The sequence below is a fragment of the Chitinophaga sedimenti genome (genome assembly GCF_023156195.1).
In the GTDB taxonomy this organism is placed as follows: Bacteria; Bacteroidota; Bacteroidia; order Chitinophagales; family Chitinophagaceae; genus Chitinophaga; species Chitinophaga sedimenti.
The window spans coordinates 5,767,501-5,824,078 of sequence record NZ_JAKUKA010000001.1; the positions used below are offsets into that span (position 1 = coordinate 5,767,501).

Sequence of the window (56,578 nt, forward strand, 5' to 3'; positions counted from 1 at the left end):
GCTTCGGCGGCGCTGATAGTATCCCTAATCAGACTTCCAAGAAAACCCTCTAAGGCTAGGTTATAACAGCCCGTACCGTAAACCGACACAGGTAGTCGAGGAGAATATCCTAAGGCGCTCGAGTGATCCGTGGTAAAGGAACTAGGCAAATTGACGCTGTAACTTCGGGATAAGGCGTACCGCAGTGATGCGGTCTCAGTAAAATGGTGCAACCAACTGTTTAACAAAAACACAGGGCCCTGCAAAATCGAAAGATGACGTATAGAGCCTGATACCTGCCCGGTGCTGGAAGGTTAAGGAAGGATGTTCGGCGCAAGCCAAAGCTTCTGACTGAAGCCCCAGTAAACGGCGGCCGTAACTATAACGGTCCTAAGGTAGCGAAATTCCTTGTCGGGTAAGTTCCGACCTGCACGAATGGTCTAATGAGTTGCACACTGTCTCTACCACGAGCTCGGTGAAATTGTAGTATCGGTGAAGATGCCGGTTAATCGCAACGGGACGGAAAGACCCCGTGAACCTTCACTACAACTTAACATTGATTTTGAACCACAGATGTGTAGGATAGTTGGGAGACTATGAAGCAGCTTCGCCAGGAGTTGTGGAGTCAACGTTGAAATACCAACCTTCTGTTGTTTAGAGTCTAACTCGCATAGCGAGGACATTGTTTGGTGGGTAGTTTGACTGGGGTGGTCGCCTCCTAAAAAGTAACGGAGGCTCGCAAAGGTACCCTCAGTACGGTTGGTAATCGTACGCAGAGCGCATTAGTATAAGGGTGCTTGACTGTGAGGCCAACAAGCCGAGCAGGTGCGAAAGCAGGCTAAAGTGATCCGGCGGTTCTGTATGGAAGGGCCGTCGCTCAAAGGATAAAAGGTACTCCGGGGATAACAGGCTGATCTCCCCAAGAGCTCATATCGACGGGGAGGTTTGGCACCTCGATGTCGGTTCGTCACATCCTGGGGCTGGAGAAGGTCCCAAGGGTTCGGCTGTTCGCCGATTAAAGTGGCACGTGAACTGGGTTCAGAACGTCGCAAGACAGTTCGGTCCCTATCTGTTGTGATCGTTAGTAAATTGAGAGGACATGACCTTAGTACGAGAGGACCGGGTCGTACGTACCGCTGGTGTATCGGTTGTGCCGCCAGGTGCAGTGCCGAGTAGCTATGTACGGACAGGATAAACGCTGAAAGCATCTAAGCGTGAAACCTTCCTTAAGATGAGTTTACTTTTAAGGGTCGTCGAAGACTACGACGTTGATAGGCTACAGGTGTAAAGGTGGTAACATCAAAGCCGAGTAGTACTAATTGCCCGTAAGCTTTAATTTTATTTTGATATCGTTGTACAACTATTCCCAATATGTAAAATATTAGTCTGAACAAGGTTTAAAAGACCTATAGGATTTAAAGATCTTATGGTGGTTTTGCCGAGGGTGTTCACCTCTTCCCATTCCGAACAGAGAAGTTAAGCCCCTCATGGCCGATGGTACTGCACCACAATGCGGGAGAGTAGGTAGCTGCCATATTTATTAAGAAAGGCTCTGTCGTAAGACGGAGCCTTTTTTTTTACCCCATCCTCATTACGCAAATACAATGCGTTTCTTTCATAGAACTTCGCGTTCATGAAACCACTCACAGGAAAGATAGCAGTCGTTGCCGGCGCCACCAGGGGCGCGGGAAGAGGTATAGCCTGTATGCTAGGTGAAGCTGGTGCAACCGTATATTGCACCGGACGGAGCACCGGCAACAGCTAATGAATCCGCAGCGGCCGGAAACGATAGAAGATACCGCTGATATGGTTACTGCCCGTGGCGGTGTCGGTATACCAATGCGTGTTGATCACAGCAGTGAACTAGAGGTACAGCAACTATTCAATACAATTCTCACCCGCCATGGAAAATTGGATATACTTGTCAACGATATCTGGGGTGGTGAGAAATTGACGGAATGGGGAAAGCCCTTCTGGGAGATGGAGCTGAATAAAGGTTTTACGATGTTGCAACAGGCCATTAACACACATATTATTACCAGCAAGTATGCAGTGCCGTTGTTACAAAAAAGCGATACCGGTTTAATCGTAGAAATAACGGATGGTGACGGATATTACTATCGCGGTAGCCTGTTTTATGACCTGGTAAAAACGTCCATCATCCGGTTGGCCTATACAACTGCGCTTGAGTTGAAAGAACATCGGGTTGCAGTAGTAGCTGTTACGCCGGGTTTCCTACGTTCAGAAGAAATGTTAACACACTTTGGCGTGTCGGAAGCTAACTGGAGAGATGCCACTGTTCAGGAACCGCATTTTATCGCGTCGGAGACCCCATTCTATGTAGGGCGAGGTATAGCAGCATTAGCTGGAGATCCGACATTATTTGAGAAAACAGGGAGAGTTTTTGGAGCATGGTCGTTAGCCAGAGAATATGATTTCCATGATGAGGATGGGAGTCAACCGTTGTGGGATGAGTATGTGGAACAGCATGCAAGAAACTTTCGCTCCCGGAAGTGTGATAGTGAATTTTATCGTTATTGGCGTTTCACGGAGCCCGAAGAAAACTAATAAAAATGCGCCGTTGCGGGGGCGGACAACGGCGCGGCTATATAAAGCAAGAGCTTATTTACTTAAAATCGAAGGTCGCGAGATCGGAAGCTGACAATTTCACTTGTTCTCCGGTTACCATGTTTTTCACGCTGACAACCTGTTCCTGTATTTCGCTGTCGCCAATGATCGCTACATAAGGAATTTCACGTTTGTTGGCGTACTTCATCTGCTTGTCCATTTTTGCGTTTTCGTGGTATAACTCGGCCGCTATACCTCTTGCGCGAAGAGCAGTAATATGTTGATAAGCCAGTTTGATGTTTTCATCACCCGTATAGAGAAAAATCACCTTGGTAGATTGTTGCGCTGTCGTCGGAAATAGCTGCATTTCTTCGAGTACGTCGTAGATGCGATCCACACCAAACGAAATACCTACACCGGAAAGTCCGGGTAGGCCAAATAAACCGGTAAGGTCATCATATCGGCCGCCACCACCGATGCTGCCGATCTTCACCACTTCCGGGGCACGGGCCTCAATGATGATGCCAGTGTAGTAGTTAAGGCCGCGGGCAAGGGTAAGGTCGATTAGAGGCGTGGAGGCGTAAGTCGTCAATTGATTGTTGAGCACAAACTCCAGTTCTTCGATGCCCTTCAGGCCCATTGGAGAATTCTTCAACACTTCTTTCAGGCGTGAGAGCTTTTCATCATTGCTGCCATCGATAGAAATGAAGTTTTCGACGATCTGAATTTCATCTGCATTCAGGCCACGATCTGATAGTTCTTTCCGTACCCCGTCCATGCCTATTTTATCCAGCTTATCGATAGAAATAGTGATGTCAGTCAGCAGGTCGGGACGGTTTACCAGTTCTGCAAGGCCACCTAAAATTTTGCGGTTATTCACGCGAAGGGCATATCCGTCAAGTTTCAGTTGGGTGAAGACGGTATCGTAGATTTTGAGCAGTTCAACTTCATTGATCAGGGAGGTGCTGCCGACTACATCTGCATCGCATTGGTAGAACTCACGATAGCGGCCACGTGCCGGACGATCGCCGCGCCATACGGGCTGCACCTGGTAGCGTTTAAAGGGGAAGGTCAGCTCATGCTGATTCATCACCACGTAGCGTGCAAAGGGAATAGTAAGATCGTATTTCAGTGCCTTCTCGCACAGCAGCGTCGCCAGTTCGCGGCTGTCTTTCGCCTGTTGCGCACGACCAAGAATTTCGCCGTTGTCGAGGATTTTGAAAATCAGTTTATCGCCTTCCTCTCCATACTTACCGTTGAGGGTGGTAAGGTTCTCCATCGCGGGAGTTTCCAGCGGCTGGAAGCCAAACATTTCAAAAGTATTGCGGATGGTTTGCAGAATGTAATTTCTCTTCCTTACCACCGCAGGGCCAAAATCACGGGTGCCTTTGGGTATGCTGGGTTTTACCATGTATATCTGAATTATGTAACGTTAAATTGATTGCTATTTTGATGTTGTTACGGTATCTAAAATACGTTTGCATCCGCCGAGGATCAGCTGGTATACTGGTTCAAATAGTGCATCGTCATACCAGGGATCAGGAACTGGTTGCTGGTGGTCGAGCAATAGTTGCACTTTATTCCGGTCATCTTCGTGCCGCGCTTTGCGAAGCACGTCGCGGTAGTTGTCCAGGTCCATAACATAAATACGGTCAAACGCGTCGAAGTCGGTTACCCGGAACTGCCGGCCGCGCAAACCGGAAATATCAATACCATACTTTTTCGCTACCCGGACCGAACGGGCGTCCGGTGGATCGCCTACATGCCAGTTACCGGTGCCGGCCGAATCTATCGTCCAGTCGAGCTGCTGCTCGGTGGAAAGATGCCTCATAATGCCCTCCGCTAGCGGAGACCGGCAGATATTGCCAAGGCATACCATCAAAATTCTCATCGTAAGAATAATTTTAACCCAAATGGGCATTTTTCCAGCCGCAAACCTACATGTTTTTCAGGTAAGTGCATAGGGCCGGCACCCCGGGAATTTCAGAATATGTAAGAACATGCGATGTCAACCGGTTATATTACGCGGCCGCCTTTGGCTTACTGTGCTACCGCTTTCGGGAACGTATGGAAAATAATGATCTTAGCATCTATATATAAAGCACTTTATCTCCAACGCCACATAATGAAAATAAAATCGCTACATAATAAAGAAAAACGCAAACTAAGCAGCTGGCGACTAATGCGTCTTCACCGGATGCACGCGTTCTATCGCCGTCTGATGTATCGCAGGTCAGGTATTGCGATGCTCGCGGTACTGCTCACGCTTATTATGATAGGCCCTTACGCTTGCATTAAAATTGATATGATTGAAACAAAAGAGAAAATAGAACAAAATGAGAGGGGGAAGGGTTTAATTAGTTTGGCAGCGTGGAAGTCTGCTGAAGCTGCCTCGGAAAAAGTTATGGAAAACGGCAAGATGCAAGTTCCGCTTGTAAGGCAAATGTGACGAAGAAGCGCTCCGTACTGTTTTGAAAGTACCAAGTTGACAAACGACAATGAGGTCAGGGAAGCCGGAAAAAGACCTATTTTAACCTTCCTGTAAACTTTAAACTAGCTAATTAAAACTATTTTTTTGTATACTTGTAACTCGCAGAATTATGCAAAACGAAGGATCATATAGCAACAACGAAAGAAGAAACCTGCAATACCGTCCCATTGGAGAGATGGTACGGGGAATATTTTTTATTCTCTTTGGGCTTTTTGCCTTTTTGCAGAGAAACTAGGACTTGGGGAATTTTCTATATCGCCCATGGTAATTTATGGTTTGGGCGGACTTTTAACCGCTTACGGCCTATTCCGCGTGATCAATGGCGCCAGGAAAATTTTTTCTAAATAAGGAAAGGGATACTTGTATGAAACTAAGGTCTAAATACCACAAGGGCATTTCATTGCTATTTGCGACCATGCTCTTCCTGGGTTCATGTACGGAAAATAAATCCGGTAAGGTGCAGGATACGGCTACATCCGGAGACATTCATATTTCGGTGGATGAAACATATAAGCCGCTGATAGAAGCCGAGCTGAAAGTTTTTCATTCAATTTATCCGAAAGCGCACATTACCGCCGACTATAAACCGGAAGCGGAATGCTTTAAAGATTTGTTTGCCGACAGCTCCCGTTTGATTATTGTAACACGTGAGCTCAATGCTGACGAGAAAGAATATTTCAAGAAGGTAAAGATCACGCCGAAAAGCATGCTGCTGGCCTGGGATGCTTTAGCATTGGTGACCAATAAAGAAAATCCGGATTCTATTTTTACGATGGACCAGGTGCGGGAAATTATGGCGGGAACCAGCAAACGTAAATGGCAGCTGGTGTTCGACAATGAGAAATCCAGCACTGTTAGATATATTATCGATTCTATTAACAAAGGAAAACCACTGCCGGCTCAAACGATGGCCGCTAAAGGAAATCCGGAAGTAATCGATTATGTGGCAAAGAATAAAGATGCGATGGGGATTATCGGTGTCAACTGGATTTCAGATACCGAAGATTACGAAACTATCGATTTTACAAATAAGGTAAAAGTTGTGAAACTGCGTGCTGACTTTGGTTCTGAATATGTACAGCCTTACCAACTTTATATTGCCGCTAGATCATACCCACTGGTGAGAGGAATGTTTTTCGTTCATAGAGAGCCACACCAGGGGCTTGCTTCCGGGTTTGCCACTTTTCTCGGAAGTCAGGAAGGTCAATTATTGATCCGGCGGTTCAAATTGTTCCCTGCCCGTTCTAACGTGGTGTTCAGGGACGCAACCATTAAATAAGCTAAACACATAAACACAACTTTAAAAAACCGATTGCTCATGAACAGAAAGAACTGTTTGATTGCTGCATTGCTCTGTCTTTCGGGTAGCGCAATGGCCCAATCTGTAGAAGACGGCCTGAAAAATTTGTACTACGAGAAGTACCAATCTGCGAAGCAGGATTTCGAAAAGGTGATAGCCGCTAAACCTTCTGACGACAGGGCTTACTATTACCCGGGTATCGCAGAACTGGGCCTCGAAAATAAAGCCGGTGCTGTTGCCGCTTTTCAGAAAGGTCTGACCGCTGTGCCTAATTCTCCTTTACTGACCGCTGGCATGGGCCGCATCGATCTGATCGACGAAAAAGCCGATGCTGCAAAGCAAAAATTTGAAGCAGCCAGCACTGCAACAGAAGGCCGTAACGGCGACGTTGCACGCGCCATTGCTGACGCCAACTCCGAAATTAAAGGTGGTGACAGAGGTTATGCACTGTCTGTAATGGAAAAACTCCTGAACAACGAAGGCCGTAAAAAGAAAGAACAATACACTGCCACTGCTGCCGATTACATCGAGCAGGGCGACGCATACAGGATGTTAGGTGGTGAGAACGGCGGTAAGGCCATCTCCGCCTACGACAAAGCCCCGGAGCTGGATCCGAAAAATGCGGAGGCTGTGACAAAACAAGGTATCGTTAATTACAACGCCCGTCTGAACAAAGACGCCCGGCTTCTGGACCAACGCTACCGCTATGGACCCGAACTATGCGCCTGCCTTCCAGGAACTGTTCGAGTACTACTTCACTCCTAAGCCTAATCAGTTCTCTGTTCAATACGCAAAAGAATTCCTCCAGAAATACCGGCGGTTGCTGACCCTGCCGATAAACTGAAAAATCAGTACTGGCTGGCGTACATGAGCTACCTGAGCAACGATTATGCGGATGCTATCGCTAAAGCATCTGCATCATTACCCGAGGCTAATGAAGTGTATAAAGCGAAATTTTCAAGGCTGATTGGTCTGTCTCACCTGCTGAAAGGTGATTCACTGACCGCTCAGAAAGTCGCAGAAGATTACGCGAAATCTGTTGGTGAAGCTAAACTGGAAGCACCTGATTACAAACTGATGCACCAGATCTATTCCAAACTGAGATCTGCTGATTCTGCCACCCAGGCAGGTTACACTGCAAAATCACTGGAACACCGGAGAAATTTGCTGCTGCCGATACATCTCATGATGCAGAGAAAAATTCGTAACGGTGGCTGAAGCGTACAAAGGTGCAAACCAGTACGCAAAAGCTGGTGACTGGTACACTAAAGCCCCGGAAGCCAAATTGGCTAACAAAGACCAGGTAAGTGCACTGGATTACTACAATCCTGGTAATACTTACTACTTCGGTAGCAACGGCGGCACCGACACCGTAACACTGAATAAAGCGATTGCGGCATTCGCCCTGCTGGCTGAAAAATACCCTGACCTTACCACCGGTCACTACTGGGTAGGTAAAGCAACTGCGGCGAAAGATGTTGAAGCTAAATCGGGTATTGCTAAGCCGTACTTCGAGAAATACATTTCTATGGCAGAAGGCGAACCGGCTAAAAATAAAGCTGGCCTGGTTACAGCCTACACCTACGTAATGGTGTATTACTATAATGTAGAAGATAAAGCAGCTATGAATGCGGTTATCGACAAAGTTACTGCACTGGATCCCGAAAATAGTGTTGTAAAAGACATCAAAGCGGCTGAGCAAAACCTCTGCGGCTTCTGCAAAAGCGGCAGGTGCCGGCGGTACCAAATAAAATTTACGGTAACTATTCCATACGAGAGCGGTGCTATAGCACTGCTCTCTTTTTTGCCCTTATTTGTTTGCTCAACATGAAATTTAACTAAACGCCAACCTTTCTTCGATTCCACGCGCCCATTTTGGCATGTTTTTTTAGATATAATTGAAATCTTTCCAATTTTTTGACCAGCTTTTCAAAAATCGTTAAATTAAGGTGAGATAGGGAAAGAGCTATACCTCGTGAGAAAAGGATTTACGGAAAACCATTAAACCGATTAGTTCATGAAAAGGAAAAGTTTAACCATAGCGTTGCTCGGGTTGGCAACAGGCGTTATGGCCCAATCAGTTGATGACGGCCTGAAGAATCTTTATTACGGAAAATATCAATCTGCAAAACAAGATCTAGAAAAAGTAGTGGCTGCAAAAGCCAATGACGATAGAGGGTATTACTACGGGCCTCGCGGAACTCGGTCTTCAGAATGAAGCCGGCGCTGCGGCTGCCTTCCAGAAAGGCTTACAGGCAGTACCTAATTCTCCTTTGCTCACCGTCGGCGCTGGCCGTATCGACCTGTTAAAAGGCGACGCTGCAGCGGCTAAGCAAAAGTTTGAAACCGCCATTACCGCCACAAAAATAAAAACGGCGAGGTAGCCCGCGCCGTTGCCGATGCCAATACCGAAGTTAAAGCCGGTGATCGCGCTTACGCCCTCAAAGTGATGGAAACGTTGCTGAATAATGAAGGCGCTAAGAAGAAAGATGTCTACAACGCAACTGCGGCCGATTACATTGAGTTGGGCGACGCCCTGCGTTACCTGGGCGGTGAACATGGTGGTAAAGCCATCGCCAGTTACGAAAAAGCGTTGGAGCTCGATCCAAAAAATGCCGAAGCAATTACAAAGATCGGTTTGGTCAACTACAATGCAAAACTGAAGCAGCAGGCGTTGGGAGAGTGGGTAAGAGCAACCACAACCGATCCACAGTATGGCCCTGCCTTCTTTGAGCTGTACTCTTTCTACTTCACACCGCGCCAGGACCAGCTGGATATCGGCAAGGCGAAAGAATACCTGCAAAAATACCGGCGGTAGCCGACCCGACCGATAAAGTGGGTAACGAGTACTACCTGGCTGCCATCACTTTCTATAATAAAGACTACGATGCTGCCATTGATAAGGCGAAAAGCCTGTTGCCGGTGGCTAACGAATCTTTCCAGGGTAAACTGAACCGCCTGATCGGTGACGCCTACCTGCAAAAAGGAGATTCGCTTTCCGCACAAAAAACAATGGACGAGTATGCTGCCAAAGTAGGGGAGGCAAAACTGGAACTGAACGACTATAAGCTGCTGAGCGAAATTTATGGCCGCCTGAAGCTCGCTGACTCTACCGCCCAGGCGCAGAACGACGCCAAAGCACTAACATACCCGGAGAAATATGCGACTGCCGATACCGCTAAAGACGCCGACCGCTTCGAAAGCGTAGCCAAGGCCTATGCCGCAGCACACGTGTACGATAAGGCGGGGGAATGGTATCAGCGCCTGCTCGATCTGAAACTCGAGAAAAAGAGAATCCGAGCGCGCTCGACTACTATAACGTGGGCCTTAATTACTATCGGGGCTCCGCTACCGATGCCGGAACTGATACCACGATGCTCAACAAGGCCGATACTGCCTTTGGGCGCCTGGCAGAGAAATTTCCGGATATTACCACCGGCCACTACTGGAGAGGAATGGCCAACGCCGGTAAAGACGTGGAAGCCAAAACAGGCGTAGCCCGTCCATACTTTGAGAAGTACATTTCCATGGCCGAAGGTGATCCTGAAAAGAACAAAGCCGGCCTGGTAAAAGCGTATACCTATATTATGGTATACTACTATAACGCAGACGATAAGGCGAACCTGCAAAAGTATATGGACAAAGTACTCCCGCTGGATCCGAACAACGAAGCGGCCAAAGCCATCAAGGAAAACATGAATTCCAAAGCGGGAACCGCAAATAAATCGACGAAGTAACGAACATCCGCAGCCATTTGGCTGTTATAACTTATAAATCCAAAGGAGTTTTCACAGTTTTTTGAATGCTGTGAAAACTCCTTTCTGTTTCTATAAGAAATCTATTCATATCTGATTATATTACATATGCAAAAAAATAATTAGATTTTCCGGACCGTAGATTTGTATTTTGGTATAACATCAGTATTTTTGCCTGATTGGAATTATATTTCAACTTTTAGGGGAAGCTTATGTCATTTGGAAGTGAAATCTTAACTGCAACTAACACTCCGTTTAGTTATTTTCCTATTGTGCTACAGATGATTGCGGCACTGGGATTCGTAGCACTAACCATGGTGGCCACACACTTTCTGGGCCCCAAACGCAAAACCAGCGATAAACTGATCAACTTTGAGAGCGGTATCGAGCAGAAGGGCAATGCCCGTCAGCCGGTAGCGATCAAGTATTTTCTAACCGCTATCCTGTTTGTGTTGTTCGACGTGGAAGTGATCTTTTTCTACCCCTACGCTGTTAATTTCAGAGAGTTAGGTAAAGAGGGCTTTTTCGCGGTATTGATGTTTGTGGGCTTTTTTGTGGGCGGCTTCATCTATATCTGGAAGAAAGGCGCGCTCATGTGGGAAGATTAAGGCACTGTAGTTGCAGCATTTGTATTGATAAGGAACTTTTTGAAACTTATATAAATCTCCCGTTCGGGAAGCTAGGAGGTAAATATGGCACGTCCGGTTCAATTTAATACCAAGGTGAAGACGGTAGAGGCGCCCCAGGGTTATGGCGGTGAAGGCTTTTTGCCACCTCTTTTGATAAAGTGATTGGTTTGGCCAGGAAGAATTCCATTTGGCCGCTGCCATTTGCAACTTCATGTTGCGGCATCGAGTTTATGGCAACGATGGGCGCTCACTATGATCTGGCCCGTTTTGGTGCGGAGCGTATGGGCTTCACGCCGCGTCAGTGTGACGTGTTACTGGTAATGGGCACTATCTCCAAAAAGATGGGACCTGTATTACGCCAGGTATACCTGCAGATGGCAGAACCCCGTTGGGTGATCGCTGTTGGCGCCTGCGCCTGCAGCGGTGGTATCTTTGACTCTTACTCCGTATTGCAGGGTATTGACCAGGTAATTCCGGTGGATGTTTATGTTCCCGGTTGCCCTCCGCGCCCCGAGGCGATCCTGGACGGCTTTATCCGCGTACAGGAACTGGTGCACCAGGAAAGCCTGCGTCGCCGCCACTCCCCGGAGTACAAAGAACTGATGAACTCCTACGGCATCCAATAAGCGTAGTTGATAGATAACTGTAATTGTATATTGTAATGTCCCTGACAAACGAGCATATTAGAAGCAGACTGGCAGAGAAGTTCGGTGAGGCGCTCACCCACGTGGAAGAGCCATATGGCATGCTGACGTTCACCGCGCCTAAAGAACTGAACCTGAAAGTACTGCAGTTCCTGTACGACGAAATGGGCTTCCAGTTCATGACGGACCTCACCGGCGTGCATTATCCCGACCAGGTTGGGGCGGAACTCGGTGTAGTATATCATCTGCACAACATGAGAGAGAACGTGCGTGTGCGCTTCAAGGTATTTACTGCAGTGGCCACGCCGCAGATATTTACCGCTACCCGCCTGTTCGAAACGGCTAACTGGATGGAGCGCGAAACCTTCGACTTCTACGGGATCGACTTCGTGGGGCATCCGAACCTGAAACGTATCCTGAACGTAGACGAAATGGACTACTTCCCAATGCGTAAGGAGTTTCCGCTGGAAGACCAGACACGTATTGACAAAGACGACGAAATGTTTGGTCGCGGTTAGATTGAAAAATAGTAACAGATTATATCGTAATAAGACGCAAAATGAATCATGGAAAACAGAGGAAGCAGTACCGACGGTGTGGTAAATCACACGCCAGGGCCGCTGCGTCTGTTTTCCATTTCGTTTTTACATCATAATGAAGGCTATGTCAGAGCAGCAACATGTACACCTGCCGGAAGGCTCGATTGAAAAGCAGACAACGACGTTGAACCTGGGGCCTACCCACCCGGCAACCCACGGCGTGTTCCAGAACGTAATGGAACTGGACGGTGAAAGAGTGGTATCGACCGTACCCACGGTAGGTTATATCCACCGCGCTTTTGAGAAAATAGCTGAAAGGCGTCCCTACTACCAGATAACTCCGCTGACGGACAGGCTTAACTACTGTTCATCTCCCATCAATAATATTGGCTGGCACCTGACGGTGGAAAAACTGCTGGGCATCGAAACGCCCAAGCGTGTGGACTACCTGCGTGTCATCATCATGGAACTGGCGCGTATTGCGGACCACCTGATCTGCAACTCCGTAATCGGGGTGGACAGTGGTGCATTTTCGGGCTTCCTTTACGTGATGCAGTACCGTGAGCTGATTTACGAAATATACGAGGAAGTGTGCGGCTCCCGCTTAACGACCAACATTGGCCGTATCGGTGGTTTTGAAAGAAATTTTAACGATGTCGCTTTCCGCAAAATAAATAAGTTCTGGACGAATATCCTGCGGTACTGCAGGAGTTCGAGAAACTGTTTACCCGTAACCGCATCTTTATGGAGCGCACCATCGGTGTAGGTCCTATTGCAGCGGAACGTGCACTGAATTACGGCTTTACCGGCCCTAACCTGCGTGCTACCGGGGTAGACTACGATGTGCGTGTAACAACGCCTTACAGCTCTTACCAGGACTTTGACTTCACTATTCCCGTAGGCTCCACCGGCGATACTTACGATCGTTTCCTGGTGCGCAACGGCGAAATGTGGCAGAGCCTTTCTATTATCCGCCAGGCGATGGAGAAACTGAAATCGCTGCCGGCTGATATTTTCCACGCAGACGTACCAGCTTATTACCTGCCGGAAAAAGAAGATGTGTATTCGAAAATGGAAGCATTGATCTATCACTTCAAAATTGTGATGGGTGAAACAGAAATTCTGCCCGGTGAAGTTTATCATTCGGTAGAAGGTGGTAACGGCGAACTGGGTTATTACCTGATCAGCGATGGTGGCCGTTCTCCATACAGGCTGCACTTCCGCCGTCCCTGCTTCATTTATTACCAGGCTTATCCCGAACTGGTGAAAGGTGCCATGTTGAGTGATGCGATCATTTGCATGAGTAGTCTGAACCTGATTGCCGGCGAACTGGACGCGTAGGGATTTATAAAGCAAACAAATATTACAAACTCGAAGGGGTTTTATTATGATACAATTTTCTGAAGAGAAGCTCAATAAAGTAAAGGAGATCATCGCACGCTACCCGCAAGGAAAGCAGAAAAGCGCGCTGATACCGGTGTTGCACCTGGCCCAGGAAGCATTTGGCGGCTGGTTAAGCTCCGATACAATGGATTATGTGGCCAGCCTGTTGGACATCACCAACATCGAAGTGTACGAGGTAGCTACCTTTTACAGCATGTTTAACCTGCAACCCGTAGGCAAATATCTGTTCGAAGTTTGTCAGACCGGCCCGTGCATGGTAAACGGCTCCGACCAGATTATTGATTATATTAAAAAGAAACTGGGCATTGGTGTGGGTGAAACCACGGCTGATGGCCTTTTTACTTTAAAGACGGTAGAATGCTGGGCGCCTGTGGTTATGCACCGATGATGCAGCTTGGCAAACATTACCGCGAGCATTTAACGCCCGAGAAAGTAGACGCGATCATAGACGAGTGCAGGGCAGCTGCCGGGAACTAAGCTGAGGCTGAAGTGTGCGACGCAACGGCGGTTGAGTAGTATACAGCAGCTGATCTCATAAAGAAAGAAAATATAACAACGCTAACAGCGGAGAACATGGGACGAAAATTATTGCTAGACAAAGCGCATATAGAAGGCATCCGGTACTACGATGTATACCGGAAAAATGGCGGTTATGCGGCGGCTGAAAAGGCGCTGAAATCCATGACCACCGACCAGGTGCTGGACGAAGTGAAAAAGAGCGGCCTGCGTGGTCGCGGTGGGGCGGGTTTCCCGACAGGTTTGAAATGGAGCTTCATTGCCAAGCCCGAAGGCGTTCCCCGTTACCTGGTGTGCAATGCGGATGAATCGGAGCCAGGTACGTTCAAAGATCGTTACTTGATGGAGTTCCTCCCTCACCTGCTGATCGAGGGCTTACTTATTTCCAGCTACACACTGGGCGCAAACAGCACCTACATTTACATCCGCGGCGAATATGCCTGGATACCCGATATTCTTGAAGAAGCAATTGCAGAAGCGAAAAAGAACGGTTGGCTGGGTAAAAATATCCGGGGTACCGGCTTTGACCTTGAAATATATGTACAACGCGGCGGCGGCGCCTATATATGCGGTGAAGAAACTGCGCTGATCGAATCGCTGGAAGGTAAGCGCGGTAACCCGCGACTGAAGCCGCCATTCCCGGCGGTAAAGGTCTGTGGCAGTCGCCTACCGTGGTAAACAACGTGGAAACACTGGCAGCAGTAGTGCCTATCATCAACATTGGTGGTGAGGAGTATGCTAAAATCGGAGTGGGTAAATCTACCGGTACGAAGCTGATCTCTGCCTGTGGTAACATCAACAAACCTGGTGTGTATGAAATAGACATGACCATCAGCGTGGAAGAGTTTATTTATTCTGATGAATATTGTGGCGGTATTCCTAATGGAAAACGCCTGAAAGCCTGTATTCCCGGCGGTTCTTCCGTGCCCATTCTGCCTGCTAACCTGTTGCTGACCACGGCCAAAGGAGAGAAGCGTATGATGAACTACGAGAGCCTGAATGACGGTGGTTTCGCTACCGGCACCATGATGGGATCGGGTGGCTTCATCGTGCTCGACGAAGACCAGTGTGTGGTACGTCATACCCTGAGCCTCGCGCGCTTCTATCACCACGAAAGCTGCGGGCAATGCAGCCCCTGCCGTGAAGGTACCGGCTGGATGAAACGCGTACTGTCCAACATCGAGAGCGGTAAAGGTAAAATGAGCGACATCGATCTGCTGTGGGATATCCAGCGTAAGATCGAGGGTAATACGATTTGTCCGCTGGGCGATGCGGCGGCCTGGCCGGTAGCAGCTGCTATCCGGCATTTCCGTGACGAGTTCGAGTGGCATGTGAATAACCCGGAGGAAGCGCAGCGCCGCAACTTCGGTCTGGCACACTATGCCGATCCCCTGCCCGTACCACAGCCTGTAGCTTAACATTGCAAACATGACGCGCAGCGATGCGCGAAAAAATATAAGTCATAACCATGGCGGAAGAGAAAAAATTATTCAAAGTAACGATCGACAATATCTCCGTAGAGGTAGAGCCGGGCACCACCATCCTGAATGCTGCCCGTCAGATTGGAGGAGATATAGTGCCCCCGGCAATGTGCTATTACAGCAAGTTGCAGGGGAGTGGCGGTAAATGTCGTACCTGCCTGGTAAAGGTGAGCAAAGGTTCCGAGGCGGACCCGCGACCTATGCCTAAGCTGGTGGCAAGCTGCCGTACTACTGTAATGGACGGTATGGAAGTAGCCAACATTACTTCGCCCGAAGTAATTGAAGCCCGTAAAGGTGTGGTGGAATTCCTGCTGCTGAACCACCCGCTGGACTGCCCGGTGTGTGACCAGGCGGGTGAGTGTCACCTGCAGGACCTGAGCTACGAGCATGGCGTGAGTGCTACCCGCTACGAGTTTAAACGCCGTACGTTCGATAAGATCGACCTGGGTGACCACATCCAACTGCACATGACGCGTTGCATTCTTTGCTACCGTTGCGTATTTACTGCCGACCAGCTGACCGAAAAACGTGAGCACGGTATCCTTGGTCGTGGTGAACATGCGGAAATCAGCACTTACATTAAAGAATCGCTGGACAACGACTTTATCGGCAACGTAATCGACGTTTGCCCGGTAGGTGCGCTGACCGATAAAACCTTCCGTTTCAAAAACCGCGTATGGTTCCTGAAACCGGTAGATGCACACCGCGATTGCGAGAACCCGAAATGCTGCGGCAAAACTACGGTGTGGCTGCGCGGTAACGAGGTGTTCCGTGTAACGGCGCGTAAAGATCAATATGGCGAAGTAGAGGCATTCATTTGCGATACCTGCCGGTTTGAGAAGAAAGAAGCGACAGACTGGGTGATCGAAGGTCCCCGTAAGATCAGCCGCGCGAGCGTTATATCACAGGGCCACTACGTTGGTACCGTACAACCGAAGGAAACGATCGAAAAGGTACTGGATGGCCGCAAGCCTAAATTGCTGATGGACATCCACTCGGTGAGCCAGGTAAACCGCCCTGACATTGATCTGTCGCAGATCGACGGACCGGCGCATTCCGATGACTTTAATAAGAAAGGTGTTCAATAATTGATATATGCAGTTCCCGGGAATAGACGTAATATTCATACTAGAAAAAATTTTGCTGATATCTGCCGTGCTGGCCATATCGCTGCTTGTCGCCATGTATTGTACATGGGGCGAGCGTAAGGTAGCGGGCTGGATTCAGACCGTATCGGTCCCGATCGTGCGGGCCCTTTGGGTTTGCTGCAGCCGCTGGCTGATGGTGGTAAACTTTTCTTTAAAGAGGAAATTATCCCTATCAATGCTAACCGCGCGCTGTTCGTATTAGGTCCTTCGCTGGCGATGCTTACCGCCTGTATGACCGGTGCGGTGATTCCCTGGGGCGATGTGCTGTATTTCGGCGACCTCCCGGTATCGCTACAGATCGCAGACATCAACGTAGGTATCCTGTATATTTTTGGCGTGGTGAGCTTAGGCGTGTACGGTATCATGATCGGCGGCTGGGCATCCAATAATAAATTCTCCCTGCTGGCGGCCGTGCGCGGTGCTTCGCAGATCATCAGTTATGAGCTGGCCATGGGCATGTCGCTGATCGCGCTGCTGATGGTAACCGGTTCACTGAGCCTGAAAGATATCGTGGAGCAACAGCGTCATGGATTATGGAACATCTGTTACCAGCCATTTGGTTTTTTGCTGTTCCTTATTTGTGCGTTTGCTGAATGTAACCGTGCGCCGTTCGACCTTCCCGAAGCAGAGAATGAGCTGAACGGTGGTTATCACCTGGAGTACTCGTCCATGAAACTGGGTTTTTACCTGTTCGCGGAGTATATCAACATGTTCGTGAGTTCTGCGCTGATGGCTACTTTGTATTTTGGCGGTTACGCGTTTCCTTTCATGGATTCGCTGGGATGGAGCCCGAACCTCATTACCATTGCGGGCATTGCTGCATTGTTCATTAAAACCATTGGTTTCATCTTCTTCTTCATGTGGGTAAGATGGACGCTGCCAAGGTTCCGTTACGATCAGCTGATGAAACTGGGCTGGAAGGTATTGATTCCTCTGGCGTTGCTGAACATGCTGATCACTGCTGCATTCATTTTGTGGACACAGCATTAAGAGGAAATAAATTTGACCGGAAGCCGGTCATCAACATAAACTATTTGAAATGGAAGCATTAACTAACAGGGCGCAGGCAGTAGACAGGTCCGATGAACTTCTGGGAGAGAATGTATTTGCCTGCAATTATCAAAGGTTTGGGCATTACGTTCAAACACCTGTTCAGGAAGAAGGCGACCGTAAGGTTCCCTGAAGAGAAGAGACAATTCAGCCCCGTATTCCGTGGCCTGCACATCCTGAACCGCGATGAGGAAGGACGCGAGCGTTGCACCGCCTGCGGATTGTGTGCGGTTGCCTGTCCTGCCGAAGCCATTACGATGGAAGCGGCCGAACGCAAACCCGGTGAAGAGCACCTGTACCGTGAAGAGAAGTATGCGGCCCGTTACGAGATCAATATGCTGCGTTGCATTTTCTGCGGTTTCTGTGAAGAGGCCTGTCCGAAAGAAGCAATTTATATGACTGAAACATTTGCACCGGCCAACTACCAGCGTAAAGGTTTCATTTATGGAAAAGATGATCTGCTGATCCCCGATCCTAAAGCTAAAGCGTAACTGTAAAATTATCCACCAGCAATGAGTTTAAACGAGATCATTTTTATTGTACTGTCGGTTGTGTCCATCGTTACGGCGCTGGGCGTTATCCTCAGTAAGAACCCGGTGAATAGTGTGTTATCGCTGATCGTACTGTTCTTTTCCATTACCTGCCACTATGTGATGCTGAATGCGCAGTTCTGGCCATTGTGAACTTCATCGTTTACATGGGGGCCATCATGGTACTGTTCCTGTTCGTGATCATGTTGCTGAACATGAATGCTGAACTGGAGCCGCAAAAGCGTAACTGGCTGAAATATGCCGGCGCCATCAGCGGTGGCGTACTGTTATTCCTGATCACCGTGGTGTTGCGTAAAGCCAGCATGAGCACCGTACATATCGAGAATGCCACCGATATCGGGTTAATCAAAAACCTGGGTATGATCCTGTTCCGGGATTATGTGGTACCGTTCGAGATCAGCAGTATCCTGTTCCTGACCGCCATGGTGGGCGCAGTAGTGCTGGGTAAAAAAGACTAGAAAACATCTAACAGAAAATATTTATGCCGGTTCAGTATTACATTTTTTTAAGCGTAGCGTTGTTTTGCATTGGGGTGACGGGCGTGTTGATACGCAGGAATGCGATTATCATTTTTATGTGCATTGAGCTGATGCTAAATGCCGTAAACCTTTGCTGGTGGCTTTCTCCAAAATGTTTGTGGATGCAGGTCGCGTGGATGCGGCGTCTGCACAGCTGTTTGTGTTCTTTATTATGGTGGTGGCCGCTGCCGAAGTAACGGTGGGCCTGGCTGTTATTGTAATGATGTACCGAAACGCGCATTCTGTAGACATCAACATTTTAAACAGGTTAAAGAACTAACCATCACGGTACTTTACCTTAACTGTAATTTCGTAATTAGTATTTGAGCAAATGATACATCTTGTTTGGCTGGTTCCTTTACTGCCGCTGTTAGGTTTTCTGATCAATGGGCTGGGGAGGAAAAGTTTATCCAAATCGTTGGTAGGCATTATTGGTAGCGGCGCGATTATCGCCGGTTTTGTGATCAGCCTGCTCATATTCCTCGAAGTGAAAACACCGGGCTTTCAGGGCCAGGTGGTGCCGCTGTTCGACTTTATTTCTGTAGGTAGTCTGCAGATACCTTTCGCTTTCCAGGTAGATCAGCTGAGCGCGTTGTTCCTGCTGGTCATTACCGGCGTGGGTTCGCTGATCCATATTTACTCCACTTCTTACATGCACGATGAGAGCAATGAAGGTTTTGCGCGTTATTTCGCCTACCTCAATCTCTTCGTGTTTTCTATGTTGATACTCGTACTGGGCGCCAACTATGTAATGATGTTCATCGGCTGGGAAGGTGTGGGACTTTGTTCTTACCTGCTCATTGGCTTCTGGTTTAAAAACACCAGCTACAACAAGGCCGCTAAAAAGCCTTTGTGATGAACCGCATTGGTGACCTTGGCTTTTTACTTGGTATCTTCCTGATGATCACCAACTTCGGTACTGTTACTTTCCCGGAAGTGTTTGAAAAAGCAGGCGCTCTGGGCATGAACAGCGGTGTGCTGATGGCGATCGCCGCCCTGCTGTTCGTTGGCGCTATGGGTAAATCGGCACAGGTACCTTTATACACCTGGCTGCCCGATGCGATGGCGGGTCCAACCCCGGTATCGGCCCTGATCCACGCGGCAACGATGGTAACTGCCGGTATCTATATGGTGGCGCGCAGCAACGTGATTTATTCCTTATCGCCCTGCGTACAAACGGTAGTAGCGGTAATTGGCCTGGTAACTGCCCTGCTGGCGGCTTCCATCGCCCTGAAACAAAACGATATTAAAAAAGTACTGGCTTATTCAACGGTGAGCCAGCTCGGTTATATGTTCATCGCTCTCGGCGTTGGAGCTTACACTGCCGCCGTATTCCACGTGATGACGCACGCTTTCTTCAAAGCCCTGTTGTTCCTCGGTTCCGGCAGCGTTATTCACGCGATGGGTGGCGAGCAGGACATCCGTAAAATGGGTAACCTGAAAAAGTGGATGCCTATAACAAATGCTACGTTTCTCATTGGCTGCCTGGCCATTGCAGGTATCCCCGGCCTTTCGGGTTTCTTCTCCAAAGATGAGATCCTGGCCCATGCTTTTGTAGCGAATAAAGTGATTTACGCAGGTGCATTGATCGGCGCGTTGATGACCGCCTTTTATATGTTCCGCCTGTATTACATTACCTTCTGCGGACAGTTCCGCGGCACGCACGAGCAGGAACATCACCTGCATGAAAGTCCGGCTGCGATCACTTTCCCGCTGATCGTACTGGCGGTGTTATCGGTAATTGGCGGTTATGTGGGACTGCCCGAAGTATTCGGCGCACCGCACCTGCTGAACGAATACCTGGCGCCGATCTTTGTGCAGATAGGTCATCATGCCGAACACCTCAGCCATTCCATGGAGTGGATCCTGATGGGTATCAGCTCCGGCCTGGTGATCGTCATGATTTTCATTGCCCGCGAGAAATTTATTAACTACCAGGATAATGGTCAGCCTAACACCGGCATCTCTAAAATACTGGAGAACAAATGGTATGTGGATGAACTGTACGACGCCATCATTGTTAAACCGCTGATCGCCTTATCGCGTTTCTTCCAGGACGTGGTGGAGCGTTCGGGCATTGATGCGTTGGTGAACGGCGTTGGTAAAGGCGTGAAGTGGGGCGGCCGCCAGGCAAGACTGTTGCAGAACGGCCTGGTAGGGTTCTACATCTTTGCGATGGTATTGGGTATGATCATCTTATTTGTGATCAGTTTGTTTTTATAAAAGTTGGTAGCGGATTTACAAGCGTAAGATAAATTATGTTGACAGTATTACTCATATTGATTCCTTTAGTAGCAGGCCTTATTTCATTTGGTCTTAAAGGGTCGGGCGCCAGGGCGCTGGCTTTGATCGCGTCCATTGCAACATTGGCAGTGGGCATCGGCGCATGGTGTCAGTTCAGGTTGCAGGGCGCTGAAAGCCTTCAGTTCACCGCCGCACGGATACCGCAACTGGGCAGCCAGTTCAATGTTGGATTAGATGGTATGGGCCTCATGTTGTGCCTGCTCACCACTATTTCTTTCCCGCTGATTTTTATTACGATCTATAGCCGCCAGTACGAACAGCAAAATGCTTTTTATGGTTTGATGCTGTTGTCGCAGGCTGGTCTCATTGGTGTATTCACCGCTTATGACGCGTTGCTGTTCTACGTTTTCTGGGAACTGGCGCTCATCCCGGTGTACTTCCTCTGCTCTATGTGGGGTGGCGAAAAACGCATTGCGGTAACATTTAAATTCTTCCTTTACACCTTTATCGGTTCTTTGCTGATGCTGGTGGGATTGATTTACATCTATAACCAAACACATTCGTTCGAGTGGAGCGTGTTCACTTCCCTTTCTATGGGACAAGATGAACAAAGCTGGCTGTTCTGGCTATTCTTCGTGGCATTTGCCATTAAGATGCCGGTATTTCCTTTCCACACCTGGCAGCCCGATACCTACGAGCAGTCGCCGACCCCGGTAACAATGGTGCTTTCCGGCATCATGGTGAAAATGGGTTTGTTCGGTGTGGTGCGCTGGTTGCTGCCGGTACTGCCGCAGGGCGCGTATATGTGGTCGGAAGTGGTGATGGTACTCTCTATCATCGGTATCATTTACGCTTCGTGCATTGCGATGCTGCAGCAGGATATCAAAAAGCTGATCGCTTATTCTTCCATCGCGCACATCGGCCTGATGGCTGCCGCGATCTTTGCGAACAATGAGCAGAGCCTCCGGGGCGTGCAGGTACAGATGTTCAACCACGGTATCAACATCATCGGTCTCTGGATCATCGTAGAAATCATTCAGCAGCGCCTCAACATCAAAAACCTGAACGAAATGGGCGGTATTGCCAGCGTAGCGCCAAGGATGGCGATCTTCCTGGTGATCATCAGCCTGGCTAATATCGCACTGCCTTTGACCAACGGTTTCATTGGCGAGTTCTTGATGTTCAGCGGTTTATTCCAGTATAACGTATGGTTTGCGGCGGTGGCCGGTCTTGGCATTATTCTGTCGGCCATATACACCTTAAACATGATCCAGAAAGTGATCTTTGGTGAGGCGAACAGCCTAACCAATACGTTCACCGATCTGAAAGCCGGCGAAACCTTTTCGCTGAGTGTGATCGTAGCGATCATCCTGGTGCTGGGCGTCTATCCCAAACCAATGCTGGAGCTGGTTTCGCAGACTACCGCGTGGCTCGATAAAGTGATTTAAAAGAAAATAAAGGATTCGTAACGCAAAAATATGAACGCATTAATCTCTTCTGCTCTGTTTGGTGTATTCCTGATGTTTGTCGGGTTGTTTGTAAAGAACAAGCAAAGCATTAAATATTTCGCCATGGCCGGCGCCATCATTGCCTTCGGGTTCAACCTGCTGGACTTTGCCAATGTTGGCGAAGTGCTGTATGGCATGATCGAGGTAAGCCGCTTTTCCGTGGTATTTAACGCGGTAGCCATTGGCGCTACCTTCCTTTATTTCCTGCTTTGCGGCAGTTCTTTCGCAAAAGTAGGGGAGCATGTAGCGGATTATTTTGCGCTCACGTTCTTTATACTATCAGGCATTACACTGGCGTCTACCTTCAGCAACCTGCTGATGCTGTTCCTCGCCATTGAAATTATCTCCATTCCGCAGTACATCCTGGCGGGTGCCGATAAAAGAAATCAGAAAAGCAACGAGGCTTCTTTAAAATACTTTCTGATGGGCTCTTTCTCCACCGGCATTTTGCTGATGGGTATTGCGCTGATTTATGGTGCTTCCGGCAGCTTTAACCTGGCTGAAATTGGCCTGGGTACAAGCGAACTTCATCCGCTGGCGCTTTGCGGCATCCTGTTGATGGCCTTTGCTCTGTCTTTCAAAGTATCTGCCGCTCCCTTCCACTTCTGGACGCCCGATGTATACGATGGTTCTCCCACCGTGTTCACGGCTTACATGGCGACCGTGGTAAAGGCGGGCAGCTTCATCGCTTTTGCGCGTTTGTTTCATACGGCGTTTGCTGGTGGCACAATCAGCCAGCACTGGGCACTCATCATCGCTATCATTACCGCGCTCACGCTGTTGGTAGGTAACATCACCGCAGTGTTCCAGCAAAGCGTGAAGCGTATGCTGGCTTACTCGAGTATTGCGCAGGCAGGCTTTATGCTGTTTGCGATCGTGGCTATGAACCAGGCGGCTACCGAAGGTATTGTACTGTATGCAGCGGCATACAGCGTGGCGAGCATTGGTATTTTTGCCGTGCTGCTGAAACTACAGGATTACACCTTCGATGGTTTTAACGGTTTGGCGAAAAGCCATCCACTGCTGGCTTTCGTAACTACCGTATTCTTACTGTCGCTGGCGGGCATTCCACTCACAGCTGGCTTCTTTGCCAAATACTTTGTACTGTCTGCCGCTGTGCAACAGGGCGGTTTGCTGTGGTTGGTGATCCTCGCGGTATTGTGTGCGGCCATCAGCGTTTACTACTACTTCCGGGTAATCACGGCGATGTACTTTAAGGCGGGTACACCGCAGGTAGCGGAAGTATCAGGCGGCTTTAAAGCGGCGCTGGTGCTGGCCGTAATCGTGGTGATCGTACTGGGTGTATATCCCAATGCGCTGTTTTGCTGGTTATAAGCCATAAAATTCTTTATACAGACAGGAGGGATGCAGACAGCGTCCCTCTTTTTTTTGCCTGAACGGTACTTAAATTATCTTAACTTTAGGATAACCCGCATCATATGAAGTTTCTGGATACCTTTTATCTCGCGTTGCGTTCTGTGCTGGGCAATCGCCTGCGCACCTTCTTAACGGTTGCTATTATCGCCTTTGGTATCATGGCGCTGGTAGGCATTTTTACCGCAATCGACAGTATTCAGTCGGGCATTTACAACAGCTTCTCTAACATGGGAGCCAATGGCTTTACCATCCGTAACCGCGAAACCGTGATCCGCATTGGCGGTGGCGGCGGCGCTACACGCGGGGCTAATACCAGCCGGCGCCGTGTTAAAACATCTAACAGGAATAAAGTAATACGCTATGAAGAAGCCATGGCTTTCAAAGAGCGTTATGCCTTTCCATCGCTGGTGACGGTGAGTTTCCGCGCCGGTGGTGGTATTACCGTTTATTACGGACAAAAGAAGACCAACCCGAACGTACAGGTAATCGGGGGATGAAAATTACCTGCGCTTTTCCAGCTATGACCTGCAACAAGGCCGCGATTTTAACAGCCTTGATATGCAGTCGGGCCGTAACGTAGCCATTCTTGGGGTGGATGTGGCGAAGAAACTGTTCGGCGAAGACCTGAAAGGTGCGGAGAATAGCAGTATCCGGGTGGGAAATGCGCGCTACCGGGTAATTGGTGTGCTGAAATCCAAAGGCAGCAGCGGGTTTATGAGTGCAGATAACGTGGTGCTGACCACGGTAGCTAACACGCGCCGCGTGTTTATCCGTCCCAATGCGTCGTACAATATCGGGGTGAACGTAAATGATATTAAACAGATAGATGGCAATGGGCGAGGCTACGGGCCTTATGCGCATTATCCGCAAACTGGCGCTGGACGAGGAAAATAACTTTTACCTGAGCAAGAGTGACAGTCTGGCCGAAGTACTATTCAGAAGCCTGCAAAGCGTGAGTTTTGCGGCTATTCTCATTGGTTTTATTACCCTGTTAGGTTCTTCTATCGGGTTGATGAATATTATGCTGGTGGCGGTGGCCGAACGTACCCGCGAAATCGGCGTCACCAAGGCACTGGGCGCTACGGCATCTACCATTCGTACCCAGTTTTTGCTGGAAGCGATCCTGATCAGCCTGATGGGTGGATTGCTGGGAGTAATACTGGGAATGTTGGCGGGCAACATCGTATCGCTGTTACTGAAAACAGCTTTCATTGTGCCCTGGCTGTGGATAGCCATTGGCATTGCGCTCTGCGGTACGGTGGGACTGGCCTCCGGTCTGTACCCAGCCTTTAAAGCCTCGCGCATGGACCCTATCGTGGCATTGCGCTACGAATAACTAAAACATGACTATGCTGGACTTACAGAGCTTAGGTGACCTGGGAATATTTGACCAGCTGCACCCGGACCGCGCTTTATTTAAACTGATCGATCATACCCGTACCGATAATGGCATGGAAAGGCTGAAACAGCGCCTGAAGGAACCTATTGCCGACCGGGAACGGCTGCGTGAAACGCAGGCGGCTATCCGGTACATCGGGCAGCGTATTGAGAAGTTTGATCTGCCATTGTCAAACGATGACGTATATTACCTCGAAAAATACCGGATTCGGCAGTAGTACCCGTGGAGGTGGATAATAAACTGAAGCGCACCATGCAGATCATGGGGCGGCAGCTGACGGACAAAAGCAACTACTATTATATTATTAACGCGGCGAAGCGCGCAGTGTATTTCCTGTACGGCATGCAGCAGTTTGTGGCGGCCGTGGAGGCCGAAGAAATGCCGGAGATACTGGCGGACTTGCTGCTTAGTATGAAGGCGACTACCGACCTGTTTGAGCTGCATAAACTGAAGCTTGACGATGAGGTGAGTGAAACGGCGTTGTTTGTGTTCGATCATGCATTTCGCGCTACCCATAAGAAACAGGCGGGTGCTTTCCTGGAAACTTTGTACGAATTGGATGCACTGTATTCGCTGGCGAAGTTCAGCCAGCGGTATGAGCTGGTGTTGCCGGAAATTACGGAGGAGGAATGCAGTATACAGGGATTGTATCACCTGCAGGTGCGTAATGCCGTAAAGAACGATATTGACTTTAACGATGCGCATTGCCTGTTCCTTACAGGCGCTAACATGACGGGCAAATCTACCCTGATCCGGTCAATATGCCTGGCGGTCTACTTTGCGCATCTGGGCATTGGCGTGCCGGCGGCGGCGGCAAAGATTCCCCTGTTCGCCGATATTATTATCGCTATCAATAAAACGGACGACCTGCAACGTGGCTACAGCCATTTCATGAGTGAGATTAAACGCGTGAAACAGGCGGTGGAAAAAGTGAATGAGGGCAGGAAGGTGTTCGCGGTGTTTGACGAATTATTTTCGGGTACTAACACAGAAGATGCGGCTGCGTGTTTGAGCATTGTGTTGCATGGGATGGCGAAGCGTCGTAACGGCTATTTTGTGTTTACCTCGCACCTGGCGGCTATCTGGACGAGCTGCCACAAATGAAACATGTGCAGCGGCGGTATCTTGAGGTGTTGCATGAGGGGAGGAGATCAGGTGCACCTATAAACTGAAGGAAGGGGTTGCGCGGGACAGAATTGGGTTGTACACGTTGCGCAAGGAGGGGTTGGAGGAATTGTTGAAGTAAGGTGCCATGTATACATGGCACCCAAAAAAGTTGCATCAATAAAACAACTGCCCGAGCACATTTCCTGTATCCGTAGCCTTCGGTTTCAATCCCAAAAACTTCGTATACTGCGCCACCGTCAGCAATGTTTTCAACTTGCCGAACAACCCGCTCTGTAACCCCGAAAACCTGGTCGCATACGCGGCCTTATCGGTATTTAATAGCCCAAGTATCCCCGATTTATCTTTCAGGAAACCCGTTACCGCGTTCAATACGCCGGTCTTTTGCGTGCCATTCAGCGCCAGGGCAGGCGTTAGTTTGCCCAGAATAGCGTTGGCGGTACTGTTTACATCAATACCGGCCGACTGCGCGGTATTTTTGGCTTTGTCCAGTACAGATTGAGCGGGGGAGAGCATGGGCAATGCCGCCAGCAGCAGGAGGAGATAGATACATTTACGCATAGCGTTGCAAGGTTTTAGTACTGCCTTAACAACCGGACAGGGGTTTAGTTGCAACATTGGCGTAAAAATAAAACAGGCCACCCCAAGGGATGGCCTGTTACGAATGATATAGCTTAAATACTATTCAGCTACCACTTCAAATTCCAGTTCAGCTTCGTTGCCTTTACCGAAATCCAGTTTCGCTTTGTAAGTACCCAATTCTTTTACATCGTCCAGGATGTGGATACGACGACGGTCGATCTCATAACCTTTCTGTTCTTTGATAGCGCGTGCGATCTGTACGCCTGTAACGCTACCGAAAATTTTGCCGGATGTGCCGGTTTTAGCACCGATTTTAACAGGAGCTGCTTTCAGTACTTCCACCACTTTCGCGATCTCAGCCAGCATTTTCTCCTCTTTTACTTTCTGTACTTTCACGCGTTCGTCCAGTTGCTTCAGGTTAGAAGGGCTGGCTTCCACGGCAAATTTCTGGGGAATCAGGAAGTTCTGGCGTAACCGTTCTTTACGCTAACCAGTTCGTTCTTCTGGCCCAGATTATCAACGTCTTGTATTAAAATGACTTGCATAACTTCTTACTTTAAAAGGTCAGTAACATAAGGCAACAGCGCCATTTGACGAGCTTTTTAATAGCCTCGGCTACTTTACGCTGGAATTTCAGAGAGTTACCAGTGATACGGCGGGGCAGCATTTTGCCCTGGTCGTTCAGGAACTTCTTCAGGAACTCCGCATCTTTGTAATCGACATACTTGATGCCCAGTTTCTTGAAACGACAGTATTTCTTCTGGCGTTTCTCCGTCTTAACCGCGGTTAAGTACTTGATTTCTTGTTTAACTGCCATAACTTTAAGCTTCAACGGTTTTGGATTCAGCATTCAGGCTACCCCTCTTCCTTGCGTTGTACGCAACCGCGTGCTTGTCAAGTTTAGTAACCATGTAACGCAATACATTTTCATCGCGATTCAGCTGGATCTTCAGCTTCTCATTGAGGTCGGATGGCGCAGTGAACTCCACAACCACATAAAGACCAGTGGTCTTTTTCTGGATGGGATACGCCAGTGATTTCAAGCCCCAGGGATTTTCGTGCACAATCTGACCGCCGTTATCAGAGATAACGTCTGCAAATTTCTTCTGAATGGATTTTGCATCTTCTTCAGACAGCACAGGGGTATAAATCACCATCAATTCGTAGTTTGACATAATTCCCTGATTTGTTTGTAAATAATTAAAATTAAAAATTGGAGTGCAAAGATAGGGGTATTTTTCTAATTCCAAGCCGTATCTGGCCGCATTTTCAAAGAAAAAGGCTGCCCACTCTCAAGGCAGCCCCGGTTTCTTCAAAAAAGATAACAGGTTAACACTTTTCAGGAGTGTATTATCAGAAATCTTAATGTCTACTTGGTTTAGTAGTATGTTATTCGGATAATACCTGCAAGGTATGATATCTTTATATAATTGAATTGTAATATTTTTCTTTTTGTCTGCATCGGCACTTTACCCCACTGTCGTTGGGCATAATATCATCGAAAGAGAACGAAAGGGTGGATAAGGGATAAAGTATTAGTTTGCCTTAAATGGTAAGTGCATCCTTGAAGGATCCTATAGGGATCTTCTATGCATCCTATATGCTCGTGCCCGCAAACCCTTGCTGGTAGGGAGGGCCCTTATAGGAACCATATAGGATGGATATAAGATCTCCAAACAGATCCGCCACCATGGCCGGGTGCGGCGACCGTAGCGGCGCTATTGTTTACGAACTAAGTTAATCTTTCCGCCTGGTCTTCCTTTCCCTGATTGTCGGGGCACTGCCCCGGATTGCCTTCCCTTCTTTTGCGATAACGAACGGCGATCATAGAACGATCAAAAGCTGAAGGAAATGACACAACGACGGCTGAAAAAGGACCGAAAACCGGCCCTAGCTGCTTTGCTCCGTCATCTTGGCAGCCTGCCGCCCCATGGCACATCGTTTGAAAATTACAGGGTCTAGTTAAAAAATCAGATAATTTATGCAGAAAGGTGCCATCCGCGTTCAGACGGAAAATATCTTCCCCATCATCAAAAAATTCCTCTATTCCGACCACGAAATCTTCATCCGTGAGCTGGTGAGCAACGCGGTAGATGCTACCCAAAAACTCAAAACCCTCGCCAGCGTTGGTGAATTCAAAGGCGAAACCGGTGAAGTAGCTATCGAGGTGACCGTGGACAAGGAAAACAAGAAAATCACGATTTCCGACCGCGGTATCGGTATGACCGCCGAGGAAGTAGATAAGTATATTAACCAGGTGGCCTTCTCGGGCGCCGAAGAGTTCGTGAACAAGTATAAGGACCGGGGCACCGGCGCCAATATTATTGGCCACTTCGGTCTCGGCTTCTATTCCTCGTTCATGATCTCCGATAAGGTAGAGATCATTTCCCAGTCCTGGAAAGAAGCGCCCGCTGTTCGATGGGAGTGCGATGGCAGTCCTGCCTACGAACTGGAAGAAACTACCCGGGAAGCCGGTCGCGGTACCGATATCGTGATGCATGTAAATGACGACAGCCTCGAGTTTCTCGAAGATGGCCGCATACGCAGCATCCTCGAAAAGTTCTGCCGCTTCCTGCCCATACCCATCAACTTCCATGGCGAGCAGATCAATAATCCCAATCCCGCCTGGACCAAAAAGCCCAGCGAGCTGACTACCGAAGATTATCAGAACTTCTATAAAGAGTTATATCCGTACGCCGAACCGCCGTTGTTCTGGATCCACCTGAACGTGGACTATCCGTTCAACCTCACCGGTATCCTGTATTTCCCGACGATCAAGAAAACGTACGAAATGCAGAAGGATAAGATCAATCTATATAGCAACCAGGTGTACGTAACCGACGAGGTGAAAGACATCGTACCCGAGTTCCTGATGCTGCTGCATGGTGTGATCGACAGTCCGGATATTCCGCTGAATGTAAGCCGCAGCTACCTGCAGGGCGATCCGAACGTGCGTAAGATCAATGCCCACATCACCAAAAAGGTGGCCGATAAACTGGACGAGATGTTCCGCAACGACCGTAAAGCCTTTGAAGAGAAATGGGAGCACACCGGCCTGTTCGTGAAATACGGCATGATGACCGAAGACAAGTTTTACGAGAAAGCCAACAAGTTCATGGTGATGGAAGATGTGGACGGCGGCACTTTTTATACCCTGGAGGAACTGCGCACCGAAACGCAGGCGCTGCAGACCAATAAAGAAGGTAAACTCGTGATCCTTTATACCACTAACCCGGTGCAACAAGACAGCTACATATGGGGCGCCAAATCTAAAGGGTATAAAGTGATAAAGCTGGAATCCCTGGTGGATGCGGCTTTCATCAATACGATTGAGCAAAAGTGGGAAAATGTTCAATTTACGCGCGTGGATTCCGATATTGCCGACAACCTGATCGATGCCGGGGAAAATAAGGAAAGTGTACTGACGGAAGACCAGCAAACGAAGCTGCAAACGCTGTTCAGCGAAGAGTTGAAAGCACAGCCCAATATCAAAGTAGACTTAAAAGGACTGGCGGTAGATGCACAGCCGGTAATCGTTACCCGCTCGGAGTTTATGCGCCGCATGAAAGATATGGCAGCCATTGGCGGGCAGGCGAACAGCTGGTACGCGCAGTTGCCCGATGAGATTACGATGACGGTAAATGCCAACCACCCGATTTACCAGGATATCCTGAAAACGGATGATCCGCACCGCCAGAACAAAGTTGTGCGTAACCTGGCAGACCTCGCGTTGTTATCGCAAAACCTGTTGACGGGTGCAGACCTCACAGCGTTTGTGCACAGGAGCGTTGAGTTGTTGAAGGTGTAACAATTTTCTGATGTGATGCAGCGTTATAGGATGGTCACCCGAGCGTAATAGCCGTGCTTGCTAAAGCAGCCACCAGTGGGGAGCTGAGGCATACAGCGGGACATAATGTAGCAGTCATATCACATTATACATAATAAAAGCGGTATAAGAGAAATTATTCTTTTATACCGCTTTTTTTTAATTTGAAATTTTTACAATAATATATTTTATTCAGTAATAAGTGAGTGTGGAAATCGGCTATAAGTCTTTATAGTAAAGGATTACAAAGGCTGTCTGTTTGTGTACAGTGTACCGTTAGATGGCATGAAGTTTTCCTTACCATGCAATAGAAGCCTGTTAAACTGCGTTCGGGAAATGTGAATTACGAGAGTCTCGCGAGCATCTCTGTCTAAACAACTATTATTAAACCATATCCAAATCCTGACTTTTATGATTACCATTAAAAGACCCGCCACTGTGTTGGCGACTAGAAAAACTATTGCCTTATTAGCCGGCATCGGCCTGTTCCTGGCTTCCTGTTCTAAAGATGATGCTACAGAAAAGCTCACCAATGACAATGAAGTGTTAGTAGCGCCCAACGAGGCAGGCTTCGTGAAACAAGCCCCTTTATGGTCGGTGAAAACCCTTTCAAATCCTGGTAAGGCTGGTGGTATTAATCCGCAGTACCTGCTGTACACATCATCAACTTACAACACGCACACCAGTTCCAAATGGCCGGTTATCATCTTCCTGCATGGCATTGGCGAGCGCGGTACCAACATTAACACCATCCGGAACGTGGGCCTGCCCCGTAAAATCGGTAACCAAACGGACTTTATGTTCCCGGTTGTAGCGCCACAATGTAAGCCGGACACCTGGTGGGATATTCCCAGCCTGAACACCTTGTACGACGAATTGATATCCAAGTATAATGTGGATCCCAGCCGTATTTACCTCACTGGTTTAAGCATGGGTGGTTATGGAGTATGGGATTGGGCTATGTTGTATCCCCAGCGCTTTGCGGCGGTAGCACCAATTTGCGGTGGCGCCGATTACATCGACAAAGTGGCTAATATGAAGAACGTGCCGGTTTGGACGTTCCACAATGCCGATGATCCTACCGTGGGCGTGGAAAATACCCGTGAAATAGTGTCTAAGCTGCGCGCAGCCGGTAACACCCGGGTAAAATACACTGAAAATCCAACAGGTGGTCACGACGCCTGGACCAAGGCATACAACACCGCGGAATTGTATTCCTGGTTCAAAACTTATCGGAAGTAGTTGTTATAATCAATGCTTGCCGCATCGGGGAAAATATTTTCTAATATTTTCCCCATTTTATTTTTTTTTCATAAAGTGTGATATTCCTGCGCATCTATCTGTTTGATCTTGAATTACTGGCACGGTTTTATCGTTACCCGTTTATAGTCGTTAACCCCTGTTAATCCGCGCCAGTGTTGAAATTTGGCGCAATTTTTTCTACATATCGTGTACTTGCATCAAAATAAAATGCCACTTATAGAGTTTTTATAGAAAGTCAATTAAACCATATCCGAAAAACATGAGAAAAACCTTTTCCTGGATCACCAGACCTATGACGCTTGTCATGCTCTTTGCAGCTGCCTCGATATACCTGGCCGCCTGCGCTAAAGAAAACAGCTTCAATCCACCTAAAGAGACCGGTCACGGTAACGTAGACACCACCGGTACCGGCGGTACTAAAGATACCACCACCACCGGCGGCGGTACGAAAGATACCACCACTACCGGCGGCGGTGGGAGTGTGGGCAACTTCGCGCAAATGCCTGCTGGCATTTCCGTACAAACGCTCGGTCGCGCTGCGCCTGCTATCAACAAACAGTATGTATTGTACACACCATCCACCTATAATACCGAGAAAAGCAAAAGCTGGCCGGTGATCATCTTCCTGCATGGGATAGGGGAGCGTGGCAGCAACATCACAGCTGTTAAAAACGTGGCATTACCGAGGAAGCTGGCGGGTGAAAAAGATTTTCAGTTCGTGATGATTGCACCGCAATGCAGCGCCGACGAATGGTGGGATATTCCCAGCCTGAACGCGCTGTACGCAGAAGTGCTCGAAAAATACAACGTTGATCCCAGCCGCGTATACCTCACCGGTTTAAGCATGGGCGGTTATGGTGCATGGAACTGGTCGATGAAAGCAGCCGAAAAGTTTGCAGCAGTAGCGCCTATTTGCGGTGGCGCCGATTATCCGGACCTGGTATGTAACCTGAAGAGCAAACCGGTTTGGGTGTTCCATAACGCCAACGACCCTACGGTAGGCGTAGAAAACAGTCGTAACCTCGTAGCGGCCCTTAAAAAATGCGGCAGCACGTCGGTTACCTACACTGAAAACGCCACTGGTGGCCACGATGCATGGACAAAGCTTACAACACACCAGAGTTGTATACGGATGTTGAAGTACAGAAAATAAATTGTTCCTTCTTATTAAGAAAATGCAAAATGAAAAACGTGCTATTGTTTAGTACGCGATCATTTTGCATTTTTGCATTATAGAAAGATGTTCGAGATACCTGTATTACGTTTAACCTGAGGTATAGATTAGTTTGGCAGAGAATATTTAAACGCAAGAAGAAGGGTCGCCATGCAGCATATAGCGGCCGCATTTCCCGGATTTTCGTACCTGTGATTTTAACCAGCCATGATAGCCGCTCCGTCTGCAAAAGCGCAGGCGCTAACTTGTTTATACCTTAATTCTATGTACAAAGCAACCATCATGGCAGCGGTTATTGCCATGTTTTTAAGTTTGGTAATCCACACTTCCTGCACGAGCAGCGACAACAGCGACACAACACCACGCGACACCACCGCTCCTGGTACAGGAGGTGGTAATCCTCCCGGCCCGGCCACGTTTGTGCCGCAAACTACCGGCATCAGTGTAAAGAAAATAACGACAAAAGATACCGGCGGTATCAGTTCGCGTTATGTATTATATATCCCCGAAGGATATAACGATAAAAAAGACACAAAATGGCCGACGATTTTTTACCTGCACGGTCAGGGTGAACGTGGAACAAATATTGACCTGGTAAAAGCTGCCGGCCTGACAAGGAAAGCAGCGGACACGAAAGATTTTGGATTTATTGTGGTCGCGCCGCAATGTAATGCAGGTACCTGGTGGGATTTGCCAAGTGTGGCACGCCTGTATGCGGAAGCCCTTGGCACCTACAACATCGATCAAAGTCGTATATACTTAACGGGTAACAGCATGGGCGGTTACGCCAGCTGGGAATGGGCCATTCTCCGCCAGGACCGCTTCGCCGCAATAGTGCCGATCAGCGCGCCGCTTCCGGATAGCTGGAAGAGTGCTTGCGTAGCCAGTAAAATGCCGATCTGGGCGTTTCATAATGCGGACGATCCGCAGGTGCGCGTAGCCGATGCACGTTTTATGCGCGATACGCTGACGATCAAATGTAACGCTACCCAGTATAAATACACCGAGCATCCGACCGGCGGCCATGATGCCTGGACCAAAGCCTATGACGATCCGGCTTTGTACACCGGATGCTGCAGTTTAAAAAATAATAGAATACATTTATAGATGCGTATACACCGATTGCTGCTTTTGTGCGGGTTGATTTTAATGGCCACGCTGCCGGGATTTGCCAATGGCGATACCTCGCTGAATTATTATTCGAAACAGCCCATTGGCATCTCTGTAAAAAAGTGCGGCTGCCGGGCAAAAGCATCGATCAGTATGTGCTATATACGCCCTCCACTTATAACACCGACCTGGAGAAACGCTGGCCGGTATTAATTTTTCTGCATGGTAAAGGCGAACGTGGCGACGATATCAGACTCGTGAAACAGATGGGCATTCCCTGGCGCCTGCGCGATATATCCAATTTCCCTTTTGTGGTGATTGCTCCGCAGTGCAAGCTGAATGTTAATACCCGGGATGTAGCCAGTTTAAACGCCCTGTGGCCGGATATTATAAGGCTCTACCGCATCGATACCAACCGGGTATACCTCACCGGTTTAAGCATGGGCGGTAATGGTACCGGATGTGGGGCATGGATAGTCCGGATAAATTTGCAGCGCTCGCGCCCATGTGTGGATGGGGTAATCCGGCGAAGGCCTGCGGGTTGAAAAATAAGCCCATGAAGGTGTTTCATAACGCAGATGACGATACGGTGCCGGTGAGCGGTTCGCGTAAACTGGTAGCTGCGGTGAAAACCTGTGGCGGTACAAAGATTGAATATACCGAGCGGCCCACCGGCGGACATGATGCCTGGTCCATCCCTTATTATGATAAGAAGTTTTACGAATGGCTGTTGAAGCAGTCGAAATAAAAAGTCCCGCTACATGCGGGACTTTTTTATGCAGAAGCTCTGATGTCGATGACTTTTAATTGTAGTGTTACCGCCCCGTTCCATTCATTTTCTTCTACCGTAAACACCACATCGAAAGGACGTTTGCCGGAGACGATGGGAAACTTGTCGGCCATAAAAAAGCCGATGCCGGAGAATTGAGGGCCGTTGCCTTGTTTGATGGATAGTTTCAGGTGTTCGTCCTTCACTATTTTGGAATAGCCGGTATCCATTACCCTGCGTGCCATAAATACAGGACGCAGGTTTTCGGGGCCGAGCGGTTCAAATTGTTTCAGGATATTGAAGAATGCGGGAGTGATATCCGCCAGGTGGATTTCCGTATCGATCACGATTTCCGGGATCAGTAATTCCGGGTCTATTGTGGAGGCAACCACCTCTTCGAAACGTTCCTGGAAGGCTTTTACATTTTCCGGTTTCAGCGTCATGCCCGCTGCATAAAAGTGACCGCCGTAGTTTTCCAGCAGGTCTTTGCAGCGGTGTATCGCTTCGTACACGTTAAATCCGGATACCGAACGCGCGGAGCCGGCCACTTTATCGTTCGATTGGGTAAGAATAATGGTGGGCCGGTAAAAATACTTATCGATCAGCCGCGACGCTACGATCCCCACAACGCCTTTGTGCCAGTGTGGCTGAAACAGTACGGTGGATTTGCGCGTGAGCTGCGTATCATCGCCCTGGATGAGCAGTACTGCTTCCTGGGTGATGGTCATATCAATTTCTTTGCGGTCGAAGTTGTCTGCATGCAGTACTTCCGCGATCGCCATGGCTTTTTCAAAATCTGTTTCGATGAAGAGGTTCACGGCTTTACGGGCATCGTCCATTCGTCCCGCTGCATTCACACGCGGCGCGATCACAAACACCAGGTTAGAGGTAGTAAGTTTCTCTTTTAACCCGCTCAGTTGCACCAACGATTTAATTGCGGGGCTGGGATCTTCATTTACCTTTTTGATGCCGTAAAATGCCAGTACACGGTTTTCGCCGGTCATGGGAACAATATCGGCAGCGATGCTGGTGGCGACGAGGTCGAGGTAGGTATATACCGATTCCATCGGCATGCCGCGCTTCTGCGCCAGGGCGGTTATCATCTTAAACCCGATGCCGCAGCCGCTTAGCTCTTTGTAGGGGTAAGGGCAGTCGTGTTGTTTCGGGTTCAGGATGGCTACGGCTTCCGGGAGTATAGCGTCGGGAAGGTGGTGGTCGCAGATGATGAAGTCGATGCCTTTGGATTTGGCAAAGCTGATCAGTTCTACCGACTTGATACCGCAGTCGAGGGCGATAATGAGGCCGAAGTCGTTTTCTACAGCATATTCTATACCCTGCATGGAAATGCCGTAACCTTCGCGGTAGCGGTGGGGCAGGTAAAATTCGATATTGCTGTAAATAGAGGAGAGAAAAGTGAATACAGTGGCCACGGCGGTGGTGCCGTCTACATCATAGTCGCCATAAACGAGGATCTTTTCGCGGCGGAAGAAAGCGAGTTCGAGACGTGAAATAGCCACGTCCATATCCTTCATCAGCCAGGGGTCGAGAAGATCTTCGAGGGTAGGGCGGAAAAGTGCTTTGCCGCATCAAAGGTCAGGATGCCGCGCTGTACGAGCAGGCGGCATAACAGGGGATGAATGCGTAATGCAGCCTGAAGCGACCGTTCGGGCCCCGGTTGATATTTCTTTACTGTCCAACGTTTCTGCATGAAAAATGCTTGCAATTTTAGAAGGTGCGGTCGGTTGTGTACCGCACTAATGATTCCAGGCCACTCCGGATTTCATTGTCTGGCAGTTGATGTAAAATAGCTAACGCTTCATCACGGTATTGCAACATTTTTTCTCGGGCGTAGGCGATGCCGCCGCTGGATTTTACCAGGTCGATCACCTGTGCCACTTTGTCTTTGTCTGTATTATGATTTTTGACAATGTTGATAATCAGTTTACGTGTGTCCGGGTCGGCATGTTGGAGGGTGTAGATAAGGGGAGGGTCATTTTTTTCTCCCTGATGTCTATACCGGTAGGTTTGCCGATGTTGGCGGTCCCGTAGTCGAAAAGGTCGTCTTTGATCTGGAAGGCAATGCCTACCTTTTCGCCGAACTGGTGCATAAGGGCGGTGCCGGCTTCGTCGCCGGAGGCGCTCCAGGCGCCTGCGGCACAGGCGGCTGCGAGGAGGGAGGCTGTTTTTCGGCGGATGATATCGAAATAAACATCCTCCTTAATATTAAGCCTGCGGGCCTTTTCCATTTGCAGCAGTTCCCCTTCGCTCATTTCGCGCACGGCCTCGGTTAAAATTTCGAGGGTGCGGAAATCCTTGTTATTTAAAGATAACAAAAGTCCTTTAGAAAGCAGGTAGTCGCCGACTAAAACAGCGATTTTATTCTTCCATAAGGCATTTACAGAAAAGAAACCCCTTCTTTCGAGGGAATCGTCCACGACATCATCGTGCACGAGGGAGGCAGTGTGCAATAATTCCACAAGCGAAGCAGCCCTGAATGAACTTTCTTCGATCTTATCTGTAAATAGTCTGGCGGAAAGTAACACGAACATTGGACGGATCTGTTTCCCTTGCGCTTCACTATATAATGCATGATCCGGTCCAGCAGCGGTACGTGGCTCTTCACCGAGTCCGCAAACTTGCTCTCGAAATCGTGCAATTCCTTTCTGATCAGATATTTAATTTCCTCCATTTGTTAAAATAAAAGGATTGCTAAGCTATGCTTAAAATATTACATTTTGATAAATTGGCCCCGAATTTGCTAATAATGCTGAAATTGCGATCCGCTGTAACATTGAATAATACTTAGTTTTGAGGCAGTTATCAATGAAAATAAAATCGCAATAAAAATTTGTATATTCATTAAGGATTTTTACCTTTGCTTGGTAAAAACGAGTTAATAATAAATTTTTAACAGTTTTTAAATAAAAAAACAATTATGGCAAGCAAAAAGTACTTATTACTGGCAGGTGCTATGAGCCTTCTGGCATCTACCGGTTTTGCGCAAGTTAAGCCCAACCTGGATGTTCTGGACTCTTCCAAAGTAGCCCCGTCCAAAATGGCGCAATTTAACGCATTCAAGAATCATCAATCCGATTATCCTGCAAAACCAAGGGATATGTGGGAACTGGGTTTCCACGGTGGTTACCACTTCATCGTAGGTGACGTTTCTGCCCGTCCTGGTTTCGGTGGCGGTTTGTCCCTGAGAAAGTCGCTGGGTCACACGTTCTCTATCCGTGGTGAGTACACCGGTTCTTTCGACTACGGTATGGACTACAAAATGCGTCCTAACACTTCCAGCACAGTTGGCGGTAACCCCTGGGCTGCTACAGCTGCAGCTAACGGTGGTATGATCGTGGCTAACTACAAAACTGCTACACACCAGGCATCTTTGGACGTAATCGCGTCTCTGAGCAACCTGTTGTTCTATAAATCACAACCTAAAGTGAACTGGTATGTGTTCCTGGGTTATGGTCTGTTGCTCGCTGACGTTGACGTAGATGCACTGGACGGCGCAGCTGCTTACAACTACAGCGGTATCGACTTCGGTGGTAAACGTAAAGACATCAAAAAGCACTGAAAGATCTGCACGACGGTGATTACGAGCAAAATGCACCTTCTCAGGGCAACCGCGTAACTATCGGTCGTAAAGACGACAACCAGCTCCTGCGTCATGCGCTGGAAACTGGTACCGGTATCTCTTTCAAAGTGTCTAAACGCTTTAACATCGGTATCGAAGATAAAATCACCCTGCCTTTCGATGATTATATGGACGGCTACTTCGGTGGTGCTTCTGATCAGAACAAAGACTTCTTCAACTACACCAGCGTTCGTCTGAACTTCAACCTGGGTAAAACCAGCAAACGTGTTGAGCCATTATGGTGGGTTAACCCGTACGATTTCATCTACAACGAGCTGACTTCACCTCGTCGTATGAAAATCCCAACTCCGGTTCTGCCTGATGCTGACGGTGATGGCGTAACTGACCAGTTCGACCGCGAACCTAACACTCCTGCAGGTGCTCCTGTTGACGTGAACGGTGTTGCTAAAGATACTGACGGTGACGGTGTTCCTGACTACAAAGACAAACAGCTGATCACTCCGACTTACTGCTTCCCTGTTGATGCAGACGGTGTTGGTAAATGCCCGGATCCTGAGTGCTGCAAAGACCGCGTTCCTGCTGGTTGCGCATCACTGGTTCTGCCTAGCGTTTCCTTCAAAGGTTCTTCTACCAAAGTTGGTAGCGACCAGGAAGCTATCCTCGCTAGCGTAGCTGCTTCTCTGAAAGCTAATCCTTCCTGCAACGTCCTGGTAACAGGTCACGCTGGTGAGAAAGCTAAAAAAGGTGGTGTAGACCTGAGCTCCCGCCGTGTTGACGCTGTAATCGACTACCTGGCTGACAAGCAAGGCATCGACCGCGGTCGTTTCATCAAACAAAACACTCCTGGTGAAGCTGGTACTGTTGATTTAGCTCCTGCTAACTAATCAATACCATCATCTGGTAAAATACCTGAACAGGCCGCCTTCTTTGGTGGCCTGTTCTTTTTTTAGCAGGTATTTTCCTATCTCCGTTTTTCCACCTACATTTGACATGCCTTTAATTAATAAGTGTGTTAAAGAATTTCAACAAAGTTACACTGGCTGGGCTGGTCGTTGCGCTTGGTATCATTTACGGCGACATCGGAACCTCTCCTCTTTACGTTTTTAAAGCCATCCTGGCTGACAGCGAAGTATCAGAACAGTTGATCATAGGAGCTATCTCCTGTATTATCTGGACCCTTACCCTCCAAACCACTGTCAAGTACGTTATTCTCACCCTCAAAGCCGATAATAAAGGTGAGGGCGGTATTTTCTCATTGTATGCATTGGTGCGACGGCACGGCAAATGGACGGTTATACTCGGTATGATAGGCGGCGCCGCATTATTGGCCGACGGTATTATTACACCACCGATCACGGTAACGTCCGCTATCGAGGGTTTACGTACCCTGCCCATATTTAAAGACCTTGCCCAGAAACCATCGTCAAAATTGTATTGGCCATCATCGTACTGATGTTTGTGGCACAACAGTTTGGCACCACGGCCATTGGTAAGATGTTCGGGCCGATCATGATGGTGTGGTTCGCTATGCTGGGCATACTCGGCATCACCCACATCGGAAACGACCTGGCAGTGCTGAAAGCCTTTAATCCCTACTATGCGATCGAATTGCTGACCACTTACAAGAGTGGTTTCCTTATACTGGGGGCGGTATTCCTGTGTACCACGGGAGCCGAGGCACTATACTCCGACCTCGGTCACTGCGGCCGCGGTAACATCCGGGTATCCCGGATCTTCGTGAAGCTCTGTCTTATCCTGAACTACCTGGGCCAGGGCGCCTGGTTGCTCGGAATGAAAGGCGCGTCTATCGGTAAAGACCAAAACCCATTCTTCATGATCATGCCCGAATGGTTCGTAATATTTGGTGTGGTAATAGCCACCATGGCCTCCGTAATCGCATCCCAGGCGTTAATCTCCGGTTCCTTTACATTGATATCCGAAGCCATGCGCCTGAACCTGTGGCCTAAGTTAAAAGTGAACTACCCGACCGAGCAACGCGGTCAATTATACATTCCAGGTATTAACTGGCTGCTGCTGGCAGGTTGTGCAAGCATTGTGCTGTACTTCCGGGAATCATCGCGGATGGAGGCCGCCTATGGCCTGTCTATCACCATCTGTATGTTGATGACCTCCTGCCTGTTCGCCTTTTATCTTTACACGCGAAGGGTGCCGGCCATGTGGGTGGGCGTATACCTGGTAGTATATCTCTCCATCGAATTCTCGTTCCTGCTGGCAAATCTGACCAAATTCACGCACGGCGGTTATGTAACGCTGATCGTAGGCGGATTGCTGTTCCTCGTCATGATCGTCTGGTTCCGGTCGCGCAAGATCAAAAACCGGTACGTGGAGTTCGTGAAGCTCGAAGATTACCTGCCTATTCTGCAGGAGCTGAGCAACGATACAACTATCCCGAAATATGCCACGCACCTTGTATACATGAGTAGTGCAGACAATCCTAAAGAGATAGAGCATAAGATTCTTTATTCCATCCTCAATAAAAAGCCGAAACGCGCCGATATTTATTGGTTTGTGCATGTGGACGTGGTAGATGAACCTTACCTGAGTGAATATTCCGTGCAAACGATCATCCCGAACGAGGTGATCCGTGTGGAGTTCCGTTTAGGGTTTAGGGTCGAGCAGCGTATCAACCTCATGTTCCGTATGGTAGTGGAGAATATGGTGCGCAATAAAGAGGTGAACATCACGAGCCGTTACGAGTCGCTCAGTAAAAACAACGTGGTAGGCGATTTCCAGTTCATTGTAATGGAGAAATTCCTTTCGCATGACAATGACCTGCCGCTGCACGAAAGGCTGGTAATGCGCCTTTATTTCATTTTAAAGAAGATATCACTGTCGGAAGAGCGTGGCTTCGGTCTCGACTCCAGTTATGTAACGATCGAGAAGTTTCCACTGGTAGTGGCGCCGGTGACAAACCTGAATCTCCGCCGCACGAACTAACGGCATCAACATATCATTAAAGAAAAGTCCTCCGAAGAATCGGAGGACTTTTTTTTAACACAACTAAAAAAACAATCAAAATCTTAAAAAGAATAATAAATGCTTGCTATCAATCGGGCTTTTTCCATGATGAGCCGCCGGCCTTAGCCAGCGGCTTCTTTTATGGAAAATTGTTTTGCTATCAATCCGGCTTTTTACCGTCCAGGAATGTATTGATCGTATTGATCTCTACCTGGTCGTTGCCGTTATCACCTACGGAATATCCTGAATAGAACTGCTCAGCGGAGCCGGCGCCATTGTCCAGGTTAACGTTGCGACGCAGGTAAGCGGGCACGTTTTCTATTTCCGTATTATTATCCATTGTTTTTACATTAAAGCTGATGCTGCGCAGTTTCGCGATCCTTTCGGCCTGTTTGCGTTTCTGCTCTTCCAGTTGCTCTTCGGCCTGTGCACTATTATACACTGGCTGTGGTTGCGGTTGAGGTTCAGGTTGCGCAAGCGGTTCTTCGCGGAACACCATCTTCATTTCCGGCTCATCTTTCGGCTGTGCTGGCGTACCTGGCTCAGTATAGATGTTAGATGGCCTGGACAGGTAGCTGCCGCCGGTTGGCGTATGCACCTGCTGTTGTTGCTGTTGTTGCTGCGGCGTAATCACGTTAATGCCGTTGGTCGGGGCCGCCGGTTGGGCAACGACCTGCGGCATCGCCACGGGTTCGATGTTCAGCGTAAACGTCTGGCGTTCGTCAGCGAGCGGCGTAGGCGGTACAAAAGATACCGGGGAAGCCGGATGGTTCAGTATCGGCTCAACGAGGCGGGGAGCCATCACATCTTCCGGTTCGGAAAACAGGGTACCCTGGTTCTGCGCGCTCATCTTTTTCTCTTCGCCGTCACGTCCCAGGTGCAATACAATCTTCGGCTCCTCCTTTGGGCCAGCTGCGGGCTGTTGTGCCGCTTTCTGCTGGGAGATAGGCTTTTGTTCAAAACCTGTAGCGATGATCGTTACACCGATTTTATCTTCCAGTGTATGGTCGTAACCAACACCCAGGATCACATCACAATCCTCACCGGCCATGCTTTGAACATATGCCCGGATGATGTCCATTTCGTCCAGCGTGTGTTCGAACTCACCTTCGGAAGAAGAGATATTGATCAGGATCCATTTGGCACCTTTGATGTCGTTATCGTTCAGCAGCGGAGAAGTCAGTGCTTCCTCGATCGCTATCTGCGCGCGGTTTTCACCTTCCGCAGTAGCGGCGCCCAGGATCGCCACACCACCGTTGCGCATCACGGTACAAACGTCCGCGAAGTCAACGTTGATCTGACCAGTGCTGTTAATTACATCGGTAATACACTTAGCAGCAGTGGCCAGTACATTATCCGCTTTTTCGAAAGCCGCCTTGAACTTCAGGTCGCCAAATTTCTGGCGCAGCTTGTCGTTCGAGATGATCAGCAGCGTATCTACGTTTTCTTTCAGTCGATTAATACCTTCTTCGGCCTGCGTCATACGCTTCTTTCCTTCGTAGGAAAACGGCGTGGTAACAATACCTACGGTCAGGATGCCCAGTTCCTTACAGATGCGTGCGATGATCGGCGCGCCGCCTGTACCGGTACCACCGCCCATACCGGCAGTGATGAAGGCCATCTTTGTATTAACTTCCAATATCTTCTTCAGCTCTTCGAAGGATTCCTCCGTAGCCTGCTCACCGATTTTGGGATTGGCGCCCGCACCCAGACCTTGTGTCAGGTGGGGACCCAGCTGTACCTTGTTAGGCACAGGGCTGTTTGCTATAGCCTGTGCATCGGTATTACAGATGATGAAGTTCACCCCTTCAATGCGCTGGCTATACATATGATTCACCGCATTGCTCCCTCCGCCACCAATGCCTATCACCTTGATGATAGAGGACTTTTCTTTTGGAAGATCAAAATGTATCATGACTCTTTCTCTTTATTGGGTTAGTTATTCGGTTACTTTTTGGGGTCTAGAGTTTTGCATCTTCTTCCTCTGTGAACATGTCGATGATCTTTGTTTTCATCCTGTCCAAAAAGGTTTTGAGTGATGCGTTTCTTTCTCTTGCTTTTCTGTCCTGCACCTGTTGTGGTGTTGCTGTTACTTCTTCCTGCTCCGTTACTGTTTCTTCTTCCTCTTCTTCCATCCACTCCTGGTTGCTCTGTTGCGCGGCGCGGCGTGCGGCCTGCTCTTTAGCGAAGTAGCTGGTGTTGATTTTAACGTAGTTCTCTTCCAGGGCGCGGCGATCATTTTCATAATCGTTATAACCTTTCAGGATGAGACCAATACAAGTAGCATACATTGGTTTGGTCAGTTCGTCGATATGACCGCTGGCCAGGTGCTCGTTCGGATAACCGATACGGGCGCTTACGCCGGTGCTGTACTCGGTAAGCTGAATCAGGTGTTTCAGCTGCGAACCACCACCAGTTAATATAATGCCACCATTGAGCATTTTATTGTCCATGCCGATCTGTTTCAGGTGGAATACTACGAAATCGAGAATTTCGCTCATACGCGCCTGAATGATGTGGGCCAGGTTTTTTACAGAAATTTCTTTCGGGCTCTGACCGCGCAGACCGGGGATAGTGATGTAAGCGTTGTTTTTCGCTTCATCCGCTAACGCATATCCGAACTGCACTTTCATTTGTTCTGCCTGTGTTTTCAATACACCCAAACCGTTTTTGATATCGTTGGTGATGTTTTCGCCACCATAAGGAATAACGGCTGTGTGTTTGAGGATCCCTTCGTAGAATACGGCCAGGTCGGTAGTACCGCCGCCGATATCCACAATGGCAACACCTGCTTCAAAGTCCATGTCGCACATTACTGCTGCGGCGGAAGCCAGTGGCTGCAGTACGAGGTCACGGATTTTAAGACCGGATTTTTCAACGCTCCTGTTAATGTTACGAATGGCGTTTTTGTCGCCGGTAATAATATGGAAGTTAGCACCCACTTTCACACCGCTCATGCCAATAGGGTAGGTGATGTTCTGGAGGGCATCCACAATATACTGCTGGGGAATAACATCGATGATCTGGTCGCTGGCCGGTATAACCGTTTTATACTGGTCGTTGATCAGCTGGTCAATATCCTTCTGGGATATTTCCGCATCGGTATCGTTGCGAACGATGTCGCCACGGGTTTGTAAACTCTTAATGTGATGGCCTGCAATGCCTACGTATACTTCGTTGATCTCAAGATTGGGATTTGAAGCATAACAATTTTCGAGCGCCTGGCGAATAGCCTTGATCGTCTGGTCGATGTTCAGCACCATGCCGTGTTGGACGCCGAATGATGGGGCCTTACCGAATCCCAGGATTTCCAGTTTCCCGTATTCATTCTTCCGTCCTGCAATGGCAGCAATCTTCGTAGTTCCGATATCAAGTCCTACAATGATGGGAGCTTCCTGATTCATGTATTTATATTTAAAGGGTGCGTTTTTACTTAGTTTCTATTGTTGTTGTTAGGCCTGTAGATGGCTCTGGGCTGTTGCTGGCCGGAGGCGCCTGCCGTTGCCGGCCTTGGCCTGTCGGCCGTTCGCGCTGGCGGCCTGTCCGGTTGCCGCTCCGGTTTGGGCGGCTGCACTTGTGTCGGTGTTGTACTGGCCAGATGCACATCTATATTTACAGTTGAATCTACAGGAGGTGGCGGAGGCGGTGCTGCTTTTCCATCCCTTCTTGTTCCTACTACCTGGTCTTCGTAAGCGATGTTGATGCGTGTATACGTATTCCATCCCACTTTACTTAAACCTTCGCGGTAGAAAATCAGCAGCTTGTCAAACTTCTTCGCAACATCCGTGCCTTGTCCGAATTCTATCACATGATCGCCCAGTTTTGGGATGATCTCGAACTTTTTATCTTCGGTGATCACCACCTGTTCTACCTGCGCCAGCCAGAAGGTATCTTTCATGATGTACCCGGCTAAATCGCTGATTTGGGCAGACAGCAAACTGTCTGATTTCGTGAGCGTTGCTCCATCCGATGGAAAGCCAGTAAATACTGGTACTCTGGCGGAGTGGCGGTCGCTTACAGGGATGCGGCCACCTTCATCATCTAAATAGAAACTGTTACCCGTAAAGGTGAACACGCGGGCGAGTGGATCGCGTTGACGTACGTCTACGGTTAAACGGTTGTCATTGTCGATAAAGATGTCTGCCGATTTTACCCAGGGATCGCGGGTAACCAGTTTTTCCAATGCAGCGATGTTGATATCGCTGATAGGCTGGCCTACCGGATTTTTCTGGGGACCAGTGGCGATCAGTGCTTTAATATCCTTTTCGCTGATGAAGAAGTTCGTATCGTCGCCCGACATCTTTACCACGATGCCTTTGACCTTGGACTGGTTCTTATCATTGACAGCAGCCACCAACAGGCAAACGAAGCCCGACAGCGCTCCTGCCCAGAGCAGCGCTTTGCCGATACGTTTGAAGGTTAGTTTAGTTTTTGACTGCATGTCTTGTTTTTATTATCAGCTTAAATATTCTTTTAAAGGCTCCCGCAGCAGGTCGATGTCGCCCGCCCCGGCAGTGATCAGCAGCTCCGGCCGGTGTTCTTTGATCCAGGCTACCACACTGTCGCGCGGCATAATGGAAACTTCCGGGCCTTCAATTTTCGATGCGATCATCTCACTCGTTACCCCTTCGATGGGTAGCTCGCGGGCCGGGTAGATGGGGAGTAAAATCACCTCATCCGCCAAGGATAAACTTGCTGCAAACCCGTCTGCAAAATCGCGCGTACGGGTAAACAGGTGCGGCTGAAACACGACGATGCATTTTTTCCCGGGAAGAGCGTTTTGGCACTGGTTATCAGCGCTTTCAATTCTTCGGGGTGATGCGCATAATCATCTACGTACACGAGGTCTTCCTTCTTCACCAGGTATTCAAAACGCCTTTTAATGCCTTTGAATGCTGCCATTGCTTCACGGATTTTATCCGGGTCGATGCCCAGTAAATGCGCTACGGCAATGGCTACCACCGCGTTTTCCACGTTGTGCATCCCGCCGAGGTGCATGGTGATGTCGGTAATCATCCAGTCCTGCTGTACCACATCAAATGTGTAGCCGCCGTTGTACATACGGATGTTTTGCGCGTATACGTTGGCTGCATCATTCTGCAGGCTGTATTGTAATTTATTTGGCGCCTCCAGGTCGCTGTTGCGGTGCAGTCCAAAACGAGCGAGCAAAGTACCGTTTGGCTTAATGTTCTTCGTATACTGGATAAACGCTTCTTCCACCGCTTCCGCCGTGCCGTAAATATCCAGGTGATCGGCGTCCATCGCGGTGAGTACGGCAATATCCGGGCTCAGTTTCAGGAACGAACGGTCGTATTCATCTGCTTCAATGACTGCTACTGCCTTACCACTGCTCCAGAAGTTACGGTCGTAGTTCACGCTCACTCCACCCAGGAAAGCGTTGCAGCCGTAGCCGCTATGCCTTAACAGGTGCGCGATCATGGTCGATACCGTAGTTTTACCATGGGTACCGGCCACGGTGATGGCGAACAGGTCGCGGGTAATTTCCTGTAGTACGTCGCTGCGTTTCACGACTTCGTAATGGTTGTCGCGGAACCAGGCCAGCTCTGTGTGGGCAGCCGGAATGGCAGGTGTATACACCACCAGGTCGGTTGCTTTGTCCAGCAGGTTTACATCATCGGTATAATGAATGCTGATGCCTTCTGTCTCCAGCTGGCGGGTAAGCACAGTGGGAGTGCGGTCGTAACCGGAAACCGTTACGCCCTTTTCATTGAAGAAGCGGGCGATGGCGCTCATGCCAATGCCGCCTATACCAACGAAATAAACCCGACTGATGCTTTTCAGCTCCATAATTGTTGTACCTGTTTAGCTATTACTACATCCGCGTTGGCGTTACCCAGCGCGGCGATATTTTTTCCAGTTGTTCCTGTAAGGCCTTGTTGTTCACGAGGCTAAACAGTTCGGTGCCCAACGTTGTGCGAGCCACATCGTCCTTCACCAGCAGCGCGGCGTGTTTGTTCACGAGGCTCATGGCGTTGGCCGTCTGGTGGTCTTCGGCCGCAAAAGGATAGGGCACAAAGATGGTCGGCTTTTTCACCACACACAGTTCCGCGATCGCTAAAGCGCCCGCCCTTGACACCACCACGTCGGCTGCCTTATAGGCAAAGTCCATGACGTTGATAAAGTCGAACACCTTCACATGGCTGGCGTATTGCGTGGCCGCTGCTTTAGCGGTTTCGTAATACAGTTTGCCTGTTTGCCAGACTAATTGTATGTCGCGGTTCACGAACTCGGCCAGCAAAGGCTGCAGCGATTCGTTGATCGACTTGGCTCCTAAACTGCCGCCCACCGCGAAAACGGTAGGCTTGTTGCGGTCCAGTCCGAAGTGCGACATCGCATCTTCTTTTGTAACCGCAGACTGACTGATGTTGCCGCGTACAGGATTGCCCGTGTAAACGATTTTGTCTGCCGGGAAGAATTTCTCCATCCCATCATAGCCCACGCAAATAACGGATGCGTTGCGGGCCAGTATCTTATTGCTTTTGCCGGCATAGGAGTTTTGTTCCTGTATCAACGTGGGAATGCTCAGGCGCTGTGCCGCTCTTAAAATCGGGAAGCTGGCGTAACCGCCAACACCTACCACGGCATCGGGTCTGAAGCGTTTGAGGATGGTCCTTGCTTTCAGGATGCTGCGGATCAGTTTAAAAGGAAGCAAGATGTTTTTAAAGACATTGCTCCGGTTAAAGCCTACAATTTCAAGCCCTTCTATCTTATATCCCGCCTGCGGCACCTTTTCCATTTCCATTTTACCGGCGGCGCCGACAAACAGGATCTCGATATCTTGTTCCGCTTTACGCAAAGCATTCGCAATGGCTATCGCCGGGAATATATGTCCCCCGGTACCTCCGCCTGCTATGATTACTTTGTGTGGCATCTTTTTCTTTATTAGTATTATGCTGCAACCGGTTCGTTGATAACCGGTTGTTGCTGTTTGGCCTGTAAATCTTCCACCTGCCTTGATACGCTAAGGATGATACCGATAGCGAGGCTGGTGAAGATGACGGACGAGCCGCCCATACTCACCAAAGGCAGGGTTACACCGGTTACGGGCAACAGCCCCACGTTTACGCCCATGTTCATTAGTGCCTGTATCACGAGTGTCACGCTTAGTCCCAGCGACAGGAATGCTCCAAAAGCGTAGGGACAATTCTTAAAAATGCGAATGCTTCGTAAGAGCAGCAGCATGTAACAGGCTAATATTAAAAAGGCGCCAAAGATACCATACTCCTCAATTATTATCGCATAGATGAAATCCGAGTATGGATGCGGCAGAAAATTTCGAGCCGTACTATTGCCCGGTCCTTTCCCGAAAAGCCCGCCAGACGCGATTCCGAAGTTAGCCTGCTGTACCTGGTAGGGTACCTCATGATTTTCTCCACGTGTATAACTTTCGATCCTTTTAGACCATGTTTCCGTTCGCATTTTAATTCCTGTAATCTGTGCGAAGGCAAACATGAGTAAAACAAGCACCAGTCCGGCGCCCACCATACCCATCAGATACTTCAAAGGCACGCGGCCGATAAAACACAGCAGCATACAGCTCGCGCCCAGTAACAGGGCAGTAGACATATTCGCCGGCATGATCAGCATGCAAATAATACCTACCGGTATAATAATGGGTAGAAACCCTTTTTGAAATCCGTTATCACCTGTTGTTTTTTAGACAACTGCCTGGATACATACATGAAAATCGCCAGTTTGGCGATGTCCGAAGTCTGGAACGTCAGGTTTACCACCGGGAGCCGTATCCATCTGCTGGCGTCGTTATAGTTGGAACCAAACACCGGGGTATACATCAGCAGCGGGATCGACAGCAGGAAGCCCACCTGCGCCACACGTGAATAAATGGTGTAATTCACGCGGTGCGCAAAATAAATAATGAGCAGGCCCAGCCCCAGGAGTGTTAACTGTTTTACCAGGAAATACTCCGTATGGCCGTTGCGGGCGCGGTAGGCCAGCGAGCCGGTAGAACTATACACGGCCAGCAGGCTCACTGCAGAAAGGAAAAACACGATCGTCCAAATCACCTTATCTCCTTGTGTTTTCATCAGCCTACTCACGGTAATCAGTTTTTAAGGTTAAAAATGCCGGCGGTACTACAACGCTTTTACTTCCTCTTTAAACTTGCGGCCTCTTTCTTCATAGTTTTTGAAGAGATCGAAGCTGGCGCAAGCCGGGGAGAGCAATACCACATCGCCTTTATCGGCGAGCTGGAAAGCATTCTTTACTGCATCGGCCATGTTATCTGTATTAACCATCACTTTAGTGTCTTTAGACAGCGCCTCGTGAATGGGGCGGTTATCTACACCCAAGCAGATGATTGCTTTTACTTTTTCTTTTACGAGCTCGCGGATAGCGCTGTAATCGTTGCCTTTATCAACACCACCCATGATCAGTACGACAGGACGCTCCATGCTTTCCAGCGCGAACCATACCGAGTTTACGTTTGTTGCTTTGGAGTCGTTAATAAAATCTACACCACGGATAGTGGCTACATATTCCATCCTGTGCTCCAGGCTTTTGAAAGAAGTGAGGCTTTCGCGGATCTTCTCCTTCCTGATGTCCATCGTTTTTCCCGCTATTCCCGCTGCCATAGAATTATAGAGGTTGTGTTTACCTTTTAGCGCCAGGTCGTAAATCGACACTATCACCGGCTCTTCTTCCTTAACCTGTATGTTCAATTGTTCATTCGCAATGAATCCGCCTTCTTTCTTTGGTTCCATAATCGTAAAAGGTATTGGTGTTGAATAAATGTTTTTTTAGCCAGGAAATTCCTGATTTCAGGGTCATCAGCACAATAGATGAAGAAGTCTTCCTTGGTCTGGTTCATCGCAATGCGGAACTTAGACGCCACGTAATTCTCCATTTTATAATCGTAGCGGTCCAGGTGATCCGGGGTGATATTGAGGAGAATCGCCACATTTGGTTTAAACTCCTTGATATCGTCCAGCTGGAAGCTGCTTACTTCAATTACATAATAATCAGCCGGGGCGGTGGCAACCTGCCGGGCGTAACTCAAACCGATATTTCCGACCATGGCGGTGCTGAGTCCCGCCTGTTCAAAAATGTGGTAGGTGAGCGCCGTGGTGGTGCTTTTACCGTTGCTTCCCGTGATGGCAATGATCTTCGCGTCTTTGCTGTAGCGCCAGGCCAGTTCTATTTCCGATATTACCGGAACGCCTTTCTCCCGCACTTTTTCATCAACTCCGACTTTTCCGGTATACCCGGACTCTTCACAATTTCATCCGCCTCGAGTATTGTTTTCCAGGAGTGCTGACCTTCTTCAAACTCGATGCTGTTGACAGCCAGTTCCTGTTTATAGATGTCTTTTATTGGTCCGCCGTCCGATACAAACACGTCGAAACCCTTCTGTTTGGCCAGCAGGGCCGCTCCAATGCCGCTTTCGCCGGCGCCGAGTATGACAAGTTTCATATCCTATCTCATTTTAAGGGTCGCAATGGATACCACCGCACACATGATCGCCACAATCCAGAAGCGGGTAGCGATCTTGCTTTCGTGGTAACCCAGTTTCTGATAATGGTGATGCAGCGGCGACATTCTGAAAATCCTCCTGCCTTCGCCATATTTCTTTTGGTGTATTTGAAGTACGATACCTGCAGGATCACAGACATGTTTTCTACCAGGAATACACCGCAGAATATCGGGATCAGGATTTCTTTCCTCACAATGATGGCCAGTGAAGCGATGATGCCGCCGAGCGCAAGGCTGCCGGTATCGCCCATAAACACCTGCGCGGGATAAGCATTATACCACAGGAAACCTACACATGCACCCACAAAGGCCGCAATGAATATCGATAACTCGCCGAGGTTCGGGATGTACATGATGTTCAGGTACTCCGCAAACTGGATGTTACCGCTCACATACGCAAACACGCCCAAACAGATCCCTATCACCGCACTCACCCCGCCTGCCAGTCCGTCCAGCCCGTCCGTAAGGTTAGCGCCGTTGGAAATGAACACGATAATGAAAATCACGATCAGGATGTAAGGAATGAAAGTATACTTCTCCGCATTGGGCCCCATCCAGGAAATCAGTTTCGAGTAGTTGAACTCGTGATTTTTTACGAAGGGGATGGTGGTAATCGGTGTTTTCACGTCTACGAAGCGATGCCCGTCTTTCGTTACCCTTTCTTCCTTGCTGATCAGTTTTTCGTAAGAGGCCACTGGGCTTTTGGTCCCTGTACCTCGCGCGAAATCACTACGTTATCGTTAAAGTACAGCGTGGTGCCGATGATCAGGCCCAAACCTACCTGGCCAATTACTTTGAAGCGGCCGGCCAGGCCTTCTTTATTCTTTTTAAATACTTTGATGTAGTCATCTATGAAACCGATCAATCCCAGCCAAACGGTACACAGCAGGATCAGCAGGATGTATACGTTCATGACCCTTGCAAACAGCAGGGTAGGGATAAGGATGGCGGAAAGAATGATGATGCCCCCATGGTTGGTGTTCCTTTTTTCAGGTTTTCACCTTGCAGGCCCAGGTCGCGGATCACTTCCCCAATCTGTTTTTTCTGCAGGAAACGCACGATCGACTTACCGAAAATCAACGAGATCACCAGCGACAGCAGCAAGGCCATTGTCACACGGAACGTGATGAACTGGAACATCCCCGTACCGCTGATATTGAATTCTCTTTTTAAATAATCAAATAAATAGTACAACATAAAAAAGGGTGATCTGAAGCGTTGATTTTATTTTTCCAGTAATTCAAATGTTTCTTTCAATACTTGTTTATCGTCGAAGGGATGTTTCACCCCGTTGATTTTCTGGTATTTCTCGTGGCCTTTGCCCGCCACCAGCACAATGTCTTCCTTACCTGCCAGTGATATCGCCGCTTTGATGGCTTCGTGGCGGTCCTGGATCGAAATCGTTCTTTTCCGCAGATGCACAGGCACACCAGCCTCCATTTCTTTAATAATCTGCGCCGGATCTTCCGAACGTGGATTATCAGAAGTGAAGATCACCTTGTCGCTGTGCTCCGCCGCTACTTCGGCCATGACCGGCCGTTTAGTGGTGTCGCGGTCGCCGCCGCAACCCACCACGGTAATGATCTGCTCATGTCCCTGGCGCAGTTTTTTAATAGTGGCCAGCACATTCAGCAAAGCATCCGGTGTGTGCGCATAGTCTACAATGCCGATGATCCGTTCTGTGGCAGACGTGATGTAATCGAACCGTCCTTCTGCGCCGGGTATATCACTCAGCGCCTGCAGTACCTCACCTTTGTCTTTACCCAGCAGGATCGCGGCGCCGTAAACGGCGGTCAGGTTGTAAGCATTAAATTCTCCAATAAGCCGGAAGTGCACATCTGTATCGCCGATATTCAGCTGCAAACCTGTGAGATTGTTCTCCGGGATCTTCGCTTTAAAATTGGCCAGTGTGCGAAGACTATAAGTCTGTTTGTCGGCCCTGGTATTTTGCAACATCACACTTCCGCGCCTGTCGTCAATGTTGGTGAGGGCGAACGCGGTAGCGGGAAGGTTGTCGAAAAACGACTTTTTCACCTTCAGGTATTCGTCGAATGTTTTGTGATAATCGAGGTGGTCGTGCGTAATGTTGCTGAAAATGCCGCCCGCGAACTTCAGTCCCGCGATACGGTGCTGATGAATAGCGTGGGAGCTTACTTCCATAAATGCGTAGGCACAACCCTGCTTCACCATTTCGGCCAGCAGCGCCGGAGGCTGATCGCATCCGGGGTGGTATGCGTGGCGGGAATGATCGCATCGCCGATCTGGTTCTGTACGGTGCTGAGCAAACCACAATGGTAGCCCAGTTTGGTGAACAGCCTGAATAACAGCGTCGCGATGGTGGTTTTACCGTTCGTGCCGGTTACACCCACCAGTGTCAGTTTTTGCGAAGGATTATCGTAATAGTTACCTGCCATTATGCCGGCAGCTTCGCCGCTGCTGGCTACCTGTATATAACAAACACCATCCTTCAGTGCTGCCGGTAGCGTTTCGCATACGATGGCCGCCGCGCCCAGATCTGTCGCTTTTGCGATGTACTGGTGCCCGTCAGCATGCATGCCCCTGATAGCGAAAAACACGTCGCCGGGTTTTACCTGCCGGGAGTCTATATGCAGCGCATTCACGGCTACCTCTCGGTTACCGTGAATGGCGGTGATGTGCACATTATATAATATTTCCTGTAAGGACTTCATTTAGCTTAATTCAATTACGATCGTTTGTTCCCTGTTGATGGCCGTTCCACCATTAATGGATTGGGTCGCCACTTTTCCAGCTCCTTTAACTACTACCCGGAGACCTGCGTTTTCCAGCAGGTAGAGCGCATCCTTAAGGCCCATGCCCTTTACGTTGGGCACCACGCCGCGGGGCTGTGCCACCGGGTTGAAGTCGATTTTATTCTTTGTGATGTCGGCATTCACCCAGTTGCTGCTTGTGAGCGCACCGTCGAAAGGCAGTCCCAGGGTGTTTACAATGCTGCGCCATTCACTGCCTTTACCGTTTTTCATCACCATCGCAGAGTCCAGTCTTTTACCGCCTGCGAGCATCGAACCTTGTTTTTCCACCGTCAATGCATACATCTTATCGGCAATTTCCCGGAATACCGGGCCGGCTACCGATCCGCCGTAGAACTTCGCCGCGAACGGTTTGTTCTTGATAATTACTACGCAGGTGTACTGCGGATCATCGGCCGGAAAATAGCCGGCAAACGATGACTGATAAATATGGTCCGCGTATCCGCGGTTGCCGTTCGCCATCAAGGCCGTGCCGGTTTTGCCGGCAAAAGGGTAGTAAGGCGTGGCAAGCGCTTTCGCTGTACCTTCTGTCACCACGCCTTCTAGGATAGTGTGTAATTGTTTTAATGTCTCTTTAGAACAGATGGAATCCATCAGTACCTGAGGCATATATTCTTTTATTGGTTTGCCATACTCCATGATCGAATTCACGAGGTAAGGCTTCATCATTTTTCCATTGTTGGCTACTGCGTTATACAACATGCAGGTTTGCATGGGACTGACCAGTACTTCATAACCAAACGCCATCCACGGTAAGGTGGTGGCGCTCCATGATTTATTTGCCGTTGTTTTGATCACCGGGGCTCCTTCGCCCACCAGGTCAATGCCGGTAGGCTTATCGAGACGAAGGCGTTTAAGGTGGTTCACAAACCTGTCGGGTTGGTCCCGGTAGTATTGCCAGGCCAGCTTTGCCATGCCCACGTTGGAGCTGATCTCAAAAGCCTTCTTTACTGTAATGTGATTGATGCCCCGGTGCGGCTCACTGTCCCAAACCGTTCGTCGTCCCACCTGCCAGGCGCCTTCATTAATATCCACCGTTGAACTGAGCGTTACATGTTTGTCTTCCAGTGCCGCGATCATGGTGGCCAGCTTGAAAGTGGAACCAGGCTCCGTCACACGGATGGCGTAGTTCATATCTTCAAAGTAGCTGCCGTCCGGTTGCCTGCCGAGGTTAGCGATCGCTTTCACTTTGCCGGTTTTCACTTCCATGAGAATGCAGGTGCCGTATTGCGCTTCGTTCTCCGTTACCATCCGCATCAGCGCTGTTTCCACGATGTCCTGCATGTTTACATCCAGGGTGGTCACGATGTCTTTACCATTTTCCGGTTCAATATCGTAGCCGTCCATCGGTACATAGGTACCACCGGCGATGCGGCGCATCAGCCGTTTACCGGTTACGCCACTCAGGTGTTCGTCGTAAGTTCTTTCCAATCCTACGTTCTGTGCATTTTCGCGGGCCAGCCCGATGGTGCGGTTGGCCAGCAACTTAAACGGATTCAGGCGGCGCTGCCTGTTCTCCGCGATCAATCCGCCTTTGTTTTTACCCAGGCGGAACATGGGGAACTGCCGGATCTGCTGGTATTCTCCGAACGACACGTTCCTTTTCAATAAAAAGTAGCGGTCTCTCTCCTTATATCCTTCCTGCAAAATGCTTTTATAGCCATCTTTACTTTTATCGCCAAAAAGACGTGACAGGCAGTAAGCCAGGGAGTCTACATTATTTTTATAGATCTCGCCGTTTTTTGCCCGCAGGCCGTCCGCTGCAAAATCCACATACAAATTGAAGTAGGGAACAGAGGTGGAGAGCATGCGGCCTTCTTCTGAATAGATGGTGCCGCGGTCTGCGTCGAGGGTAACAAAGGTGGTGTGCATGCTGTCGCTCATTCTGCGCCAGTAGTCGCCTTCGATGTTCTGTAGGAAAAATACCCTGCCGAGTATGGCCACACTGAACAGCGCCATGCCGATAAAGCACAGATAAACACGCCAGAGTATGTCCTTTTTACTTCCACGTTTGCAGGGCTGTTGAGATATGTTTTATATTAAATATTGTTTATTCCGGTTTTTCCTTCACAATAATGCGCTGCGGCGGTGTGCTCAGTTCTTTCAATCCCAGCGGCTCAACCGCTTTACTTACTTCACTCATTTTGCTGCGGAACATTAGTTCACTTTTGAGGTTCAGGTATTCCCACTTCAGCTCTGATTTGATTTCCCTGCCGAGTTTGTTGATCCTCCGGATCTTTTTTCGGCGAGGTGGCTGTTGGCGATATAGACGAGGGCCAGTACGGACAAAAACAGGATGAAGGGCAGGTTTTGCGTAATCAGCCGGTAGTTGATGCGCAAACGCCATTCTTTCCTGGTATCCGGCTCGGGCGGCATGTCGGTGGGTTTTGGTTCCACCGGCTCCGGCGCCGTATCTATATGCTTCTCCTCTTCCTGCAACACGTTACATGATTTATGTGCTTGTTACCTAATTGTTTAATCAGAATAGGGGATAGTAGGAGCCGTGTTGTTTACAGCTTTTGTGCAACCCGCAACTTGGCGCTTCTCGACCGCGTGTTTTGCTTCAACTCGGCTTCCGTTGCGGTCACAGGTTTTTAGTGACCAGTTTAAATATTTTCGGAGGCGTAACGGCCGGGAAGTTTTGATCGTCCTGTACGTCGAAAGCACCGTTCTTTATGTAATTTTTCACCAACCGGTCTTCTCCAGCGAATGGAAGGTGATGATGGCCAGTAGTCCGCCTGGCTGTAATACT

General features: G+C 48.9%; 62 protein-coding genes, 2 rRNA genes and 8 pseudogenes (2 of these 72 running past the window's edge). 43 read left to right on the top strand and 29 right to left on the bottom strand.

The window, feature by feature from the left end; genetic code table 11:
• The 3 genes from MKQ70_RS33150 to MKQ70_RS33160 form a co-directional block, all read left to right on the top strand.
• Nucleotides 1-1,318 (top strand): 23S ribosomal RNA (locus tag MKQ70_RS33150); it begins 1,559 nt to the left of the window's first position.
• Between the two features lie 86 nt (nt 1,319-1,404).
• A 5S ribosomal RNA gene (gene rrf / locus MKQ70_RS33155) occupies nt 1,405-1,516 on the top strand.
• 227 nt (nt 1,517-1,743) lie between these two features.
• Nucleotides 1,744-2,547, top strand: coding sequence for an SDR family NAD(P)-dependent oxidoreductase (locus MKQ70_RS33160; RefSeq protein WP_248079376.1), 804 nt, complete (start codon nt 1,744-1,746; stop codon nt 2,545-2,547).
• A 58-nt stretch (nt 2,548-2,605) separates the two neighbouring features.
• Here MKQ70_RS33160 and hisS read toward each other — a convergent pair whose 3' ends face one another.
• Both hisS and MKQ70_RS33170 read right to left on the bottom strand, forming a co-directional pair.
• On the bottom strand, nt 2,606-3,958 hold the full coding sequence (gene hisS, locus MKQ70_RS33165) for a histidine--tRNA ligase (protein WP_248079378.1): 1,353 nt from the start codon (nt 3,956-3,958) through the stop codon (nt 2,606-2,608).
• Nucleotides 3,959-3,991: 33 nt separating this feature from the next.
• Entirely contained in the window at nt 3,992-4,438 is a 447-nt protein-coding gene (locus MKQ70_RS33170) for a low molecular weight protein-tyrosine-phosphatase (RefSeq protein WP_248079380.1), read from the bottom strand.
• A 186-nt stretch (nt 4,439-4,624) separates the two neighbouring features.
• On the opposite strand from MKQ70_RS33170, the gene MKQ70_RS33175 reads away from it, so the two are divergent.
• From MKQ70_RS33175 to MKQ70_RS33320, 30 genes and pseudogenes are all read left to right on the top strand, one after another.
• Nucleotides 4,625-4,996, top strand: a complete 372-nt coding sequence (locus tag MKQ70_RS33175; protein ID WP_248079382.1) for a hypothetical protein — start codon at nt 4,625-4,627, stop codon at nt 4,994-4,996.
• A 499-nt stretch (nt 4,997-5,495) separates the two neighbouring features.
• Entirely contained in the window at nt 5,496-6,317 is an 822-nt protein-coding gene (locus tag MKQ70_RS33180) for a PstS family phosphate ABC transporter substrate-binding protein (RefSeq protein WP_248079384.1), read from the top strand.
• 39 nt (nt 6,318-6,356) lie between these two features.
• A complete protein-coding gene (locus MKQ70_RS33185) occupies nt 6,357-7,103 on the top strand; it encodes a tetratricopeptide repeat protein (RefSeq protein ID WP_248079386.1) in 747 nt (248 codons plus the stop codon).
• Between the two features lie 102 nt (nt 7,104-7,205).
• Entirely contained in the window at nt 7,206-7,556 is a 351-nt protein-coding gene (locus tag MKQ70_RS33190) for a hypothetical protein (RefSeq protein ID WP_248079388.1), read from the top strand.
• A complete protein-coding gene (locus tag MKQ70_RS33195) occupies nt 7,549-8,169 on the top strand; it encodes a hypothetical protein (protein WP_248079390.1) in 621 nt (206 codons plus the stop codon). The genes MKQ70_RS33190 and MKQ70_RS33195 overlap by 8 nt, the downstream gene beginning before the upstream one ends.
• 334 nt (nt 8,170-8,503) lie before the next feature.
• On the top strand, nt 8,504-8,722 hold the full coding sequence (locus tag MKQ70_RS33200) for a hypothetical protein (RefSeq protein WP_248079392.1): 219 nt from the start codon (nt 8,504-8,506) through the stop codon (nt 8,720-8,722).
• Nucleotides 8,723-8,787: 65 nt separating this feature from the next.
• Nucleotides 8,788-9,156, top strand: a complete 369-nt coding sequence (locus tag MKQ70_RS33205; protein ID WP_248079394.1) for a tetratricopeptide repeat protein — start codon at nt 8,788-8,790, stop codon at nt 9,154-9,156.
• A gap of 17 nt (nt 9,157-9,173) precedes the next feature.
• Entirely contained in the window at nt 9,174-9,836 is a 663-nt protein-coding gene (locus MKQ70_RS33210; RefSeq protein WP_248079396.1) for a tetratricopeptide repeat protein, read from the top strand.
• Entirely contained in the window at nt 9,815-10,075 is a 261-nt protein-coding gene (locus MKQ70_RS33215) for a hypothetical protein (protein WP_248079398.1), read from the top strand. The genes MKQ70_RS33210 and MKQ70_RS33215 overlap by 22 nt, the downstream gene beginning before the upstream one ends.
• Before the next feature lie 299 nt (nt 10,076-10,374).
• Nucleotides 10,375-10,701 (top strand): NADH-quinone oxidoreductase subunit A, encoded by a 327-nt coding sequence (locus MKQ70_RS33220; protein WP_248081800.1) that lies wholly within the window; start codon nt 10,375-10,377, stop codon nt 10,699-10,701.
• 188 nt (nt 10,702-10,889) lie between these two features.
• Nucleotides 10,890-11,348, top strand: coding sequence for an NADH-quinone oxidoreductase subunit B (locus tag MKQ70_RS33225; RefSeq protein ID WP_372490053.1), 459 nt, complete (start codon nt 10,890-10,892; stop codon nt 11,346-11,348).
• A 35-nt stretch (nt 11,349-11,383) separates the two neighbouring features.
• Nucleotides 11,384-11,884: an NADH-quinone oxidoreductase subunit C gene (locus MKQ70_RS33230; protein ID WP_248079402.1), complete on the top strand. Its 501-nt coding sequence runs from the start codon at nt 11,384-11,386 to the stop codon at nt 11,882-11,884.
• A gap of 571 nt (nt 11,885-12,455) precedes the next feature.
• A pseudogene (locus MKQ70_RS33235) lies at nt 12,456-13,246 on the top strand (NADH-quinone oxidoreductase subunit D-related protein).
• Between the two features lie 46 nt (nt 13,247-13,292).
• Nucleotides 13,293-13,786: pseudogene (locus tag MKQ70_RS33240) on the top strand (NADH-quinone oxidoreductase subunit NuoE family protein).
• A gap of 96 nt (nt 13,787-13,882) precedes the next feature.
• Nucleotides 13,883-14,503: a hypothetical protein gene (locus tag MKQ70_RS33245; RefSeq protein WP_248079404.1), complete on the top strand. Its 621-nt coding sequence runs from the start codon at nt 13,883-13,885 to the stop codon at nt 14,501-14,503.
• On the top strand, nt 14,497-15,243 hold the full coding sequence (locus tag MKQ70_RS41705) for an NADH-ubiquinone oxidoreductase-F iron-sulfur binding region domain-containing protein (protein WP_248079406.1): 747 nt from the start codon (nt 14,497-14,499) through the stop codon (nt 15,241-15,243). Before MKQ70_RS33245 ends, MKQ70_RS41705 begins: the two co-directional genes overlap by 7 nt.
• 50 nt (nt 15,244-15,293) lie before the next feature.
• On the top strand, nt 15,294-16,394 hold the full coding sequence (locus tag MKQ70_RS33255) for an NADH-quinone oxidoreductase subunit G (protein ID WP_248079408.1): 1,101 nt from the start codon (nt 15,294-15,296) through the stop codon (nt 16,392-16,394).
• Nucleotides 16,395-16,568: 174 nt separating this feature from the next.
• Entirely contained in the window at nt 16,569-17,444 is an 876-nt protein-coding gene (locus MKQ70_RS33260) for a complex I subunit 1/NuoH family protein (RefSeq protein WP_248079410.1), read from the top strand.
• A 92-nt stretch (nt 17,445-17,536) separates the two neighbouring features.
• Complete coding sequence (nuoI, locus tag MKQ70_RS33265) at nt 17,537-17,995, top strand: NADH-quinone oxidoreductase subunit NuoI (protein WP_248079412.1); 459 nt, start codon at nt 17,537-17,539, stop codon at nt 17,993-17,995.
• Nucleotides 17,996-18,016: 21 nt separating this feature from the next.
• Nucleotides 18,017-18,513: pseudogene (locus MKQ70_RS33275) on the top strand (NADH-quinone oxidoreductase subunit J family protein).
• A gap of 23 nt (nt 18,514-18,536) precedes the next feature.
• A pseudogene (locus MKQ70_RS43535) lies at nt 18,537-18,614 on the top strand (NADH-quinone oxidoreductase subunit NuoK); the annotation flags it as partial.
• A gap of 56 nt (nt 18,615-18,670) precedes the next feature.
• A complete protein-coding gene (locus MKQ70_RS43540) occupies nt 18,671-18,853 on the top strand; it encodes an NADH-quinone oxidoreductase subunit NuoK (RefSeq protein WP_248081897.1) in 183 nt (60 codons plus the stop codon).
• 51 nt (nt 18,854-18,904) lie between these two features.
• Nucleotides 18,905-20,796 (top strand): annotated as a pseudogene (nuoL, locus tag MKQ70_RS33290) (NADH-quinone oxidoreductase subunit L).
• A 35-nt stretch (nt 20,797-20,831) separates the two neighbouring features.
• On the top strand, nt 20,832-22,265 hold the full coding sequence (locus MKQ70_RS33295) for a complex I subunit 4 family protein (protein WP_248079418.1): 1,434 nt from the start codon (nt 20,832-20,834) through the stop codon (nt 22,263-22,265).
• A 30-nt stretch (nt 22,266-22,295) separates the two neighbouring features.
• Entirely contained in the window at nt 22,296-23,660 is a 1,365-nt protein-coding gene (locus MKQ70_RS33300; protein WP_248079420.1) for an NADH-quinone oxidoreductase subunit N, read from the top strand.
• 104 nt (nt 23,661-23,764) lie between these two features.
• Nucleotides 23,765-24,199, top strand: a complete 435-nt coding sequence (locus MKQ70_RS40340; RefSeq protein ID WP_282456934.1) for an ABC transporter permease — start codon at nt 23,765-23,767, stop codon at nt 24,197-24,199.
• A 28-nt stretch (nt 24,200-24,227) separates the two neighbouring features.
• On the top strand, nt 24,228-24,596 hold the full coding sequence (locus tag MKQ70_RS40345) for an ABC transporter permease (protein WP_282457844.1): 369 nt from the start codon (nt 24,228-24,230) through the stop codon (nt 24,594-24,596).
• Complete coding sequence (locus tag MKQ70_RS33310) at nt 24,535-25,038, top strand: ABC transporter permease (RefSeq protein ID WP_248079422.1); 504 nt, start codon at nt 24,535-24,537, stop codon at nt 25,036-25,038. Before MKQ70_RS40345 ends, MKQ70_RS33310 begins: the two co-directional genes overlap by 62 nt.
• A 13-nt stretch (nt 25,039-25,051) precedes the next feature.
• Nucleotides 25,052-25,318 carry a hypothetical protein gene (locus MKQ70_RS33315; RefSeq protein WP_248079424.1) on the top strand — a complete coding sequence of 89 codons (267 nt, stop codon included), beginning with the start codon at nt 25,052-25,054 and terminating at the stop codon, nt 25,316-25,318.
• Between the two features lie 5 nt (nt 25,319-25,323).
• Nucleotides 25,324-26,205, top strand: coding sequence for a MutS-related protein (locus MKQ70_RS33320; RefSeq protein WP_248079426.1), 882 nt, complete (start codon nt 25,324-25,326; stop codon nt 26,203-26,205).
• 177 nt (nt 26,206-26,382) lie between these two features.
• Here MKQ70_RS33320 and MKQ70_RS33325 read toward each other — a convergent pair whose 3' ends face one another.
• The 5 genes from MKQ70_RS33325 to rpsF form a co-directional block, all read right to left on the bottom strand.
• The gene (locus MKQ70_RS33325) at nt 26,383-26,787 is read right to left on the bottom strand and encodes a hypothetical protein (protein ID WP_248079428.1); all 405 of its coding nucleotides are present in this window, start codon (nt 26,785-26,787) and stop codon (nt 26,383-26,385) included.
• Between the two features lie 120 nt (nt 26,788-26,907).
• The gene (gene rplI, locus MKQ70_RS33330) at nt 26,908-27,246 is read right to left on the bottom strand and encodes a 50S ribosomal protein L9 (RefSeq protein WP_248079430.1); all 339 of its coding nucleotides are present in this window, start codon (nt 27,244-27,246) and stop codon (nt 26,908-26,910) included.
• Between the two features lie 17 nt (nt 27,247-27,263).
• A complete protein-coding gene (locus MKQ70_RS43005; protein ID WP_372490054.1) occupies nt 27,264-27,353 on the bottom strand; it encodes a hypothetical protein in 90 nt (29 codons plus the stop codon).
• Nucleotides 27,354-27,364: 11 nt separating this feature from the next.
• Nucleotides 27,365-27,625 (bottom strand): 30S ribosomal protein S18, encoded by a 261-nt coding sequence (gene rpsR, locus MKQ70_RS33335; RefSeq protein ID WP_443657862.1) that lies wholly within the window; start codon nt 27,623-27,625, stop codon nt 27,365-27,367.
• Between the two features lie 4 nt (nt 27,626-27,629).
• The gene (gene rpsF / locus MKQ70_RS33340) at nt 27,630-27,983 is read right to left on the bottom strand and encodes a 30S ribosomal protein S6 (protein WP_248079438.1); all 354 of its coding nucleotides are present in this window, start codon (nt 27,981-27,983) and stop codon (nt 27,630-27,632) included.
• A gap of 806 nt (nt 27,984-28,789) precedes the next feature.
• Here rpsF and htpG point away from each other — a divergent pair.
• The 6 genes from htpG (at nt 28,790) to MKQ70_RS33370 (ending at nt 34,929) form a co-directional block, all read left to right on the top strand.
• Nucleotides 28,790-30,616 carry a molecular chaperone HtpG gene (gene htpG / locus MKQ70_RS33345; RefSeq protein ID WP_248079440.1) on the top strand — a complete coding sequence of 609 codons (1,827 nt, stop codon included), beginning with the start codon at nt 28,790-28,792 and terminating at the stop codon, nt 30,614-30,616.
• Between the two features lie 456 nt (nt 30,617-31,072).
• The gene (locus MKQ70_RS33350; RefSeq protein ID WP_248079442.1) at nt 31,073-31,876 is read left to right on the top strand and encodes a carboxylesterase family protein; all 804 of its coding nucleotides are present in this window, start codon (nt 31,073-31,075) and stop codon (nt 31,874-31,876) included.
• Nucleotides 31,877-32,156: 280 nt separating this feature from the next.
• Nucleotides 32,157-33,050 (top strand): carboxylesterase family protein, encoded by an 894-nt coding sequence (locus MKQ70_RS33355; protein WP_248079444.1) that lies wholly within the window; start codon nt 32,157-32,159, stop codon nt 33,048-33,050.
• A 285-nt stretch (nt 33,051-33,335) separates the two neighbouring features.
• Entirely contained in the window at nt 33,336-34,178 is an 843-nt protein-coding gene (locus MKQ70_RS33360) for a carboxylesterase family protein (RefSeq protein ID WP_248079446.1), read from the top strand.
• A 125-nt stretch (nt 34,179-34,303) separates the two neighbouring features.
• On the top strand, nt 34,304-34,726 hold the full coding sequence (locus MKQ70_RS33365) for a carboxylesterase family protein (protein WP_248079448.1): 423 nt from the start codon (nt 34,304-34,306) through the stop codon (nt 34,724-34,726).
• 11 nt (nt 34,727-34,737) lie between these two features.
• Nucleotides 34,738-34,929 (top strand): hypothetical protein, encoded by a 192-nt coding sequence (locus MKQ70_RS33370; protein WP_248079450.1) that lies wholly within the window; start codon nt 34,738-34,740, stop codon nt 34,927-34,929.
• A 26-nt stretch (nt 34,930-34,955) separates the two neighbouring features.
• Here the strand turns inward: MKQ70_RS33370 and recJ are convergent, their stop codons facing one another.
• Genes recJ through MKQ70_RS33390 form a run of 4 tightly spaced genes read right to left on the bottom strand, consistent with a single transcriptional unit; the run spans nt 34,956 to nt 37,499 of the window.
• Nucleotides 34,956-36,482 carry a single-stranded-DNA-specific exonuclease RecJ gene (gene recJ, locus MKQ70_RS33375; protein WP_248079452.1) on the bottom strand — a complete coding sequence of 509 codons (1,527 nt, stop codon included), beginning with the start codon at nt 36,480-36,482 and terminating at the stop codon, nt 34,956-34,958.
• Entirely contained in the window at nt 36,482-36,658 is a 177-nt protein-coding gene (locus MKQ70_RS33380; RefSeq protein ID WP_248079454.1) for a hypothetical protein, read from the bottom strand. The genes recJ and MKQ70_RS33380 overlap by 1 nt, the downstream gene beginning before the upstream one ends.
• Nucleotides 36,659-36,675: 17 nt before the next feature.
• On the bottom strand, nt 36,676-36,837 hold the full coding sequence (locus MKQ70_RS33385; protein WP_248079456.1) for a hypothetical protein: 162 nt from the start codon (nt 36,835-36,837) through the stop codon (nt 36,676-36,678).
• 50 nt (nt 36,838-36,887) lie between these two features.
• Nucleotides 36,888-37,499: a polyprenyl synthetase family protein gene (locus tag MKQ70_RS33390; protein ID WP_248079458.1), complete on the bottom strand. Its 612-nt coding sequence runs from the start codon at nt 37,497-37,499 to the stop codon at nt 36,888-36,890.
• A gap of 386 nt (nt 37,500-37,885) precedes the next feature.
• On the opposite strand from MKQ70_RS33390, the gene MKQ70_RS33395 reads away from it, so the two are divergent.
• The 4 genes from MKQ70_RS33395 (at nt 37,886) to MKQ70_RS33405 (ending at nt 41,506) form a co-directional block, all read left to right on the top strand.
• Nucleotides 37,886-38,527 carry a hypothetical protein gene (locus tag MKQ70_RS33395; protein ID WP_248079460.1) on the top strand — a complete coding sequence of 214 codons (642 nt, stop codon included), beginning with the start codon at nt 37,886-37,888 and terminating at the stop codon, nt 38,525-38,527.
• A 128-nt stretch (nt 38,528-38,655) separates the two neighbouring features.
• Complete coding sequence (locus MKQ70_RS33400; RefSeq protein ID WP_248079462.1) at nt 38,656-39,432, top strand: OmpA family protein; 777 nt, start codon at nt 38,656-38,658, stop codon at nt 39,430-39,432.
• Between the two features lie 125 nt (nt 39,433-39,557).
• A complete protein-coding gene (locus MKQ70_RS41710) occupies nt 39,558-40,001 on the top strand; it encodes a KUP/HAK/KT family potassium transporter (RefSeq protein WP_308199305.1) in 444 nt (147 codons plus the stop codon).
• Nucleotides 39,983-41,506 (top strand): KUP/HAK/KT family potassium transporter, encoded by a 1,524-nt coding sequence (locus MKQ70_RS33405; RefSeq protein WP_308199307.1) that lies wholly within the window; start codon nt 39,983-39,985, stop codon nt 41,504-41,506. The genes MKQ70_RS41710 and MKQ70_RS33405 overlap by 19 nt, the downstream gene beginning before the upstream one ends.
• A gap of 181 nt (nt 41,507-41,687) precedes the next feature.
• Here MKQ70_RS33405 and ftsZ read toward each other — a convergent pair whose 3' ends face one another.
• The 18 genes and pseudogenes from ftsZ to mraW all read right to left on the bottom strand — a co-directional run.
• A complete protein-coding gene (gene ftsZ / locus MKQ70_RS33410; RefSeq protein ID WP_248079464.1) occupies nt 41,688-43,442 on the bottom strand; it encodes a cell division protein FtsZ in 1,755 nt (584 codons plus the stop codon).
• Nucleotides 43,443-43,488: 46 nt separating this feature from the next.
• Complete coding sequence (ftsA, locus tag MKQ70_RS33415; RefSeq protein WP_248079466.1) at nt 43,489-44,931, bottom strand: cell division protein FtsA; 1,443 nt, start codon at nt 44,929-44,931, stop codon at nt 43,489-43,491.
• A gap of 29 nt (nt 44,932-44,960) precedes the next feature.
• Nucleotides 44,961-45,968, bottom strand: coding sequence for a cell division protein FtsQ/DivIB (locus MKQ70_RS33420; RefSeq protein ID WP_248079467.1), 1,008 nt, complete (start codon nt 45,966-45,968; stop codon nt 44,961-44,963).
• Between the two features lie 15 nt (nt 45,969-45,983).
• Complete coding sequence (locus tag MKQ70_RS33425; RefSeq protein WP_282457979.1) at nt 45,984-46,211, bottom strand: hypothetical protein; 228 nt, start codon at nt 46,209-46,211, stop codon at nt 45,984-45,986.
• The gene (locus tag MKQ70_RS33430) at nt 46,196-47,335 is read right to left on the bottom strand and encodes a UDP-N-acetylmuramate--L-alanine ligase (protein ID WP_248079477.1); all 1,140 of its coding nucleotides are present in this window, start codon (nt 47,333-47,335) and stop codon (nt 46,196-46,198) included. The genes MKQ70_RS33425 and MKQ70_RS33430 overlap by 16 nt, the downstream gene beginning before the upstream one ends.
• A 25-nt stretch (nt 47,336-47,360) precedes the next feature.
• The gene (gene murG, locus MKQ70_RS33435) at nt 47,361-48,419 is read right to left on the bottom strand and encodes an undecaprenyldiphospho-muramoylpentapeptide beta-N-acetylglucosaminyltransferase (RefSeq protein ID WP_248079479.1); all 1,059 of its coding nucleotides are present in this window, start codon (nt 48,417-48,419) and stop codon (nt 47,361-47,363) included.
• 17 nt (nt 48,420-48,436) lie between these two features.
• Nucleotides 48,437-49,593: pseudogene (locus tag MKQ70_RS43010) on the bottom strand (FtsW/RodA/SpoVE family cell cycle protein).
• 48 nt (nt 49,594-49,641) lie between these two features.
• Nucleotides 49,642-50,268, bottom strand: a complete 627-nt coding sequence (locus MKQ70_RS33450) for a Mur ligase family protein (protein WP_248079485.1) — start codon at nt 50,266-50,268, stop codon at nt 49,642-49,644.
• Nucleotides 50,223-50,738 (bottom strand): Mur ligase family protein, encoded by a 516-nt coding sequence (locus MKQ70_RS33455; protein WP_248079487.1) that lies wholly within the window; start codon nt 50,736-50,738, stop codon nt 50,223-50,225. The genes MKQ70_RS33450 and MKQ70_RS33455 overlap by 46 nt, the downstream gene beginning before the upstream one ends.
• Nucleotides 50,714-50,977: a hypothetical protein gene (locus tag MKQ70_RS33460; protein WP_248079489.1), complete on the bottom strand. Its 264-nt coding sequence runs from the start codon at nt 50,975-50,977 to the stop codon at nt 50,714-50,716. The genes MKQ70_RS33455 and MKQ70_RS33460 overlap by 25 nt, the downstream gene beginning before the upstream one ends.
• Nucleotides 50,978-50,985: 8 nt before the next feature.
• A complete protein-coding gene (locus MKQ70_RS33465; RefSeq protein ID WP_248079491.1) occupies nt 50,986-51,732 on the bottom strand; it encodes an MraY family glycosyltransferase in 747 nt (248 codons plus the stop codon).
• Nucleotides 51,711-51,950, bottom strand: coding sequence for an MraY family glycosyltransferase (locus MKQ70_RS33470; RefSeq protein ID WP_248079493.1), 240 nt, complete (start codon nt 51,948-51,950; stop codon nt 51,711-51,713). The genes MKQ70_RS33465 and MKQ70_RS33470 overlap by 22 nt, the downstream gene beginning before the upstream one ends.
• A complete protein-coding gene (locus tag MKQ70_RS33475; RefSeq protein ID WP_248079495.1) occupies nt 51,947-52,234 on the bottom strand; it encodes a hypothetical protein in 288 nt (95 codons plus the stop codon). The genes MKQ70_RS33470 and MKQ70_RS33475 overlap by 4 nt, the downstream gene beginning before the upstream one ends.
• Before the next feature lie 27 nt (nt 52,235-52,261).
• A pseudogene (locus tag MKQ70_RS33480) lies at nt 52,262-53,727 on the bottom strand (UDP-N-acetylmuramoyl-L-alanyl-D-glutamate--2,6-diaminopimelate ligase).
• Nucleotides 53,728-55,785 carry a PASTA domain-containing penicillin-binding protein gene (locus MKQ70_RS33490; protein ID WP_248079501.1) on the bottom strand — a complete coding sequence of 686 codons (2,058 nt, stop codon included), beginning with the start codon at nt 55,783-55,785 and terminating at the stop codon, nt 53,728-53,730.
• A 91-nt stretch (nt 55,786-55,876) separates the two neighbouring features.
• A pseudogene (locus MKQ70_RS43015) lies at nt 55,877-56,202 on the bottom strand (FtsL-like putative cell division protein).
• 134 nt (nt 56,203-56,336) lie between these two features.
• Nucleotides 56,337-56,414, bottom strand: coding sequence for a hypothetical protein (locus tag MKQ70_RS41715; protein ID WP_308199584.1), 78 nt, complete (start codon nt 56,412-56,414; stop codon nt 56,337-56,339).
• Between the two features lie 97 nt (nt 56,415-56,511).
• Nucleotides 56,512-56,578, bottom strand: partial view of a 16S rRNA (cytosine(1402)-N(4))-methyltransferase gene (gene mraW, locus MKQ70_RS40355; protein WP_308199308.1) — the 3' portion only. 50 nt of this gene lie beyond the right edge of the window; the window shows 67 of its 117 coding nt (coding positions 51-117); its start codon lies off the right edge, out of view — the gene reads right to left on this strand; its stop codon occupies nt 56,512-56,514.

Excerpts from the sequence above, each read along its gene's own strand:
- MKQ70_RS33355 (WP_248079444.1), top strand. The coding sequence starts at position 32,157 with ATGAGAAAAACCTTTTCCTGGATCACCAGACCTATGACGCTTGTCATG.
- MKQ70_RS33315 (WP_248079424.1), top strand. The coding sequence starts at position 25,052 with ATGCTGGACTTACAGAGCTTAGGTGACCTGGGAATATTTGACCAGCTG.
- MKQ70_RS33220 (WP_248081800.1), top strand. The coding sequence starts at position 10,375 with ATGATTGCGGCACTGGGATTCGTAGCACTAACCATGGTGGCCACACAC.
- htpG (WP_248079440.1), top strand. The coding sequence starts at position 28,790 with ATGCAGAAAGGTGCCATCCGCGTTCAGACGGAAAATATCTTCCCCATC.
- MKQ70_RS33205 (WP_248079394.1), top strand. The coding sequence starts at position 8,788 with ATGGAAACGTTGCTGAATAATGAAGGCGCTAAGAAGAAAGATGTCTAC.
- MKQ70_RS33390 (WP_248079458.1), bottom strand. The coding sequence starts at position 37,499 with ATGTTCGTGTTACTTTCCGCCAGACTATTTACAGATAAGATCGAAGAA.
- MKQ70_RS33430 (WP_248079477.1), bottom strand. The coding sequence starts at position 47,335 with ATGGAGCTGAAAAGCATCAGTCGGGTTTATTTCGTTGGTATAGGCGGC.
- MKQ70_RS33475 (WP_248079495.1), bottom strand. The coding sequence starts at position 52,234 with ATGTTGTACTATTTATTTGATTATTTAAAAAGAGAATTCAATATCAGC.
- MKQ70_RS33175 (WP_248079382.1), top strand. The coding sequence starts at position 4,625 with ATGATCTTAGCATCTATATATAAAGCACTTTATCTCCAACGCCACATA.
- MKQ70_RS33490 (WP_248079501.1), bottom strand. The coding sequence starts at position 55,785 with ATGGCGCTGTTCAGTGTGGCCATACTCGGCAGGGTATTTTTCCTACAG.
- MKQ70_RS33380 (WP_248079454.1), bottom strand. The coding sequence starts at position 36,658 with ATGCAGAAACGTTGGACAGTAAAGAAATATCAACCGGGGCCCGAACGG.
- recJ (WP_248079452.1), bottom strand. The coding sequence starts at position 36,482 with ATGAAGGATATGGACGTGGCTATTTCACGTCTCGAACTCGCTTTCTTC.
- MKQ70_RS33360 (WP_248079446.1), top strand. The coding sequence starts at position 33,336 with ATGTACAAAGCAACCATCATGGCAGCGGTTATTGCCATGTTTTTAAGT.
- ftsZ (WP_248079464.1), bottom strand. The coding sequence starts at position 43,442 with ATGATACATTTTGATCTTCCAAAAGAAAAGTCCTCTATCATCAAGGTG.
- rpsR (WP_443657862.1), bottom strand. The coding sequence starts at position 27,625 with ATGGCAGTTAAACAAGAAATCAAGTACTTAACCGCGGTTAAGACGGAG.
- murG (WP_248079479.1), bottom strand. The coding sequence starts at position 48,419 with ATGCCACACAAAGTAATCATAGCAGGCGGAGGTACCGGGGGACATATA.
- MKQ70_RS33460 (WP_248079489.1), bottom strand. The coding sequence starts at position 50,977 with ATGAAACTTGTCATACTCGGCGCCGGCGAAAGCGGCATTGGAGCGGCC.
- MKQ70_RS33370 (WP_248079450.1), top strand. The coding sequence starts at position 34,738 with ATGAAGGTGTTTCATAACGCAGATGACGATACGGTGCCGGTGAGCGGT.
- MKQ70_RS33170 (WP_248079380.1), bottom strand. The coding sequence starts at position 4,438 with ATGAGAATTTTGATGGTATGCCTTGGCAATATCTGCCGGTCTCCGCTA.
- MKQ70_RS33245 (WP_248079404.1), top strand. The coding sequence starts at position 13,883 with ATGGGACGAAAATTATTGCTAGACAAAGCGCATATAGAAGGCATCCGG.
- MKQ70_RS33190 (WP_248079388.1), top strand. The coding sequence starts at position 7,206 with ATGAGCTACCTGAGCAACGATTATGCGGATGCTATCGCTAAAGCATCT.
- MKQ70_RS33325 (WP_248079428.1), bottom strand. The coding sequence starts at position 26,787 with ATGCGTAAATGTATCTATCTCCTCCTGCTGCTGGCGGCATTGCCCATG.
- MKQ70_RS33160 (WP_248079376.1), top strand. The coding sequence starts at position 1,744 with ATGAATCCGCAGCGGCCGGAAACGATAGAAGATACCGCTGATATGGTT.
- MKQ70_RS43005 (WP_372490054.1), bottom strand. The coding sequence starts at position 27,353 with ATGCAAGTCATTTTAATACAAGACGTTGATAATCTGGGCCAGAAGAAC.
- MKQ70_RS33255 (WP_248079408.1), top strand. The coding sequence starts at position 15,294 with ATGGCGGAAGAGAAAAAATTATTCAAAGTAACGATCGACAATATCTCC.
- MKQ70_RS33470 (WP_248079493.1), bottom strand. The coding sequence starts at position 51,950 with ATGAACGTATACATCCTGCTGATCCTGCTGTGTACCGTTTGGCTGGGA.
- rpsF (WP_248079438.1), bottom strand. The coding sequence starts at position 27,983 with ATGTCAAACTACGAATTGATGGTGATTTATACCCCTGTGCTGTCTGAA.
- MKQ70_RS33420 (WP_248079467.1), bottom strand. The coding sequence starts at position 45,968 with ATGCAGTCAAAAACTAAACTAACCTTCAAACGTATCGGCAAAGCGCTG.
- hisS (WP_248079378.1), bottom strand. The coding sequence starts at position 3,958 with ATGGTAAAACCCAGCATACCCAAAGGCACCCGTGATTTTGGCCCTGCG.
- MKQ70_RS33395 (WP_248079460.1), top strand. The coding sequence starts at position 37,886 with ATGGCAAGCAAAAAGTACTTATTACTGGCAGGTGCTATGAGCCTTCTG.
- MKQ70_RS33185 (WP_248079386.1), top strand. The coding sequence starts at position 6,357 with ATGAACAGAAAGAACTGTTTGATTGCTGCATTGCTCTGTCTTTCGGGT.
- nuoI (WP_248079412.1), top strand. The coding sequence starts at position 17,537 with ATGAACTTCTGGGAGAGAATGTATTTGCCTGCAATTATCAAAGGTTTG.
- MKQ70_RS40340 (WP_282456934.1), top strand. The coding sequence starts at position 23,765 with ATGAAGTTTCTGGATACCTTTTATCTCGCGTTGCGTTCTGTGCTGGGC.
- ftsA (WP_248079466.1), bottom strand. The coding sequence starts at position 44,931 with ATGAATCAGGAAGCTCCCATCATTGTAGGACTTGATATCGGAACTACG.
- MKQ70_RS33310 (WP_248079422.1), top strand. The coding sequence starts at position 24,535 with ATGGGCGAGGCTACGGGCCTTATGCGCATTATCCGCAAACTGGCGCTG.
- MKQ70_RS33295 (WP_248079418.1), top strand. The coding sequence starts at position 20,832 with ATGTTGACAGTATTACTCATATTGATTCCTTTAGTAGCAGGCCTTATT.
- MKQ70_RS33230 (WP_248079402.1), top strand. The coding sequence starts at position 11,384 with ATGTCCCTGACAAACGAGCATATTAGAAGCAGACTGGCAGAGAAGTTC.
- MKQ70_RS33450 (WP_248079485.1), bottom strand. The coding sequence starts at position 50,268 with ATGGAACCAAAGAAAGAAGGCGGATTCATTGCGAATGAACAATTGAAC.
- MKQ70_RS33200 (WP_248079392.1), top strand. The coding sequence starts at position 8,504 with ATGACGATAGAGGGTATTACTACGGGCCTCGCGGAACTCGGTCTTCAG.
- MKQ70_RS33300 (WP_248079420.1), top strand. The coding sequence starts at position 22,296 with ATGAACGCATTAATCTCTTCTGCTCTGTTTGGTGTATTCCTGATGTTT.